The organism is Flectobacillus sp. BAB-3569, from assembly GCF_002270355.1.
Classification (GTDB): Bacteria; Bacteroidota; Bacteroidia; order Cytophagales; family Spirosomataceae; genus Flectobacillus; species Flectobacillus roseus.
In genome coordinates, this window is sequence record NZ_NJFZ01000006.1 from 403,700 (window position 1) to 461,370 (window position 57,671).

At 37.9% G+C, this 57,671-nt stretch carries 44 protein-coding genes (2 of these 44 running past the window's edge); 29 read left to right on the top strand and 15 right to left on the bottom strand.

Going from position 1 to position 57,671, the window contains the following annotated elements; genetic code table 11:
- The 8 genes from nadA to BWI92_RS07570 all read left to right on the top strand — a co-directional run.
- On the top strand, nucleotides 1–982 hold the 3' portion of the coding sequence (gene nadA, locus BWI92_RS07540; protein ID WP_095161500.1) for a quinolinate synthase NadA. 8 nt of this gene lie to the left of the window's left edge; 982 of the gene's 990 nt are visible here — the last part of the coding sequence; its start codon lies off the left edge, out of view; the stop codon is at nucleotides 980–982.
- A 444-nt stretch (nucleotides 983–1,426) separates the two neighbouring features.
- The gene (locus BWI92_RS07545; protein ID WP_095161502.1) at nucleotides 1,427–2,428 is read left to right on the top strand and encodes a tetratricopeptide repeat protein; all 1,002 of its coding nucleotides are present in this window, start codon (nucleotides 1,427–1,429) and stop codon (nucleotides 2,426–2,428) included.
- Complete coding sequence (locus BWI92_RS07550) at nucleotides 2,428–2,754, top strand: hypothetical protein (RefSeq protein WP_095161504.1); 327 nt, start codon at nucleotides 2,428–2,430, stop codon at nucleotides 2,752–2,754. The genes BWI92_RS07545 and BWI92_RS07550 overlap by 1 nt, the downstream gene beginning before the upstream one ends.
- Nucleotides 2,706–3,053: a hypothetical protein gene (locus BWI92_RS07555; protein ID WP_141234712.1), complete on the top strand. Its 348-nt coding sequence runs from the start codon at nucleotides 2,706–2,708 to the stop codon at nucleotides 3,051–3,053. Before BWI92_RS07550 ends, BWI92_RS07555 begins: the two co-directional genes overlap by 49 nt.
- A 283-nt stretch (nucleotides 3,054–3,336) precedes the next feature.
- Nucleotides 3,337–5,334, top strand: a complete 1,998-nt coding sequence (locus tag BWI92_RS07560) for a TonB-dependent receptor (protein WP_229362779.1) — start codon at nucleotides 3,337–3,339, stop codon at nucleotides 5,332–5,334.
- Entirely contained in the window at nucleotides 5,280–5,858 is a 579-nt protein-coding gene (locus tag BWI92_RS28100; protein ID WP_229362781.1) for a TonB-dependent receptor domain-containing protein, read from the top strand. Before BWI92_RS07560 ends, BWI92_RS28100 begins: the two co-directional genes overlap by 55 nt.
- Nucleotides 5,859–6,063: 205 nt before the next feature.
- Nucleotides 6,064–7,311, top strand: a complete 1,248-nt coding sequence (locus BWI92_RS07565; RefSeq protein WP_095161508.1) for a hypothetical protein — start codon at nucleotides 6,064–6,066, stop codon at nucleotides 7,309–7,311.
- 138 nt (nucleotides 7,312–7,449) lie between these two features.
- Nucleotides 7,450–8,496 carry a phytase gene (locus tag BWI92_RS07570; RefSeq protein ID WP_095161510.1) on the top strand — a complete coding sequence of 349 codons (1,047 nt, stop codon included), beginning with the start codon at nucleotides 7,450–7,452 and terminating at the stop codon, nucleotides 8,494–8,496.
- A gap of 293 nt (nucleotides 8,497–8,789) precedes the next feature.
- On the opposite strand, the gene nhaA is transcribed toward BWI92_RS07570, so the two are convergent.
- From nhaA to BWI92_RS07595, 4 genes are all read right to left on the bottom strand, one after another.
- A complete protein-coding gene (nhaA, locus tag BWI92_RS07575; RefSeq protein ID WP_095161512.1) occupies nucleotides 8,790–10,013 on the bottom strand; it encodes a Na+/H+ antiporter NhaA in 1,224 nt (407 codons plus the stop codon).
- Between the two features lie 574 nt (nucleotides 10,014–10,587).
- A complete protein-coding gene (locus tag BWI92_RS07585) occupies nucleotides 10,588–11,964 on the bottom strand; it encodes a HAMP domain-containing sensor histidine kinase (RefSeq protein WP_095161516.1) in 1,377 nt (458 codons plus the stop codon).
- 1 nt (nucleotide 11,965) lies between these two features.
- Nucleotides 11,966–12,643: a response regulator transcription factor gene (locus BWI92_RS07590; protein WP_095161518.1), complete on the bottom strand. Its 678-nt coding sequence runs from the start codon at nucleotides 12,641–12,643 to the stop codon at nucleotides 11,966–11,968.
- A gap of 391 nt (nucleotides 12,644–13,034) precedes the next feature.
- A complete protein-coding gene (locus BWI92_RS07595) occupies nucleotides 13,035–14,252 on the bottom strand; it encodes a cation:proton antiporter (protein WP_095161520.1) in 1,218 nt (405 codons plus the stop codon).
- Between the two features lie 646 nt (nucleotides 14,253–14,898).
- Between BWI92_RS07595 and BWI92_RS07600 the strand changes: the two genes are divergently transcribed.
- Entirely contained in the window at nucleotides 14,899–15,498 is a 600-nt protein-coding gene (locus BWI92_RS07600) for a peptidylprolyl isomerase (RefSeq protein ID WP_095161522.1), read from the top strand.
- A 137-nt stretch (nucleotides 15,499–15,635) separates the two neighbouring features.
- On the opposite strand, the gene BWI92_RS07605 is transcribed toward BWI92_RS07600, so the two are convergent.
- Nucleotides 15,636–16,013, bottom strand: a complete 378-nt coding sequence (locus tag BWI92_RS07605; RefSeq protein ID WP_095161524.1) for a helix-turn-helix transcriptional regulator — start codon at nucleotides 16,011–16,013, stop codon at nucleotides 15,636–15,638.
- 374 nt (nucleotides 16,014–16,387) lie between these two features.
- Between BWI92_RS07605 and BWI92_RS07610 the strand changes: the two genes are divergently transcribed.
- The 3 genes from BWI92_RS07610 (at nucleotide 16,388) to BWI92_RS07620 (ending at nucleotide 19,567) form a co-directional block, all read left to right on the top strand.
- Nucleotides 16,388–17,095 carry an ATP-dependent Clp protease proteolytic subunit gene (locus tag BWI92_RS07610; protein WP_095161526.1) on the top strand — a complete coding sequence of 236 codons (708 nt, stop codon included), beginning with the start codon at nucleotides 16,388–16,390 and terminating at the stop codon, nucleotides 17,093–17,095.
- A 251-nt stretch (nucleotides 17,096–17,346) separates the two neighbouring features.
- Nucleotides 17,347–18,606, top strand: a complete 1,260-nt coding sequence (gene clpX / locus BWI92_RS07615) for an ATP-dependent Clp protease ATP-binding subunit ClpX (RefSeq protein ID WP_095161528.1) — start codon at nucleotides 17,347–17,349, stop codon at nucleotides 18,604–18,606.
- A 235-nt stretch (nucleotides 18,607–18,841) separates the two neighbouring features.
- Nucleotides 18,842–19,567 (top strand): alpha/beta fold hydrolase, encoded by a 726-nt coding sequence (locus BWI92_RS07620; protein WP_095161530.1) that lies wholly within the window; start codon nucleotides 18,842–18,844, stop codon nucleotides 19,565–19,567.
- 311 nt (nucleotides 19,568–19,878) lie between these two features.
- Here BWI92_RS07620 and ade read toward each other — a convergent pair whose 3' ends face one another.
- The gene (gene ade / locus BWI92_RS07625) at nucleotides 19,879–21,525 is read right to left on the bottom strand and encodes an adenine deaminase (protein ID WP_095161532.1); all 1,647 of its coding nucleotides are present in this window, start codon (nucleotides 21,523–21,525) and stop codon (nucleotides 19,879–19,881) included.
- Nucleotides 21,526–21,637: 112 nt separating this feature from the next.
- On the opposite strand from ade, the gene cmk reads away from it, so the two are divergent.
- The 3 genes from cmk to BWI92_RS07640 all read left to right on the top strand — a co-directional run bounded on the left by cmk (nucleotide 21,638) and on the right by BWI92_RS07640 (nucleotide 27,002).
- Nucleotides 21,638–22,324 carry a (d)CMP kinase gene (gene cmk, locus BWI92_RS07630; RefSeq protein ID WP_095161534.1) on the top strand — a complete coding sequence of 229 codons (687 nt, stop codon included), beginning with the start codon at nucleotides 21,638–21,640 and terminating at the stop codon, nucleotides 22,322–22,324.
- 196 nt (nucleotides 22,325–22,520) lie between these two features.
- Nucleotides 22,521–23,615, top strand: a complete 1,095-nt coding sequence (locus BWI92_RS07635; protein WP_095161536.1) for an FAD-binding oxidoreductase — start codon at nucleotides 22,521–22,523, stop codon at nucleotides 23,613–23,615.
- A 129-nt stretch (nucleotides 23,616–23,744) separates the two neighbouring features.
- Nucleotides 23,745–27,002, top strand: coding sequence for a hypothetical protein (locus tag BWI92_RS07640; protein WP_095161538.1), 3,258 nt, complete (start codon nucleotides 23,745–23,747; stop codon nucleotides 27,000–27,002).
- Nucleotides 27,003–27,063: 61 nt separating this feature from the next.
- Here BWI92_RS07640 and BWI92_RS07645 read toward each other — a convergent pair whose 3' ends face one another.
- The gene (locus tag BWI92_RS07645) at nucleotides 27,064–28,692 is read right to left on the bottom strand and encodes a glycosyltransferase family 39 protein (RefSeq protein WP_095161540.1); all 1,629 of its coding nucleotides are present in this window, start codon (nucleotides 28,690–28,692) and stop codon (nucleotides 27,064–27,066) included.
- Between the two features lie 283 nt (nucleotides 28,693–28,975).
- Here BWI92_RS07645 and BWI92_RS07650 point away from each other — a divergent pair, with 283 nt between their 5' ends.
- The 7 genes from BWI92_RS07650 (at nucleotide 28,976) to BWI92_RS07680 (ending at nucleotide 37,330) form a co-directional block, all read left to right on the top strand.
- Nucleotides 28,976–30,247, top strand: a complete 1,272-nt coding sequence (locus BWI92_RS07650) for a glutamate-5-semialdehyde dehydrogenase (RefSeq protein WP_095161542.1) — start codon at nucleotides 28,976–28,978, stop codon at nucleotides 30,245–30,247.
- A 395-nt stretch (nucleotides 30,248–30,642) separates the two neighbouring features.
- On the top strand, nucleotides 30,643–32,418 hold the full coding sequence (locus tag BWI92_RS07655) for a DNA polymerase III subunit gamma/tau (protein WP_095161544.1): 1,776 nt from the start codon (nucleotides 30,643–30,645) through the stop codon (nucleotides 32,416–32,418).
- 507 nt (nucleotides 32,419–32,925) lie between these two features.
- The gene (locus tag BWI92_RS07660; protein WP_095161546.1) at nucleotides 32,926–33,300 is read left to right on the top strand and encodes a BlaI/MecI/CopY family transcriptional regulator; all 375 of its coding nucleotides are present in this window, start codon (nucleotides 32,926–32,928) and stop codon (nucleotides 33,298–33,300) included.
- Between the two features lie 82 nt (nucleotides 33,301–33,382).
- Nucleotides 33,383–33,898 carry a biopolymer transporter ExbD gene (locus BWI92_RS07665; protein ID WP_095161548.1) on the top strand — a complete coding sequence of 172 codons (516 nt, stop codon included), beginning with the start codon at nucleotides 33,383–33,385 and terminating at the stop codon, nucleotides 33,896–33,898.
- A gap of 12 nt (nucleotides 33,899–33,910) precedes the next feature.
- Nucleotides 33,911–35,242 carry a M56 family metallopeptidase gene (locus BWI92_RS07670; protein ID WP_095161550.1) on the top strand — a complete coding sequence of 444 codons (1,332 nt, stop codon included), beginning with the start codon at nucleotides 33,911–33,913 and terminating at the stop codon, nucleotides 35,240–35,242.
- A gap of 666 nt (nucleotides 35,243–35,908) precedes the next feature.
- Entirely contained in the window at nucleotides 35,909–36,745 is an 837-nt protein-coding gene (locus BWI92_RS07675; protein ID WP_095161552.1) for an energy transducer TonB, read from the top strand.
- 276 nt (nucleotides 36,746–37,021) lie between these two features.
- A complete protein-coding gene (locus BWI92_RS07680; RefSeq protein WP_095161554.1) occupies nucleotides 37,022–37,330 on the top strand; it encodes an isoamylase early set domain-containing protein in 309 nt (102 codons plus the stop codon).
- A 114-nt stretch (nucleotides 37,331–37,444) separates the two neighbouring features.
- Here BWI92_RS07680 and BWI92_RS07685 read toward each other — a convergent pair whose 3' ends face one another.
- The 3 genes from BWI92_RS07685 to BWI92_RS07695 form a co-directional block, all read right to left on the bottom strand.
- Complete coding sequence (locus BWI92_RS07685) at nucleotides 37,445–38,554, bottom strand: acyltransferase family protein (RefSeq protein WP_095161556.1); 1,110 nt, start codon at nucleotides 38,552–38,554, stop codon at nucleotides 37,445–37,447.
- Nucleotides 38,555–38,824: 270 nt separating this feature from the next.
- The gene (locus BWI92_RS07690; protein WP_095161558.1) at nucleotides 38,825–39,121 is read right to left on the bottom strand and encodes an autorepressor SdpR family transcription factor; all 297 of its coding nucleotides are present in this window, start codon (nucleotides 39,119–39,121) and stop codon (nucleotides 38,825–38,827) included.
- Between the two features lie 12 nt (nucleotides 39,122–39,133).
- Nucleotides 39,134–40,096, bottom strand: a complete 963-nt coding sequence (locus BWI92_RS07695; RefSeq protein WP_095161561.1) for an alpha/beta hydrolase — start codon at nucleotides 40,094–40,096, stop codon at nucleotides 39,134–39,136.
- Nucleotides 40,097–40,441: 345 nt separating this feature from the next.
- Between BWI92_RS07695 and BWI92_RS07700 the strand changes: the two genes are divergently transcribed.
- Entirely contained in the window at nucleotides 40,442–41,359 is a 918-nt protein-coding gene (locus BWI92_RS07700; RefSeq protein ID WP_095161563.1) for a hydroxypyruvate isomerase family protein, read from the top strand.
- A gap of 219 nt (nucleotides 41,360–41,578) precedes the next feature.
- On the opposite strand, the gene BWI92_RS07705 is transcribed toward BWI92_RS07700, so the two are convergent.
- Entirely contained in the window at nucleotides 41,579–43,990 is a 2,412-nt protein-coding gene (locus BWI92_RS07705; protein WP_095161565.1) for a TonB-dependent receptor domain-containing protein, read from the bottom strand.
- Between the two features lie 434 nt (nucleotides 43,991–44,424).
- Here BWI92_RS07705 and BWI92_RS07710 point away from each other — a divergent pair, with 434 nt between their 5' ends.
- On the top strand, nucleotides 44,425–45,636 hold the full coding sequence (locus tag BWI92_RS07710; protein WP_095161567.1) for a peroxiredoxin: 1,212 nt from the start codon (nucleotides 44,425–44,427) through the stop codon (nucleotides 45,634–45,636).
- 257 nt (nucleotides 45,637–45,893) lie between these two features.
- On the opposite strand, the gene BWI92_RS28105 is transcribed toward BWI92_RS07710, so the two are convergent.
- The 4 genes from BWI92_RS28105 to BWI92_RS07730 all read right to left on the bottom strand — a co-directional run bounded on the left by BWI92_RS28105 (nucleotide 45,894) and on the right by BWI92_RS07730 (nucleotide 52,989).
- Entirely contained in the window at nucleotides 45,894–46,403 is a 510-nt protein-coding gene (locus tag BWI92_RS28105) for a YMGG-like glycine zipper-containing protein (protein ID WP_095161569.1), read from the bottom strand.
- A gap of 493 nt (nucleotides 46,404–46,896) precedes the next feature.
- The gene (locus tag BWI92_RS07720; RefSeq protein ID WP_095161571.1) at nucleotides 46,897–49,956 is read right to left on the bottom strand and encodes a PVC-type heme-binding CxxCH protein; all 3,060 of its coding nucleotides are present in this window, start codon (nucleotides 49,954–49,956) and stop codon (nucleotides 46,897–46,899) included.
- 754 nt (nucleotides 49,957–50,710) lie between these two features.
- On the bottom strand, nucleotides 50,711–51,964 hold the full coding sequence (locus BWI92_RS07725; protein WP_095161573.1) for a lipopolysaccharide assembly protein LapB: 1,254 nt from the start codon (nucleotides 51,962–51,964) through the stop codon (nucleotides 50,711–50,713).
- Between the two features lie 221 nt (nucleotides 51,965–52,185).
- A complete protein-coding gene (locus BWI92_RS07730) occupies nucleotides 52,186–52,989 on the bottom strand; it encodes a M48 family metalloprotease (RefSeq protein ID WP_095161575.1) in 804 nt (267 codons plus the stop codon).
- Between the two features lie 528 nt (nucleotides 52,990–53,517).
- On the opposite strand from BWI92_RS07730, the gene BWI92_RS07735 reads away from it, so the two are divergent.
- The 5 genes from BWI92_RS07735 to BWI92_RS07755 form a co-directional block, all read left to right on the top strand.
- On the top strand, nucleotides 53,518–54,408 hold the full coding sequence (locus BWI92_RS07735) for an outer membrane protein assembly factor BamD (protein ID WP_095161577.1): 891 nt from the start codon (nucleotides 53,518–53,520) through the stop codon (nucleotides 54,406–54,408).
- 74 nt (nucleotides 54,409–54,482) lie between these two features.
- On the top strand, nucleotides 54,483–54,806 hold the full coding sequence (locus BWI92_RS07740) for a DNA-directed RNA polymerase subunit omega (RefSeq protein WP_095161579.1): 324 nt from the start codon (nucleotides 54,483–54,485) through the stop codon (nucleotides 54,804–54,806).
- A gap of 133 nt (nucleotides 54,807–54,939) precedes the next feature.
- Nucleotides 54,940–56,142 (top strand): bifunctional phosphopantothenoylcysteine decarboxylase/phosphopantothenate--cysteine ligase CoaBC, encoded by a 1,203-nt coding sequence (coaBC, locus tag BWI92_RS07745; RefSeq protein ID WP_095161581.1) that lies wholly within the window; start codon nucleotides 54,940–54,942, stop codon nucleotides 56,140–56,142.
- A gap of 35 nt (nucleotides 56,143–56,177) precedes the next feature.
- Nucleotides 56,178–57,089, top strand: coding sequence for a DUF4835 family protein (locus BWI92_RS07750; RefSeq protein WP_095161583.1), 912 nt, complete (start codon nucleotides 56,178–56,180; stop codon nucleotides 57,087–57,089).
- A 118-nt stretch (nucleotides 57,090–57,207) separates the two neighbouring features.
- A protein-coding gene (locus tag BWI92_RS07755; protein ID WP_095161585.1) for a glycoside hydrolase family 130 protein crosses the window boundary here: on the top strand, nucleotides 57,208–57,671 show its beginning. The gene runs 646 nt beyond the window's last position; 464 of the gene's 1,110 nt are visible here — the first part of the coding sequence; its start codon is at nucleotides 57,208–57,210; its stop codon lies beyond the right edge, outside the window.

A 57,671-nucleotide genomic window follows, 5' to 3' on the forward strand; every position in this document is an offset into this window, starting at 1 on the left:
ACTAGACGAAGTAAATAAAGTAGGCTATGTGAGCCGTTCGGTACCTTTTAAGGGAACTGACTTGAAAGAAGAAATTTTAAAACTCAAAAAAGAAAAAAATGCTGTAATCTTGGCGCACTACTATGTAGATGCTGAAATTCAAGATTTGGCTGACTTTTTGGGAGATAGCCTTGCATTGGCACAAGCAGCCGAAAAAACAGATGCCGACATGATTGTATTTTGTGGTGTGCATTTTATGGGTGAGACAGCCAAAATTTTGAACCCTAACAAAAAAGTCGTTATCCCCGATTTTAATGCAGGTTGTTCATTAGCAGATTCTGCTCCAAAAGAAGAATTCGCTGCTTTCAAGGCGCAATATCCTGAAGCTGTTGTGGTAAGTTATATCAACTGTACAGCTGACGTAAAAGCCATGACGGATATTATTTGTACTTCGTCGAACGCCCTTAAAGTAGTTGAATCAATTCCAGCTGATAAGCAAATTATTTTTGCGCCAGATGCCAACTTGGGAAGATATGTAGCGAAAAAAACAGGTCGTGACCTTATTCTTTGGGATGGTGCTTGTATTGTTCACATCGATATTTCTTTAGAGAAATTGAAAAAAGTAAAGGAGGAAAATCCTAATGCTTTACTAATTGCTCACCCAGAATGTAAAGAAGTGATTCTTTCTCAAGCTGATTTTGTAGGCTCAACTACTGCTCTTTTGAATTTTGTAAAAGATTCAGATTGCCAAGAATTTATCGTAGCTACCGAAGCAGGTATTTTACATAAAATGAAGGAGTCTGTTCCAAACAAAAAGATTATTCCAGCCCCTGCCAACGAGAAAAACACTTGCGCATGCTCAGAATGTCCATATATGAAAATGAATACCTTGGAAAAACTCTACAACGCGATGTTTTATGAGTTACCAGAAATTCAGGTAGCAGAAGACGTTCGTGAACCAGCACTTAAGGCTTTGAAAGCTATGTTGGATATTAGTAAATAGAAATACTTTAGGACTTAGTCTATATAAGAATAGGGGCGCAGATGTGTCTCTATTCTTGTATAGACTAATATGGATTATGCCGTTGGAATTTGTAGATTTATCTGATTACTGGACAAAATTGAATATACTAGTTCAAGACTTAGTCTTGGACTCATTCTTTAACAGTTTGAAACTGTTTTTATAAAATTCAGTGAAAAGTATAAAAACCTGAATCACACTTTCTCGTTTTATCCAGTAATCAACAGATTTCTATAAATACCACACAATTCTAAGAACTCTTTCAACAAATCACGACTTTTCAACCCCTAACCCCACTTTGTGCCTCTGTGCCTTTGCCACTAAATACCTCCCTCTTCATTAAATAATCATTAACAATATTATCTAGCTATTACGCTTTAGGAATCTTGGGGCAACTTTGTGCTGATTTTCAAATTCCCTTTTGATATGTTGTCTATAAAACTGCACGCCAAATTTCTGCTAGTCCTTTGGGCTTTGGGTATTGTACTTCACGGTTCTGCTCAAACCCTCGATAAAGATACTTTTTACAGCGAAATACCTCATCCAGATACCAAACTACTGAAGCTAAAAGCCCAATACAACTCGGCAGTTGAAAAACAACAAATGCTCGAGGCTGGGCTTTATCTGCAACAAATGGGACAATTATGTTTTCATTTTGGGCATTATCCTCAAGCTTTGGAACTTCATTTACAAGCTAATAAGGTGTTGAAAAGCCAACAAAAGCCCCTTTTATTGGCTGATAACCTTTGCGACTTGGGACTTTTGTATTATTACTTGCGCAATTCCAATGCGGCTCTGCAACAGTATCAGGAAGCTTTACAGATTTTTCAAAAACAAAAAGAACCAAGCGGTATTGCTAAAACCTATGGCCGTTTGGGACATTTGTATGAAAAGCAAGGGAAATATCCTTTGGCACTTGACTTTCAGCGTAAAGCTATTAATGAATATCAAAAAGCTGGTAATCAGAGTGGTATTGCCAAAATTTATGAAAACCTAGGAAGTATTTTTGAAGATTTATCTCGGTATGACTCAGCCTATTTCTATTTCAACAAAGCCCTATCTGTCAACGAAGTAGCCAAAGATGAACTATCCCAAATAGAAGTTATCAACAACTTAGGAGATGTATTGCGCAAAACGGGAAAAACCCAAGAGGGACTTAATTATTCGAGAAAAGCGCTATTGCTTTCGCAAGAGCTTAAAGAAAAATATCAAGAAGCTAGTGCCTACAGAGATATATCGAGAGCCTTGCACGATTTAGGACGTAACGATAGCGCCTATTACTATCTTGAACTGAGTCGTAAAATGACCATGGATATTTACTCCGAAAAAAGTATGCAGCAAATGGCTGTGCTACAAGTGATGTATGATATTGCCAAAAAAATGCCGAAATCGAACGTCTCGACCATGCTACCAAAACCAATCAAATAGTGGGTATCGCTGTAGCTGTGGTATTAGTTTTGTTAGGAAGTTTGGGCTTTGTGATTATGAGTCGCCAACGAATGAAAATTGCCAATGAACTACGCCTTAATCAACAAAATCAAAAGGTGTCAGAAACCGAGCAGGCGTTGATGCAAGCGGCTTTGCGTAATCAGCAATTGGAGGAAGAGTACCTGAAAAATCAACTCGAGATAAAAACTCAAGAATTGAGCGCACACACTTTGCACGTCATTCAAAAAATCAGCTTTTGCAAAAACTGTATTTGCGTTTGGAAGAAACCCTTAAAGATGACCGAAAAAATGTTTCGAAAAATCTGAAACAAATCATGCAGGAAATCCATCAAAGTTTTACCCACGATCACGATTGGGAACACTTCCGTCATGTGTTCGAACAAGTACACCAAAGATTTTTAGAAAAACTAAAATCTCATACCGAACAACTTACCTCCAACGATATTCGCTTGATTGCTTTACTCAAAATGAATCTTAATTCTGCCGAAATTGCCTCCTTATTAGGTGTATCACAAGATAGCTTGCGAGTGCTCAGATACCGTCTTCGCAAGAAACTCAATTTGGCTCAAGGAGAGAATCTTTCTTCCTTTATTCAGTCTTTATAATTCAGAAACGTAACGTTAACAATTTGATAATGTAACGTTTTTAAAATGAAAATATGTTGATTATCAGTTTATTAGTGGCTTTTAATTCACGCTGTTGCTTTTTTGTTAACGCTCATTGTAACGCTGTTTCCTTTTTGTAACGGCACAAATTTGCAAATCAAAATAGACTTGTCGCACCTTTGTCACAGCAAAAACAACGAGGCTCTCGATGCTCATCAGTATTCAAGGTAGGTCTCAATCGACAATTATGTGCAAATATTTTATAATGCTTTGGTGTTGCCTAATGGCACACATTGGATTTACGCAAAATTTTCAACTTCATGGCTCAGTTGCCGACCAACAAACAGGCGAACCGCTCGTTGGCGCTGTCGTAAGGGCTGTTCCACAAGGAGTTTATGATGTGGTTGGATTAGACGGAAACTTTCGTATCAAAGGACTCAAAAAAGGAACTCATACCATCAAAGTAAGCTATGTGGGTTATCAGTCTTTTGAGGAAACTATCGAAATTTCGCAACATACCAACCGCAAAATTCAACTTAAACCTCATGCTAATCAGACACTCGAAGAAGTGGTGGTGTCTGCTAATAGTGATAAATCTTCTGAACTTGCCGCTCGCTCAGCCGAACGCAATGCGCTACAGTTGATGAATATCGTTTCAGGAAAAGCCATCGAAATTTCACCTGATTTAACGGTTGCCAACTTGGTGCAGCGTGTTTCGGGTATCTCAATCGAACGAAATAGTAACGGCGATGGGCAATACGCCATTATGCGTGGTATGGACAAACGCTATAATTATACTTTGGTCAATGGTATCAAAATCCCAAGTCCAGACAATAAATATCGTTATGTACCTTTAGATATATTCCCTTCCGAACTGTTAGGTCGCTTAGAAGTAAGTAAATCTCTTACGCCCGACAAAGAAGGTGATGCCGTTGGTGGTGTAATCAACATGGTGATGAAAGAAGCGCCTACACAACTAGAACTAAAAGCCAATTTGGCTACAGGATACAGCGAATTGTTTATGAATCGCTCATTTGACTCGATGAACAAAAGTTTGATTCATACCCAATCACCGTATGAGGCTTATGGAAAAACGTATTCGGCTACGATACAGGATTTTGCGAAAGGGTTTTTAGATACAAAATCAGCTTCGCCTATGCCAAATATCGTTGCGGGTTTGTCGGCAGGTAACCGCTATATGCATAATCGTTTGGGGGTAATTCTAGCGGGAAGTTTCCAAAATACTTTCCGTGGTAGCAATAGCGATTTTTACAATTCTACTGTTTACGATACAGAAACAACTTCTCGAATTACTAGTTTGGCGCAACGTAATTACTCAGAGCAACAACAACGTTTGGGACTACATGCCAAACTAGATTTTGCCCTCAACTCACGTACTAAATTACAGTGGTACAATGCGTTTATGAATTTGCAAAACTGGCAGGTTCGCCAAACCAAAACTACTGATTTTTCTTCTGGTGGCTATGACCCTGTGGCAGGCAATGCTGGTCTAGGATTTTCGACTCGTTTGAGATATACTCGACAAAGTATTTTTAATTCAACTTTACAAGCTAAACACCAGTTAGCAACAAACCTTTCAGTGAACTGGTCGGCTGTGTATTCTTTGGCAACCAATGCTGTACCAGAAAATACTAGTGTGAATTTTTTAGGAAAAAGAGAAAAATTTGTTGAAACACTTACCTATCCAACTGAAAGCGCTCGTCGTTGGGAGCATAACAACGACCAAGATATAGCGCTTTATGCAAATGTAAATTACCTTTTCAAAGGCATTGATTGGAGTGCGGGTGGTTTGTTTAGAACTAAGCAAAGAGATAATTTTTATAACAACTATATCTTTAAACCTATTAATCCTTTTGCCCTTTATCAAACAGATTATAAGCAATATAGCGATTTGTCTTGGTCGTTAGAAAATCCTCGTGGGACAGTGGCTTCGGCACTCAATTACAAAGCTTCTGAACAAATTGGCGCAGCGTATATCATGGGAAAATGGAGCTCAAAAGAGTGGCAAATTATCACGGGCATACGTACTGAGCATACTTCGCAGGGATATGATATGTTGTATCCATTGGGCGAGCTTCGTCCATCTGGCACGCAAGATTACTGGGATTTTTTGCCAAGTATTCACACAAAATATGCTCTGGAGCATAATCAAACTTACGTTTCTCGTATTTCCGTTCTATCAATCGCCCAGGATTTTTTGAAATTGTGCCAGGGAAAATTGTTAATGAAGAATTCCAAGAACGTGGTAATCCAGACCTAAAACGTGCCGTTGCCGACAACATTGATTTTCGTTATGAGTATTTTCCTAATGCCTCAGACCAATTGATGGCTGGTGTTTTTTATAAGAATATTCAGAATCCTATTGAATATACTTTGCAAGTGGATGAAACCCGTGGACAAGATGTGTTTTATACCCCAGGCAATTTTGGAACAGCTCAAAACTATGGTTTAGAATTAGATGTGATTAAATACTTCCAAAACTTTGGCTTCAAAGCAAACTATACCTACACCAACTCTAGTATTACGACCAAGAAGATGATTCGTATTCGTAATGCCCAAGGCAACCTAGAGCCTCGTAGCGTTGACCAAACTCGTCCGATGTATGGGCAGTCGGCACACGTAGGAAATCTATCTATTTTTTATAAAGATGGTAAAAAAGGCATTGATGCACAATTGGCAGCTTCGTATACAGGCGAGCGTATCAATACCGTATCTCAATTTTTGAACAATGACCTTTGGCAAGAAGCTTTTATCCAAATGGATGCTTCTATCGAAAAAATATAGGGAAACATTGGACGATTTTTGCCAAGGCTAATAACCTTTTAAACACTCCAATGCGTGTTTTTATCAAAAATAGCAACCCTGTCAACTCGTCTATTCCAGAACAATCAAACCTTAGTAACAAAACTTTAATTCGACAAGACTATTATCAACGCAGCTATTTATTGGGCTTGCGCTTCAAACTTTAATTCTAATTTTTACAAAAAACATGAAAACTTCAAGCATTTTAGCAAGTGTCTTGTTGCTGGCATCGCTATGCACAAGCTGTACAAAAGACAATTCAGATCCAAAGCCAGAAGAACAAACTGTAGCGGGCGAAGTATCGGGTACATGGAAAAAAGGAAGCATTATTCAAGTAACTGGCGACATTATTGTTCCTGCTGGAAAAACGCTAAGCATCGAAGAAGGAGTAACCGTGGTGATGGACACAACGGCAAAGCCTGAAATTATCGTTAATGGTAACTTATACGCTACAGGTAATGCGAGTAATCCAGTCAAATTTACCGTTCCAGAAACGGCTCGTACCACAAAATATAAATTCGGTAAGCTTTGGGGTGGAATTTTGGCTAGCAAAACTTGTGCTGAATTAGTGTTAGACAATGTTATCTTAGAATATGGTGGTGCTACGACTACAGAAGCTTCTACTTCAGTAAAATTAGGTCTGTATAAAGCGGCTAGTGGCGAAAACGTGCCAGCGCTTTGGTATTCAAATGTATCAGGTAAATTGGTGGTGGTTAATAGCATTTTCCGCAATTTCAATGAAGACTGTACTTATTTAGAAGGTGGAAGTATTATTTTCTCAAATAATAAATTCTATACTACAGGTGTTACAGGTGGCGAAGCTATCAATATCAAATCGGGCTGTATTGCTGATGTGGCTTATAATTTGGTTTACAGTACCAACACCAACGCTCTTAAACTATCAAACTCAGGCGACCGTACTCCACAAGCATACGTGGTAGCTTACAACAATACCTTGTTAAACACAGGCTGGAGACGCCCAACCATCAAAGGCGGTTCTATCTGGATTGAGGCTAGTGTGCGTGCTGATTTGTACAACAACCTATTGGCTAATTGTCGTTTCGGTATCAAACGTGATGTGAAAAAACCAGAAGATTCTCGTTCGGTGATTCAAAACAACTTGTACTATGGCTATAATCAAACGACGGTAGATCAGTTTCAACCAACAGCCGAAATCGCATCGGGTACAAACGAAATTCGTGGTACAAAGGCGGGAGATAATGATCCTAAATTTGCTAACTATCCATTATCAACCGATGTCATGAATGCTGATTACAATAGCTCATGGGACTTCTCGTTATTATCAGGCTCGGCTGCTTTGAACAAGGGTATCACTACTTTTACGCGTAATTTCAAAACAGGTATTACGGCCAAGGGCAAAACATACACTTCCCCAGAACCAGCCAATTATATTGGTGCATTTGGTGGGAAGTAGATTAATAATGAAGTGAACAGGCACATAGGTGCAAAGGCACAAAGGGTGTGGAGTTTTATAAAAGCTTCATTGATTTAAAAATACTTTGTCACTTTATGCCTTTGCATCTGTTCACTTTGAATAAAACCAACTTATTTCATGAAACTGCTCTTTAAATTATTATCCTTGAGCTTGATTGTTTCGACTCTTGAAAATGCTTGTGCTCAAACGATTATTAAACCCATTGTCATTACCGATTCTGTTAAACATGACACCGACGATCCTGCTATTTGGATAAACCCTCAAAACCCAAGCAAAAGCTTAATTATTGGTACCGATAAAAATCAGGATGGAGCGTTGTTTGTCTTTGATTTACAGGGGAAAATTCAGTCAGACAAGGTTGTGAGAGGACTGAAGCGTCCTAATAATGTAGACATAGAATACGGTCTAAAAATTGGAGGTAAAAAAGTAGATATCGCCGTTACTACCGAGCGAATGAACCACCAACTACGTATTTATTCATTGCCCGACATGAAGCCTATCGACAATGGTGGAATTCCAATGTTTGAAGGAGAAACAGGAACAGAATTCCGTGATTTGATGGGGATAGCTTTGTACAAAACTCCTAAAGGGAAAATTTATGCTATGGTAGGTCGTAAAAATGGTCCTACGACGGGCGGATATATCTGGCAATATGAATTATCGGATAATGGTAAAGGACAAGTAAAAGCTACTTTTATTCGAAAATTTGGTACATATAGTGGCAAAAAAGAAATAGAATCCATTGCAGTCGACGATGCACTAGGCTATGTCTATTATTCGGACGAAGGTGTAGGCGTAAGAAAATACTATGCCGAACCCTCAAAAGGCGATCAAGAATTAGCTTTGTTTGCTACAACAGGTTTCTCAGAAGACCACGAAGGGATTTCGATTTATCAAACATCAGTTCGTAAAGGCTATATTCTTGTCTCCGACCAAGGAGCCAATCAATTTCATATTTTCCCAAGAGAAGGTTCTGCTCAAAATCCTCACGAGCATCCAGAGCTCAAGGTAGTAAAGGTCGAAGCCAAACAAAGTGATGGCTCAGATATTACAGCAATACCTTTGAATAAAACCTTCAAAAAAGGGTTATTCGTTGTGATGAGCGATGATAAAACTTTTCATTTTTATCGTTGGGAAGATATTGCTGGAAAGGATTTGAAATAAAAGCTTAAAACAATTTCGGATTGGGGATTGCGGATTTCGGAAATAAGGTCAAATGCCTCTATTTTTTACGAAAAATAATTGATTACACATCCGCAATCCAACATCCGAAATCTCAGATAAAAAAGAAACCCCACCAATATCGTATCGGTGGGGTTATCTGTGCTAACAATCGCAATATTTAAGAGTAGTTTGTTTTATGCCTAGTTTAGAAGTAAGCCAAACTCGAAACGGTATTAAATAATCAAATAAAATATGATTTTGGTAAATGTATTTACCATTTTAACATGCCTTTGTTAACTTCTTACATTTCTAGTAAAAAGTCTTGGAAAAGACCATTGAAATAAGTTCGCAATACTGTTGGTTTTAATAAAAATCAAAGTGCTCAAAATACCTGAGGTAAGCGATGCTATGATAACCCCAACTTTAATAAAATCTTTTACCTGCGTATGAAGGTAAGAATGCTCAGTAATAAAAATGGCTACAGTCACACCTGTACCTGCCAAAATCCCCATTCCTAAAATATGTACCCAATTAATATTGGTTGGAAGTTTTGCTATATTCAATCGAACAGCAAGCCATGTAGCCATCACAATTCCTAATGGTTTACCTAGTAGCAGTCCAATCAAAACACCAGTAACATGAGATTCCTGAAGGAATTCCAGACTTTCTACGTTGATAGTAACTGCTACATTAGCAAATACAAATAGCGGAACTATCAGATAGTTTACTGGCATGTAAAGCCATCTTTTTAGCTCTTCTATTCGATGAATAGGGATAGAAAGGGCTGTAAAGATTCCTGACAAAGCGGGAGGTAATCCTGCTTGTACCATATTCCACCAAATACAAATTCCTACTAAAAAATAAGGAATAATATGAGTGGTTTTAATATATTTCAATCCAATTAATGCTAGAATACTCAGTAGGATAAGAACGATCTTTAGGCTTGCAACGGTTGGTAAATAAAACGCCACTAACAATGAAATGGCTAATAGATCATCAATAATAACAAGAGCAACAAAAAAAACTTTAATAAAATTGGGCACTTTGTTTCCCAATAACTTTAATATACCTAACGAAAATGCAATGTCTGTGGTCGTTGGAATAATCCAACCAGCGTAATTACTCTGTTTTTGGTTAAAAAAACAGAAAATGGTAATAGGAATAACGAGTCCTCCTATAGCAGCTATTAATGGCAAGTTGGCACGTTGACAAGTTTGTAATTCACCATAAACAAACTCTTTTTTTAAATCGAGACCAATTTCCACCATAAACAACGTCATTAACCCTTTGTTGATAATGTCTAGTGAAGTAATATTTCCTACTTCTGGTATTAATGGTGACGACCAGAACTGAATATAGGCTGTTCCACTGAGAGGGATATTCGCAAATAAAAGGGTTAAAAATAAAGCGTTTAGTAGCAAGAATCCACTTAGTTGACCAGTCTGCTCAATCTCAACGATTGGGCTCGACACATCCTTGATAGGTTCAACAAAAACTTTGTGGATACGCTTTTTCATTTATACTTGGCATGCAACTAAAACATGCCTTTAAAGATGACTAGCTTGGAAGTAATCGTGCCTCGACCGACCTGAATACTTGTAAAATTATATGAGAATAGATGGATGCAAAGTGTTTCAGACACCATCTCTTCAAAATCACTAATTGCCCGGTTGTACATTCTTGTAAACCTTTCTGTAATTCTTTTTTAAATAATAGAGGCGAAAAACTTACCTTCTTCAGAATCAACTTAATATAATTCAAGCGAGAAATTTTCGTTCTCTTTACAGTTCCTTCCATAAGTCAATAAATTTAGTAAATTGATTTTAGGAGAATTTCCTAATAAGACAAATAGGTAGAGTCATAGCATAGGCAACACTGAATCAATAGCACATTTGTTGATGAGAGACCATAAAAAAAGCTTAACAAAGAAGTAAGGGGGCAACTGAGATATCAGACGAGAGCCAGTCAGTAAGCTAATGCCTCATATCTGCCTGCCCCACAACTTCGTTAAACTTCAACATATATTTCTCTTTCCGCTACAAAGTTGTCACTATAAAGTTAAAACTTTCTTAGACAGATATTAGAAAATGCTTAGAATGTAATGTTGCTTGGTAAAACGAGTGTAAATGTGGTGCCAATATTAGGAGATGACTTGACATCAACGGTTCCGCCATGCATACGAGCGATGCGTTCTACTAGCGAAAGCCCAATGCCATAGCCCTTGATGTCGGCAGTTTGACTGCTGCGATAAAATGGTTGGAAGATATAAGATAATTCTGATTCTTGAATGCCAATGCCTTTGTCTTCAATAGCAATTTGAATTTCATCTGGAAGGCAGCGTAAGCGTATAATCGCTTTTTTGTCAAACGAAAACTTACAGGCATTTTCTGCCAAGTTGACAATGGCCGTTTTTAATAAAGCCGAATTACCCAACATACATAGTCCGTCAGGATCTTCTGGAAGCTCATCAAAAAGAATATCAACTTGATATAAAGCATTACTCTTGGTCAAAAGTCCACGCACTTCCCATAGGAGTTCATCTACTCGAACTTTGTCAACCAACAAATCTTGTTTGGCGCCATCGACTTTGGTAAGCTTAAGAAGATTTTGAGTAAGAGCAATGAGTTCTTGAATATCGTCCAAAACCGAATACATGGTTTTTTGATATTCTTGAGGCGTACGTGTTTTGATTAGACTTACCTCTAATTGCGAAGACATTTTGGTCAAAGGATTACGAAGCTCATGGGATACATTCGATACGAACATCCTTTGGAGTTTAAACGTATCCTCAACACGATCAAGTAGTTGGTTGATGGTCTGTGTTAAGCGGTCGATTTCATCTTGATTGTCTTGCTGGCTAAGCCGTAGGTGCATATTTTTGGGAACAATACTGTTGAGCTTTTGACCCATGTCATCAATGGGAGCTATGGCTTTGCCTGCATAATACCAGCCTGCCGCCGAAACCCAAAGTATCACTATCAAAAATAATAAGACCATAATGAGTCTCATTTGTGCCAAAAAAGCCCTTCCATAATCATCAACGGCACTGGCTACTATATAATAAGGCTCTGGTGTTTGGGTGTAATACAACCCTACACCATGGTATTTCCCGTCTCGAAAACGATACTTTTTCTCCAACTGGATTTTGGTCATCAAGTCTTCTGTGAGAGGTAGTCCCTTGCGGTCGTTGGTGGTAAATACCCTTTTCTTGTTTTGATTATAAATCGTGATGTTTTCGCTATGAAGAACGTTTTTGTTACGATCAGTAATCGTTCTCAAAAGGGTAGAATCTACATCGTCTACCACAAAATAGAGTTCGGCGGTAGTTTCGGTACGGTTTGAAAGTCGGCGATAAAAGCTTTCGCTCAGATAGTATTGCGTGTAAAGGTATATCGACAACAATACCGCTAGCAGTATTGTTGAAACGATAAAAATAAATCTTATGGTAAGACTAACCCTTATTTGCATATTATTCTTTTTTCAGTACATAACCCATTCCAAATACAGTATGAATAAGTTTTGTATCGAAGTTTTTATCGATTTTTTTACGTAAATAGTTAATATAAACCTCTACAAAATTGGTGCCTGTATCAAAGCCAATGTCCCAAACATTTTCGGCCAATTGTACTTTTGATAATACTCTACCTTGATTGCGCATCATATATTCCAATAAAGTGAATTCTCTTGCAGTAAGTTCAATTACTTGCCCGTCACGAGTCACTACTTTGGTATCAAGATTCATTTCTAATCCCTCAAATTTAAGGGTTTGGTGAGTCATTAAAGTACTTGAGCCTCGTTTTGTGAGTGAGCGGACACGTGCTAACAGTTCTACAAATTGAAAAGGTTTTACTAAATATTGATCCGCACCAGAGTCGAAGCCATTCACTTTATCTTCTGTTTCGCCTAATGCTGTTAACATCAAAATAGGCGTTTGGATGCCCGATTCACGAAGCTCGCGCGACAATACAAAGCCATTGAGCCCAGGCATGATAATGTCTGTAATGATTAATGAATAATTGTTACGCATAGCCAACTGTCTGGCAATGAGCCCATCATAGGCTATATCTACCTCATAGAGGTTTTCTTCAAGACCTTGCTGAATAGCGTGTAAGGTTTTTGGTTCGTCTTCAACTACTAAAATTCTCATAGTTTTAAAATTTGATTGACATTAAGTAAAAGAAGTTAAGTTTCAGTGCTGATTTATGAATGTCAATTTGTTCTTGCCTAAAATATTTTGTACTCAAAATAAGATTTAAGATTGTGCTTTGGGCTATCAGGTAAGGGCATTAAGCGGTGGGCCATAAAAAGCATTTTAACACTCTATGCCTTGTGCCTGTTGCCTTGACTTAAAGCTTTCAGGTAACTGCTTTCGGCAGAGGGCTTTGTAAAAAAGAATGTCTGTGGTTATAAAAACATTTTAACACTCTTTGCCTTGTGCCTGTTGCCTTGTGCCTAAAAAACAAAAGTCAAATCTAATGTTGCTATTCTTTCAAAAGAACCACTTTTAGCCTACGGCATAAAGCCTAATGCAAACAAAATTATACAATTTCGCCGATGGCTTCATCATTGAGACTTCCCGAACTTCCCTTTTTCTCAGCCGTCATAATACCCAGCATCATCAACACACTGGTAATCAGAATGACAAAAAATAAAATCCCATTGTTAAATGTATTGAGCTTAAATTGTTGAGGAATCCCATAAAACAATAATATGGTAATCAAACCTCGCGGCATCAATAATAACTCTGGCATAGTATTTTTTTGAGACTGAATAAATCGAAGAAAAATAAATCGAATGACAAGTAAGGCCAAGACTACCATCGAGCCTGTTATCCACACTTCTTCTTGACTAAAAATTCCGACATTCATCGAATACCCAAAAAGTATAAAAAAGAAGGTTCTTATCAAAAAAGCTGTTTCTGCCGTAATTGATTTAAGATTGTTTTCTACTTCATCAAACATATGCTGAGGAACACCTTCTACAATTATTTTGGGACGAATAACTTTTCTATTATTGATAAATAGTCCAAAAAATAAGATAATTAACAAAGAAGGTAAGTGTAATAATTTACCCGCCGCATATAGTACCAATAATACCGCAAACAAGAGAAAATACTTCAAATGCAAGGTAATTCTTGATAAAAGATAAATCAGACCGAGTGCTACTACTACCGACAATAATAAAGACCAAACAATATTGAAACCATAAAGTATACCTGACTCGATCGAAATACCTTCGTCGGCGATAAGGTAATTGAAAAATAAAATCCCAAAAATATCAGAAAAAGAGGCCTCATAAATGATAAATTCTCTTTTGTGTGGGAGCAAATTTTCAACACTCGGAATCACAATGGCACTACTGATAATCGACATGGGAGTGGCATATACCAGACAGTTACGAAATGTTTCGCCTGTTGCTTGCTGGATAATCAAAGCAATAGAAAAAGAAGATGCCAGTAAGATAAGCAAGGCCGCAAAAAATGCCTGTGCAATCATTTTAGACTTGTCTCGGCTCAACTCCAAATCAAGACTCGCCTCCAAAATAATCATAATCAACCCTACTACGCCCAGAATCTCAACCGTTTTGTTGACAAACGTTGCTGGTAGTAAGTTTTGTCCAAAAACTTGTCCTAGCAAAATCCCTGTTCCCAGCAATAATAGCACCGATGGAATCGCAAATTTTTTGGCAATTAGGTTGAAAATATAAGATATAATGACACCGCCCGAAAGCAATAAAACAATTTCATAAGTATTCATAATTGTAAATGGTTAATGGTGAAGTGAAGTGGTAATTAGATGTTAATCGTCAATAGTAAGTAGGAAAACGTTATTAGTTAACAGTATATTGGTTATTTTAAGATATTCATAATCAAAAAGTTATAGTCAAATTTCGCCTCTGATATACTATTGATTTAATCTTTCCTAATACTTATATCTGTTATTTAAATACACTCACAATCAAAAGGGTACTATAAAAGTATGCCACAGATATAGGGTTGTTTAATCTTTCTTATTGTTTAACATCCATTGTTTAAGTAATAGGAAATATTAAATTGATAATATGTCTGCGGTACATAGTGATAGTATCCTTCTGATTATGAGTTTATTCTGATAACTGATATACTGTTAACTAATAACTCCCTTTTACTTACTACGAAAAAATAATACCTTAAGCTTGTGTTCAAGAATGTCGAAATACTTCATAGCATGCAAGAAATCCACGTTTGTTTTAAAAATCGTTAAGAAAAAATTAGAAATTGCTTAGAGAGGTTTAGGGATATAGGTTACTATAAATTTATTAAATCTTTATGAAAGACATACACAAAGATTGGTAAATTTGGTATCTTGAAAGTTAAAATAATTACTCTTGTGGCATCACTAGGCCTTATCAAATAGCAATAGAATGAAAAGAAAATTATATCAATATGGGATTTTGTTGGGACTTCTTATGAGTGTAAGTGCTTGCCGAAAAGATATGCGCTTATTCGACAAAGATGTACGCACAACTTTAGAAGAGTTTGCTAAACAAAATCCTGAAACAAAGCTACAAGTAACTACACGTTTAGGAAACTTTACGATACAGCTATACGAAGGCACGCCATTACACCGAGCGAACTTTGTTCGTCTGGTAAAAGGTGGGTATTATACCGATTTATTCTTTTATCGAGTTGTCTATGAAACAGCTATTCAAGGAGGTGCCGAATGGATGTATCGCCTCGACTATGATTTACCCACCGAAGTAGATACCTCTAAGTTTCGACACAAGCGTGGTGCAGTGGCTATGGCACAATACGACCCAAGTATGAACCCTGAAGGCAACACTTCAGCAAGTGAGTTTTTTATTATCACAAATGCGGAGGAAGCTCGCAAATTTGATGGCATTTACACGGTAGTTGGAGAGGTAACAGAAGGAATGGATGTGGTCGATAAAATTAAAGAGGCAAGAGCTTTCAACGAAAAACCTGTCGATCCCGTAAAGTTTTCTATTCGTATTCTTGAATAAGAAACAATTGGGAGTTGTGAATGTAAAGTGTTGATTGATAGATTTTTAGTAGCTTTAGTGCTAAAGCTGCTAAAAATCTGTCAATCAATATTTTGCTGAGAGCTCATAGCTGAATGCCACATAGTTGAATTTGGCTATTAAAAACCAATCGGCTCTCGTTGTTTTTGCTGAAGAATACGATAGGCTTCTAAATACAATTGTTGTTCAAATTTTTCTTTCCAAAACTTGAGTTCTACTTCCAAGCGGAGGTTTTCAGCTTTAAGATGTTTGATTTCCTCTAACACAGTATCTACTTGTGGAGATACGGACAATTCGTTTTCTCCCCAAAGTACAGGTAGATCCAATACTTTGGATAAATCTTGAGCACGCTTGATACTAAGTTCAGTTTTGCCTCGCTCAATGTCGCCATAAGCAGTGGTCGAAATACCTAGCATATCGGCTACGTTTTCTTGTGAAAGCCCTTTGAGTACACGAGCTTTTCGGATTTTATCAGGAATAGAATCTTGTTGTTTCATATACCTTATTAGGTTGAGTTGGTTACGATGGACTAAGAAATAAATTTGGTTAGTCGAGTAAAATTTTATGAAAAAATATCCACTTTACCTTCGACTAATTAATCTAATAGCTCAATTTATATAATCCTTTGATTTACAAGAAGGTATTTTAAATACTTTTTGAGATACAAAAAAAATAGCATGCGAAATCGTATTTTCCGAGAATTTATCTGAAAATCTGATTAGGATTTTTTCATAGATTTTGCATCTTTGTTTAAAAGAACTACCTCTTAGTTGCAAAACACTGTAAGATGACTTGAAAGTTCAACGACAATGTGCCTCGAACCATTTTACAGATTTTGAAGTTTACAGTTTAAAATAACGGTTATAAAATTATGTTTCACAAAGATTTAAGTTCAGAAGAATTCAGAAAATATGCTGTTCATCACAGAGGTTTGAATGGCTTAGCAGTAGATCAGTACATGAATCAGATAGGTGGGCAGAGCCGTCCATTTATTGAAGACATGACTCAATATATCATTGAAGAGCGCCCAATGCGTTTTGCTCAAATCGACGTATTCTCACGTTTGATTATGGACCGTATTATTTTTATGGGTGTTCCTGTAGATGATTATATGGCTAATATCATTGTAGCACAAATGTTGTTTATGGAGTCGACAGACGCTCGTAAAGACATTATGATGTATATCAACAGCCCAGGTGGTTCGGTATATGCTGGTTTGGGTATTTATGATACTATGCAGTATATCCGCCCTGATGTAGCTACGATTTGTACATCTTTAGCGGCGTCGATGGGTGCTGTATTATTGGCTGGTGGTGCAGCTGGTAAGCGTTCGGCTCTTCCTCATGCACGTATTATGATTCACCAACCATCAGGTGGAGCGCAAGGTCAGTCTCGTGATATTGAAATTACAGCTCGCGAAATCGTAAAAATTCGTAAAGAATTGTATGATATTTTGGCACAACACTCAGGAAAATCGTTTGAAGAAATCGAACGTGACTCTGATCGTGACTACTGGATGCGTGCTGAAGAAGCTAAAGAATATGGCTTAATCGATGAGATTCTTACTCGCGAACCGTAGTTGATTGGACATATTTGTTGATTTACGAAAATTTTGCTTTTGACGTAAATCACCATATAAATGCTTACTCCTTTAGGATAGGGGTAAGCATTTTTAGTATAAATTCAGTACTTTTGTGAATGGTTGAACCAAACAGTTGCCTGAAGTACGTTGAAACAACTGCCATTGTGGGAACCCTTCTTTTTCAAATTGTATTTTACAAGAGTTGAGATATAGTAACAATCACACAACTCTCTTATTTTTTACATAGAATGAAACAACAACAACAGCCTCATTGTACGCTATGTGGTCGTGGCCAAAAAGATGTGCCATTGCTATTACAAGGTATGGAGGGTCATGTATGTAGTGAATGTGTCACTCAGGCTTATCAGGTAGTGCAGCAAGAAGCTAATCCTTCGTCACGTAGCTTTAAGGGTGACAAAAAGAAAGGTGGAGCTCGCTTCGAATTGGTAAAGCCGATTGAGATGAAAAAGTATCTTGACCAATATGTAATTGGACAAGATGAGGCAAAAAAACACCTTTGCGTAGCTGTTTATAACCACTACAAAAGATTGATGCAACCTAAAACGGATGATGATGTACAGATTGAAAAATCTAATATCATCATGGTAGGTGAAACAGGAACAGGGAAAACGTATTTGGCTCGTACGATTGCCAAAATGCTTCAAGTACCTTTCTGTATTGCCGATGCTACTGTGATTACCGAAGCAGGTTATGTGGGTGAAGACGTAGAAAGTATCCTGACTCGTTTGTTGCAAGCAGCAGATTATGATGTTGCTAAAGCCGAAATGGGTATTGTCTTCATTGATGAAATAGATAAAATTGCACGTAAGTCCGACAACCCATCAATTACACGTGATGTATCGGGTGAAGGAGTACAACAAGCGCTATTGAAACTATTGGAAGGGGCTGTTGTAAACTGCCCGCCACAAGGAGGTCGTAAGCACCCAGAGCAAAAAATGATTGCGGTAAATACCGAGAATATCTTGTTTATCTGTGGTGGTGCATTTGACGGTATCCAACGCCATATTGCTAATCGCTTGAATACTCAGCCAGTAGGTTTTAAGAAAGGTGCTAATTTTGTGGATGAATTTGACGAACAGAATTTGTTACGTTATGTTTCTTCTCAAGACTTAAAATCATTTGGCTTGATTCCTGAATTGTTGGGACGTTTGCCAGTGCTTACTTCATTGAATCCATTGGATGCAGAAACATTACTTTCGATATTGAAAGAGCCTAAAAATGCAATTACAAAGCAATATGAAAAGCTTTTCAAAATGGAAGATATCGATATTCATTTTGATGACGACGCTTTGTTGTATATTGTCGAACAAGCAATGGAGTTTAAATTAGGGGCTCGTGGTTTGCGCTCGATTTGTGAAGCCATTATCACCGATGCGATGTTTGAGCTACCTTCTCAAGATGAAATTAAAGAATTTAATGTAACACTTGAATATGCGCGCTCTAAGTTTGAAAAAGCGGCTTTGCATAGAATGAAGAAGGTTGCATAAAAATAAATTACGAATCCCCGAACACATTGTTTGGGGATTTTTTGTTATATAGTAATATTAGCTTTGTGCTTTTGGGAAAAAAATTAGGATTGAGTTTTTTCAAATTCATAATCTCTTTTTAGCATCTCAAATGCTACTTTATAAAGAGCGAAGGTATTTTCCATATTTCCGAAATCAGAAATCCCCAATCCATAATAGCTAATAGCCATTCAATTATTCTCAAAACATTACGGATATGATACAGAAAAAAGTAGTAGTATTATTACATGGGTTTGGTGAAGACTCGACCGTATGGTTGGGAATAGTCCCTTACTTACAAAAGAGTTTACTGGTATTTACGCCAGATTATGCCAAGGAAACATCCTTGAAAACAATGGAAGATTATGCCGATTTTGTAGCAAAACAGTTACAAGATGCCGGGGTAAGCCAATGCACTATGATTGGGCACTCGATGGGAGGGTATATCGCTTTGGCATTTGCTGAGAAGTACCCTGACATGATTACTGGATTAGGTCTATTTCACTCCACAGCTTATAGCGATTCGGACGAAAGGAAAGCATTACGTTTGAAAAATGTTGATTTCTTGAAAACGTATGGGACGGAGGTTTTTATCAAAAACTTTACCCCAAATCTCTATAGCGAAGAGTTTAATGCTCAAAACCCAGAGGTAGTACAAAAGCATATCGACTATTCGTCTCAATTACCAGTGGAAGCCTTGATGGTGGCTATGGATGCAATGCGTATTCGCCCAGATCGTAGAGAGGTATTAACCAATGCCAAGTATCCTGTGATGATGATTATTGGCAAAAAAGATAAAAGTATTCCTGTGGCAGATGCACTTGAGCAATTGGCTTTGGCAGGCAATACGAGCTCATTGGTACTCGATACTGTTGGGCACATGGGCATGTACGAAGAGCCAGAAGAGTGTGTAAGATTTATCAAGAAATTCTTGTTGAAGTAGGTTATATGTTACTCGATAGAGCTTTAGGCATTAGGCGGAATAGCCTCCATGAATTCGTGAGAAATTTATTGCCGATAGCTCATAGCTGAAAGCCAATAGCCCAATAATTGCCAAACAGAAAAAGCTGACTCTTTCGAGCCAGCTTTTTCTGTTTGTGCAATTATATGAGATTAGAATTTATCCCAGAAAAGTTTTGTATTGATTTTGTCCGCATCTATTGTTGTTGAAGCAGCTTTCCAGTTTAACTCAATATCCTGAATTTTTAAGCCAAAGAGAAAAAATGGCTAACGTTTAGTTTTGTTTCGATGAAGTTATACTTCCAAAGATGTCAACTCAAAGCGCTCGCCATCAAAAAGGCCGAGGTCTGAAAGCTTCAAATTTGGAATAACTAGGAGTGCCATAAATGAAAGACTCATAAAGGGTGATTTCAGGTTGGTTCCTAATTGTTTTGCATATTTATCAATTTCCGAATAATTATTTGCTATATCATAGCCATTTTCTCCTGACATAAGTCCAGCAATCGGTAATGGAAGTATTTTATTTTGTCCGTCACCCGACACTGCTGATACGCCACCTTGTACCTCAATGATTAGGTTTACAGCATCAGATATGGCTTGTTCGTCGACGCCAACTACCACAATATTATGCGAATCGTGGGCCACAGACGAGGCAATAGCGCCTGATTTTAATCCGAAATTTTTTATAAAACCAATCGCTGGAGAGGCATCTTTATAGCGATTTACTACCGCAATTTTCAAAATATCTCGCTCAACATCCGAAACAATCGCACCATTTACGACCTTCGCTTGGTGCTCAGACTTCAAAGTTATCAATTGTCCATCTAGTACTTCTATGACTTTAATCATAGCATTATCAGGATTTTGCGCATTTACTACAAAATCTTCAGAAGTCTTTAACGAACAACTAAATTGGTTTTGTATTTCACTACTAAGATTTTGAATAAATGACTCTCTATGCTCTGCAATTTTTTCACCATTCAAATAGGTCGCCAAAATGTTAAAAGCAATAGGGTTGTCTATCAACACAAAATCGGCTGGGTCGTTTGCTCGCAACAGGCCTACTGGCAATTGGTAATGCAATACAGGATTGACACAAGCTACTTGCAAAATCTCAAACAATAAATCTGGATATAATGCCAATGCTCGCTTCACTAGCTCGTTGATATGCCCTTCCACTAAATTGTCGGGATGTTTATCATCTGAACAAAACATCATATTGTGGTAGTGCTCAGGCAATAGTCCAATTAAGGCATCAAAATTTTTGGCTGCAGACCCTTCACGAATCAGGATTTTCATGCCATATTTGAGTTTATCGAGTGCCTCTTCGGCTGTAAAACATTCATGGTCTGTTTGACAACCAGCTTCTATATAGCGTTTGGCTGCTTCTCCTCTCAAGCCGGGGGCGTGACCATCTACGGGTTTGTTGTAATGTTGTGCCAAGCTAATTTTAGACAACATATCGGGGTCTCCGTTTAATACCCCAGGGAAATTCATGACTTCAGCCAAATAACCAACTTCTGGATAGTTATCAAATAAATAGGCAATATCTTCGGGTGTAATAGTTGCTCCCGCAGTTTCAAAAGTGGTAGCAGGAACACATGAGGGTGCCCCAAAACAAAACTTAAAAGGTACTTGGCGGGCATTTTCAATCATGTATTCCACGCCTTTTACTCCTAAGACATTACCAATTTCGTGTGGATCCGAGATTGTCGAAACAGTACCGTGTACCACCGCCAGTCTGGCAAACTGTACTGGTGTAAGCATTGAGCTTTCGATGTGCACGTGTGCATCCACAAAACCTGGGAGAATATAAGGTGTATTGGGTTGGGGAGTTGAAGCTAATTCAATGATTTCTTTGATATAACCGCCTTCAATCGTAATTTGACAGTAAGAAATATTTTTATCAAGTATGTTGATGAGGTTTGCTTGAATCTGCATAAGAGTATGGTTTTGATATTCAGATGTTTACAGAGTAAATGAGTTTAATCAACTTTTGTGATTCTCTCAACTCTGGTTCAAGTTACTTATCTTTGTACAAAATATCTATTCAATGAAGAAAATCATTATTGCTCTCGACGGCTATTCAAGTTGTGGAAAAAGCACCACCGCAAAGCGCGTGGCAGCTCAATTAGGATACGCTTTTATTGACACAGGTGCGATGTATCGTGCCGTTAGTTTGTATTTTCATGAGCATCATATTAGCCTTACAAATCCCAAGGAAATTGAAAAGGCACTGAGCGAGATTCATATTTCATTTCAGTTCAACGAGCACCGTGGCGCAAGCGATGTGTACCTCAATGGGTTGAATGTGGAAGGTGAAATTCGTAAGATGTATATTTCGCAAATGGTAAGCGAAGTAAGCGCTATCACAATCGTACGAAAAGCCATGGTGGCCCAACAACAAAAAATGGGAAAAAGTCGTGGTGTAGTAATGGACGGTCGTGATATTGGAACAAAAGTATTTCCTGATGCCGAAGTCAAAGTGTTTATGACGGCCGACCCAGTGATTCGTGCCGAAAGACGTCAGTTGGAGCTTTTGCAAAAAGGAGAGATGATTGACCTCGAGGAAATTTTAGAGAACCTCAAGAAAAGAGATATTATCGATTCTACTCGTGAAGAGGGACCATTGGTACAAGCGGAGGATGCTATTTTGATGGATACCTCCTTTATGACTTTAGAAGAACAAGTAGACTTTGTGATTCAGTTGCACGATGCAAGAGTGGCACTCCTAGATTAATAGTAAAATATTGAACAATATAATCTTCGAAAACCATACAATACGATTGATAGTTATTACTTTAAATTACCAAACCATTGATGCTGAATAGTCAAGAAGTTTTCAGTATCAATGGTTTTTAGTTTTTGAGAAAAATGTAGTCAATAGCGACTATCTGTGAAGAGAAAAACCTTTTTCTAGGTCTAATACTTTAGAAATGACAACAAAACATTACGATTATTTATTGGTAGGACAAGGACTTGCGGGGTCTTTATTAGGGTATAGCTTGGCAAAGCGTGGGTATTCAATCATGGTATTGGACAATTACGAACAACCATCATCTTCGCGAGTTGCTGCTGGCATTTACAACCCTGTTACTGGACGTAAACTCGTAAAAACATGGTTGGCGGATACGATTTTTCCTTTTCTCAAAACATATTATACCGAACTGGAAAAAGAGTTAGGGAAAAACTTCTTTCATCCGATGCAGATGTTTCGTCCGTTTCCTAATCAAGAAGTAAAGGATTTTCTTTTGCAAGAAACGGCTGTTGCCAATTATGGCGATTTTGGAAAATATCATACACCCGACGAATCCCTCAAAAGTGTGGTGAAAAGTGAGCTTGGAGGAGTAATGACAGATCATTCTGGATGGGTAGAACTGCCTCTGATGTTGGATGCTTTTCGAGAATATTTTGAAAAAAAACAATGTTTGCTGCAACACTTATTCGATTATCAGGGTCTTCATCTTGAAAACAATACTTACCAAGTAAATAGCGAATTGACGCTGACCTTCAATAAATTAATTTTTTGTGAAGGTTTTTACGGACGTAATAACCCTTATTTTTCGTGGTTGCCGTTCAACCCCGTAAAAGGAGAAGTGCTTCGAGTAAAGTTTAAAGAAGAAATTTCCTTGAAAGAAATGGTTAACCAAGGCGTCTTTGTGATACCACTTCCCAACGGACGAGCAAGGGTTGGCGCTACTTACAGTTGGCACGACTTGGATTGGATACCAACCGAAAAAGGAAGAGCCGACCTATTGGAAAAATACAATAAGCTCATGTTGGCAGACATTGAAGTGGAGGAGCAACTCGCAGGGGTACGTCCTGCTACCAAAGACCGTCGTCCCATTGTGGGTTTACATCCAGTACATACCAATTTGGGGGTATTTAATGGATTAGGTTCAAAAGGTGTTTCATTAGCGCCATATTTTGCCGAACAATTTGTTGACTTTTTGGTCAATAAAAAAGAACTTGACTCAGAAGTCAATATAAATCGTTTTGGTTCGTTATATTTAGGCCAAAAGCAATCTTAAGAAGTTACTCTAGGCGATAAGCAATATGCGCTAAGCTTGGATTTGTGAAGGATAATCCAATAAGTTTGGTTCTCTAATACCACATAATTTTAAGCTTTTCGTAGCAACAATACCCAAGCTGAATCAACAATGAAAAAAACTATACTAGTACTATCTCTGCTAGCCTCGTTTTATGCTGATGCCCAAACTACTTTTCCTACACAGGAGCAGTTTGGGAAAAATAGAATTCAATACCGCCCATTTCACTGGAAAGTTTTAAGTACACAAAACTTTGAAGTATATTATTATGAAGGTGGTCAGCAGAATGCAACATTAGCGATTCAAATGGCCGAATCTGAATTCGACCGTATTACCGACGTTTTGGGCTATTCTCCTTTTAACCGCACAAAGATTTTTGTGTATAACGCTACTTCTGACCTTAATCAAAGTAATGTGGGATTGAGCTTGTCGAGCGAAAAAGAGATTCGTGAAGAGAATTTGGCAAAATCTCGTATCGAAATAGCGTACTCGGGAAGTGCAGCAACGTTTCGTAAAGAACTTACTCGTGAGATTTCAAGGGTGTTTATCCATGATATGTTGTATGGTGGAAGTATCAAAGAATCTTTGCAAAACTCCTTGTTGTTGAGCGTACCAGAGTGGTTTATTTCAGGTATTTCTCAATATATTGCTGAGGGTTGGAGTACCGAGTTGGACTCGTACATGAGCGACGCCATTATCAATAAGTTTATCAAACGCCCTAGTCAAACGGCTGGGCGTGAAGCAGGCTTGATTGGTCAATCGGTTTGGAACTACATTGCAGAGCGCTATGGGCGTGAAAATATCTCTAATATTCTCAACCTTACCCGTATTATTCGTAATGAACAAACCTCTATTTCGAGTACCCTAGGAATGCCTTTTTCTAGATTTCTTAAAGAATGGAGAGAGTTTTATACCAGCAATGCCGAAGCTACAATCGCCAATTATACCCTCCCACAATATGATTTTAAGATAGGACAACAAGCGCTGAATGCTCCCAACCACCTTAATCAATTTAAAATCAGTCCAGACGGTAACTTTTTGGCTTTGACCCGCAATGATTTGGGTCGTTCGAGTGTGGAGGTGGTTAACCTCAAAACAAAACGTACCGAAACCATCCTGTCAAGTGGCTTCAAAACACTCAACCAGTCGATTGACCATACTTTGCCATTAGTATCTTGGACAAAAGGTGGTTCGTTGGCGGTAATTTTTGAAGACCGTGGAGACATGGTGTTGTATTTGTTTTCGGACATTAGTGAAAAAGATTTATCAGGTAAATTACAAACCAAAAGAGTATTAAAGAATTTTGCCCAAATCAGTGATTTTGATATTTCGGATGCTGGAACTCAAATTGTATTTAGTGCTGAAAGTAAAGGGCAGAATGACTTGTTTTTGCTAGATGTAGCCCGTTCTTCAGTTAGCCAATTGACCAATGACCTGTATGACGATTTGAATCCTCAATTTGTTGGAAGTGCAGGAAAAGTCGTATTTGTATCCAATCGTTTGAAGGACTCATTGGAGGTAGATAAAGGCACGCATAAGTCTGTTACAAATCCTTTCAAATTGTTTTTGCATGAAGGAAAACCTAAAGCTGAGACTGTAAAGGTACTTGTTGATTCATTAGGTAATATCTCTCACCCAGTAGTTGCCGATGGCAATACGATATATTTTCTGAGTGATGAAAAAGGTATTCGTAACATCTATAAATTGATTGCAGGAGAAAATGAGCCTAATTTAGTTAGTGCTTTCCGTACTGATATTATAAGTTTTGATTATGCCTTGTCAAGTAATAGCTTGGTGTATCGCTTCATCGATAATAATCAAGATATAATCGCTTACCAAAAAAATGCAGATTTGAGTATCAAATCTAATATCCCATTTACCAATCGTAATGTAAGGTTGTTTGGCGCACCAGTCGTAAATACAGTGAAAGCTCCCAACACTGCTCCCAAACCTACAGAAACACCCAAAGAGAATTTGACTCAACCAAGTATCAAACTTTTACCTGGCGAAATAGATACCGATAATTATCAGTTTGATGATAATACAACAGCCAAAGCGCCTGCTTCTAACACAGCCGACAAGAAGAATGATAGAAAAACTCGTACTGAACGAATTTTGTCATCAAAACAGGCCAGAAAAGATAACATAAAAATCAAAGGACCTACCGACTACAATAATGCTTTTGTGGTAAATGGTACAGAAACCGATTTTGTCGTTGACCCACTACCACAAAGAGGATTTGGATTGAATGCCAACCTAAAGATGAATGATTTGTTGGAAAATCATTTGTTGAAAACAGGGTTGTTTTTAACCCCAAATCTAAAAAATTCAGATTTGTGGGCAGAATATTCTTACTTGGCACAGAAAATAGATTACTCAGTAAGATTCGATAGAAGAACTACCAGCGACGATGGTGAGATACAGGATATAAAATACCGTTTGAACAAGGTAGCATTTACCGCTGCGTATCCGATTAATACCAACTCAAGAGTATCAGTTTCAACTAACTTTATTACGACTCGTTATTATGAGTTTGACCTAAATACAAGTGTGATTGCGCCATATTTGCCAACAATCAATGCGGATTATGTAGGTGCTAGAGCTGAGTATGTGTACGATAATACGATTAGTCATGGGTTAAATCAATTAGAAGGAACACGATTCAAAGTTCGCTATGATCATTACACAGGTGTAACGTCGGCTTCTGATGGTTTTGAAAAAATTAATGTAGATATTCGTCATTATATCCGTCTTGGCAAAGGAACGATTTTGGCATTTCGTGGAGCAGGTGGACATTCTTTTGGAAATGCGCCCAAAGCAACAATAATGGGAGGTGCCGACAACTGGATTGGTCGTACTTATGAGGCTACCAACAATAAAAATAATCCATTTACCGCAAGTAGTATCGAAAAAGATTTGTTCTTTCTCGATTACGCAACGCCGCTGAGAGGTTTTAATATGAACAAGATTTCGGGTAGTAGCTTTATGGCTCTGAATGCCGAGGTGCGTTTCCCAATTGCGAAATACTTGTACTCGGGGCCAATCTATTCTAATTTCTTTAAAAACTTACAGCTAACAGGTTTTACCGATGTAGGTACTGCTTGGACAGGTATTGGTCCTTTTTCTCGTAGAAATGCTTTTAATACGTATGTGTTGCCAAATCTTACGCCTGCCCAAATCGCCAATGGTGAAAACATTCCATTTAGAGCAACTATTACCGACTTCCGTAGTCCGTTCTTAGTGGGCTATGGCATTGGCGCACGAACAACTATTTTAGGATACTTTGTTAAGTTCGATGTTGGCTGGGGCTTAGAAAACAAAGAGGTAAAAGCGCCAATTTCGTATCTGACTTTGGGATATGATTTCTAGTAAATAAAGAGCATAAAAAAGGGACTTCAATCTGATTGAAGTCCCTTTTTTATGCTCTTTATTACTTGTCCTTAGGAACTCTCGCTTCATAAATCTGAAACAATCTATCTCCACAGGGGTTTTTGATAAGCTTCGTAGGCCAAATCTTGACTCCCTTTTGCTCTAAATAATGAAGAAAATCTTCTGATTTTTTCTCTTCCATGGTCACATTGTAGTCATAACGTGTTTTTTTAGCAATATCTGTTGCTATGGCTTGTACAATAATCACAGGTTTGGATCCATTGAAAAACTTTTGATTTTTGACCCACCATTTCGATAGCTCAGAAGGATATGGAAACAATCGATAAGGCTCTGAAAACGTATTTCTTTTGTTGTCAACACCCAATAGCTGGGTATGTGTACCCCAATCTGTAGAGATAACCAAGCGATGCTCGTCTTGAGCAACATATTCAATCAATTGATTGATTTCAGGAATAAAAATTTCAGTTACGCAGCTTTCATGATTGATATTTTGGAAAAAAAGCACATTCGTGAAAATATTCCACCCCGTAGCAAGGGTTGTGATTCCAACAAAGGGGACTAATCCACCTACGTATTTCCCCAATTCATAAAAACTACTAAGTATGACGATAGGAAGCATAGGATACATTACAAAACTATGCCAAACGTGAGTGGCAGCGGAGGTAATAATATATTGTAGAAAAATCAATAATATCAATAAAAGAGCTTGAGTATGTGACGAATGAAAGGATATATGCCCTTTCAAATACAACCAAACATTAATCAGCACACAGCTGAGAATAACAAGGTTCATGATTGTAGAAGAAAGAACTCCTGCGATACTCCAGCCAAAAACCTTGAAAATACTGTTTTGTAAAAGTAAATACTTGGTTTCTTTGAAACAAAATATTAGCCGTTCTTTTAAAAAACTGAGTGTCAATCCTCCTCCTTGACCATCGATATGAAGTTGTTTTAAGGTAAATAAAAAAAGAAAAACAAATACCATATATCCTGCACTATAACGGAAAAAGTTAGATTGAAACAGACTTTTGAAGTCTAACTTTTTTAAGATAGGCATAACACTCGGAAGTTGCTGGAGAGCATACACCCCGAACACGGCGTTGGTAAACCAGATAAAATTAAATTTATTATAGACCCCAACAAACATCAAGAAAAATACGGTCAGGCCGTAGCGAAACCAATGACTGTTCGGATACGTTAACCATAGTAAGATGATCAGCTTGATAAACATTTCGATACAAGAAGGACCTTTGTCAAATCTTTGTAGCGTCAGAAAGGTTAAATCGAGAGACAGTACCAATAGTGTGGCAAGAGCGATACTTTTGTTGAAATACTTTGCCGTAATTTTATAACTAAGCCATAAATTGACACAGGCTAATAAAAGCATTGGAAGCCTAACACTTAGTACGTTTACGCCAAAAATCTTAAATATTGGCATATAAATCCATGCTTTCAACGCACCAATATAGAGGTAACAAAGCACCACCCAATCTTTAATCTTATAGATCACAAAGGTCTCTCCATCAAGGTCACCGAGTGAGGCATTAATGAATAGTGTTTCGTCGTATTCCAATCCGAAATACTGCAACTTGTAGAGTCCTAAAAAGATAAAAATAAGACTTGATAAAGCGATAATAGACTTACTTAGTGTCGTATGATTTTTTAGCATAAAAGTGTAAGTATATAGACTGATCCTACGAATTACTTGGTTCTAAAGTGGAAGATTCTTGCTCCCAAATATTTCGTACTGATATAAAGATTTACGAATTGCAAAGATATTATACGTTGAGACTATTACTACAATGAAGTGAACAAAACACTTGAAAATAAAGGAGATTATGAATGCTTCCTAAACTAGTCGAACGATGTTGGTACTCGCTTATTTCTAGATTTTAAGAGGAGTTTTAGAAAATCTTTACGAAATTTGATTTAAAATTAATGTTAACCAATTTATGCAACTTGAAACCATCGAACTAACGTCTATTGTGCCAATTTTGGCCAAGACGCATGCGGCTTCGGCAGAAATCCGAAGACTTAGCGACCAACAAAAAAAGGACATTCTCTATCGTTTGGCAGAGGTATTGGTAGCCAATACAACGCAAATTATTGTAGAAAATGCCCAAGACTTGTTACGCATGGACCCCGCAGACCCCAAGTACGATCGTTTGATGCTTACCGAAAAACGTATTGCCGATTTGGCTGAAAGTATGAAGGATGTCGCTAATCTAAACGACCCTACTGGTGAATTACTTTTGTCAAAAGAACTTCAAAATGGCTTAAAAATTAAAAAAATAGCAGTACCAATGGGCGTTGTTGGGGTGATTTTCGAATCTCGTCCAAATGTAACCGTTGATGTAACTGCACTTTGTATCCGCTCAGGTAATGCCGTGGTGTTGCGTGGGGGCTCTGATGCTTTTGATACCAATACCTATTTGGTAAGTCTTATTCATGATGTATTGCGTGAATTTGGAGTAAATACAGACGCTATTACGTTATTGCCAACCGACCGTGCATTTGTCAAAGAACTATTGACTGCTACTCGATTTGTCGATTTAATTATTCCTCGTGGATCAGAGTCATTGATTCAGTTTGTACGTCAAAATTCTTTAGTACCAACTATCGAAACGGGTGCTGGCGTATGTCACACCTATGTGGAAAAAACAGCTGATTTAGCCAAAGCAACCGAAATAGTAGTTAATGCCAAAGTATCTCGTCCTTCGGTATGTAACTCATTGGATACCGTGTTGGTAGATGAAGCGATAGCTGATACATTTTTACCAACCTTAATAGAAGGTTTTAATAAATGGAATGTAGAAGTTTTTGCTGATAGCATAGCTTATAAAATCTTAGCTGAAGCAGGTTTTAAATCTTTACAAGAAGCAACAGAAGCAGATTTTGGACGTGAATTTTTAGACTATAAATGTTCTATCAAAGTCGTTTCAGGCTTAGAAGAGGCATTAGACCATATTAGTAAATACTCTTCTCGTCACTCGGAGGCGATTCTTTCAAAAGATACTGACCTTTGTAAACGATTTGTGCAAGAAGTAGATGCCGCCGCAGTGTATACCAACGCTTCTACACGCTTCACCGATGGAGGACAGTTTGGATTAGGAGCCGAAATTGGTATTTCAACTCAAAAACTCCATGCCAGAGGACCATTTGCACTTGAGAAGCTTGTGACTGAAAAATGGATTGTAGAAGGGGATGGTCAAGTAAGATGGTAAGCATTTAAGGCTTTGGGCTTTGGGCTTTCGGCGGTGGGCTTTGTAAAAAAGCATGGCTGTAGTTAATAAAAACATTTTAACACTCTTTGCCTCGTGCCTGTTGCCTTGTCCCTAAAATAAAAAACGCACGATTACTTAATATCGACCATGAATTATCTTGAAATTAGGATGATTCTATAAATTTTAAAAAAGGCGTTCGAAATTAGCTTTTCGAACGCCTTTTTTAATTCTGTAATACAAAAAATAACTAGGCTCCAGACGTGAAGTATTACGTCCCTACAAGTAAAATTAGCATAATCACTCATGCACTCAATCGCAAATCACTCAATTAAAGATGACTCATGTTTTTGATTCCCTCGTTTGTCAAATCGTCTTACAATTCCTAACTTGCATCTATGGAAAACTTCGTAGTCTCGGCTCGGAAATATCGCCCTGCTTTGTTTGATTCCGTAGTGGGTCAATCTCATATTACAACTACTCTCAAAAATGCTATCCGAACCAACCACTTGGCTCAGGCTTTTTTGTTTTGTGGACCACGTGGTGTTGGTAAAACTACTTGTGCAAGAATTCTTGCAAAAACTATTAACTGTCAGAATCTTACGCATGAAGCGGAGGCTTGTGGCGAGTGCGAATCGTGTAAAAGCTTTCAAAATAACGCATCTTTCAATATTCATGAACTAGATGCGGCTTCAAATAACTCGGTCGATGATATTCGTAATCTAATCGACCAAGTGCGCTATCCACCTCAGTCGGGACGATATAAAATTTATATCATCGATGAGGTGCACATGCTGTCGACAAGTGCCTTCAATGCTTTTCTGAAAACCCTTGAGGAGCCACCTGCGTATGCTATTTTTATTTTGGCAACGACCGAAAAGCATAAAATCCTCCCTACGATTTTATCGAGATGCCAAATTTTTGACTTTAATCGTATTCAAATCGGGGATATGACGCAACATCTGGCCAATATTGCAGCCAAAGAAGGGATCATTGCCGAATGGAGTGCCCTCGAGTTGATTTCACAAAAAGCCGATGGTGGTTTGCGTGATGCGCTTTCGATGTTCGACCTTAATGTGACTTTTTCTAAGGACAATACTTTGCACTATGCCGAAGTATTAGAAAACTTACACATTTTGGATTATGATTATTATTTCAAAATGACCGACGCCCTCATGGAGTCGAAGGTAGCAGAGGCTTATCTACTTTTTGACGAAATATTGAAAAAGGGATTTGATGGGCATCAATTTGTGGTGGGTTTGTTGGAGCACTTCCGCAATTTATTGGTTTGTAAAGACCCTATAACGGTAAAATTATTACAGGTTTCAGAGAGTGTTCAGCAAAAATATCTGGAGCAGTCGGCTAAAGCAAACTTTTCGTTTTTGGCATCAGGATTGAGTATCGGTTCTCAATGTGATTTGAATTATAAATCAGCCAAAAACCAAAAATTACACGTAGAAATCACTTTACTTAAATTGGCGCATATTCCGCATGTGCTCAATTTGAGTGCACTCCCTGCTGTGGAGGGTGGGGCTGCGGGAAAGCCTAGTACCGATAGTCCTGCTGTAGTTCAGCAGCCTATCAGTGCGCCAACGGCCTCGTCTCAGGTTCCTAGCGCTGTGCCTTCTCAACCAAATAATGCTTCGGCTGGTTCTGTTTCGACTAATCCTGTACCTGTAGGTGCTATTCCAAAAGTAAATCTTGGGGGACTAAAAAGTACTGCTAATCTAGGAAAACCCGTTGGAGAAACGCCTAAAGTATCTTCGGCGCCCATGCCTGTATTAGAAGAAAAGCAGGTTGTTCAAAATAAGACTTTTACCAAAGAACAACTCAAAGTACAATGGGATTCATTCGTGAAATGGCTCGAATCTCGTGAACGCTTCAGCGAGTTTGTAATTCTTAATAGGGATTTTACGCTAGAAGGAACCACAATCCATTTGGCTGTTGATAACGAAATTCAAGTAGAACTATTGACCACGGCATTGCGTACAGAAGTACTTACGCATTTGCGTAAAGCCATGCAAAATAGTACGATTCATATTGAGGTATCGATTTTGAAAGAGGAGGAGAAACCTATGATTTATACCCAAGCCGAAAAGTTTAAGTTTCTAGCCAATAAGAACCCAGCACTCAACGATTTGAGAAATGCTTTAGGTTTAGATTATGATTATTAAGGATTAATACAAAAAATTACTAGTTCAAGACTTAGTCTTGAACTAGTAATTTTTTTAAACAGTTTAGAAACTGAAACAAACGATAGTCCGATACCTAGTATCGGACTATACAATTTTTTAAAAGATAAGAAACTGAATAGCGCTACAATACAAATTGATTATACTCTTCTGATGATAAGTCTTTTTAATAACTTCCTTTTATTTCTATTTGTACCGTTCTAATATTACCTACTAAAAACAACCACCATTTCATTCCTAATTTCCTATTCTTTCTTCTTTTTTGAAAAAAAACTAATCAAATAGTTGTTTAACTAAAATTTTAGTTTTAACTTCAACTCATTAAAACATGAGTACTCAAACAACAGGTATCTAATTATAAGTCATAAAGCAAAAAGAAAATATCTTTTGGCAGGCGGGTATCAGCTATGAGCCTTTGGTGGCTTTATCTCAATTTGCTCGTTTCCAGAATGCTAAATTGATTTTGCATACAACTTATAAACTACAATTATGCAAGAAATAGACAAAGAGTTAACTCGTGCCGAAGAGCAGATTATGCAGGTGCTTTGGCAAATCGAAAAAGGCTTTGTAAAAGATATTCTAGATTATCTACCAGAGCCAAAACCTGCTTATAATACCGTCTCAACGATTGTTAGAATTCTTCAGGAAAAAGGCTTTGTGAGCCATAAGGCCTATGGCAAGTCACATGAGTATTTTCCGGTGGTGAGCAAAGAACAATACAGCACCTTTGCAACCGAAAAATTGGTTGAGGGCTATTTCGAAAATTCTTTCTCAAGTTTATTTTCTTTCTTTTCTAAAAAAGGAAAAATAGACGTAAAAGAAGCCGACGAAATTTTGAACTTAATCAATAGTATGAAGAAATAGGAGTTGAGATTATCATAATTCAAGGGTTTCGACATTTGAGCCTCCAGCAAGATAGTCGAAACCTGATAACCAAAACATCGCTATGGCTGAAATTTCTACATCCGACAAAGGGGGCTCGCGCCGCTCCCGACAATCTACCCGTGTCGATATGACACCGATGGTTGACCTAGGTTTTTTGTTGATTACCTTTTTTATGTTGACTACTACCTTATTGAAACCTGTTACCATGCAGTTGAGTATGCCTGATAAAACGACAGATAAAGGGTCGGATATTCGAGAAAGCGAAACTTTAACGGTGATTTTGGACAAAGAAAATAAGGTATATTATTACCAAGGTATCCCAACAGATCCTAATGTAATCCTTAAAACAACTAATTTTTCAGACAAAGGAATCCGTCAAATATTATTTAATTACAAAACTAAAATTGGAAAAAACTTCACGGTAGTGATTAAGGCAACCGACCAAGCTCATTATCGAAACATGGTAGATTTGTTAGACGAACTGGCTATTACCAATAATAAGCAATATGCCATCGTTAATACATTGACAACCAACGAACAGAATTTATTATCGCTTCAATCTCGACCATCAATTTAACATTAACTGCGTATGAACTGGCTGCACTATTTACTCCAAGTGAATCTGTATCTGATTCTATTTTATGGATTTTATCATATTGTCTTGCGTAAAGAGACTTTCTTTTATCTCAACAGAGCTTATTTGTTGGCAACCTCTGCTTTGGCGTTTTTTATCCCAATGCTGCAGTTTACTTGGGTGCGTGAGCAATTAGTGAGTGATAGTGTGTATCATACTATGAAATATATCTACGATCCACAAATGTATTATACCCCAACCGAGAGTTTTGTACAACAGGGCTGGACTTGGGGAGATATGATTGCTGTCGTATACATAACTGGCGTTCTTATTGGTATTGGTCGAATGGGACTTCAAATGGCTTATTTGGGTAATTTACTCCGTGGGAAATCACAGAAGAAGAATATGAATAAAAGTGCATTTTCCTTTTTCAATTTCTTGTTTGTGAGTAAAGATATGCCTATGCGTGATGTGATTATGCGCCATGAGCAAGTACATATTCGTCAGTTACATTCGGCAGATATTATGTTGTTTGAGCTTTTGGCAATATTTAATTGGTTCAACCCCGTTATTTATTTATACAAAAAAGCAGTTCGGTATATCCATGAGTTTATTGCTGATGAAATCACAAGTCAATGGGAGGAATCTAAGGAGGAATATGCGATGCTGCTGTTTCACGAGCAATTTGGTGTGCAAACCATACCGCTAACCAATAACTTTTTTAATGACTCTATGCTAAAACAACGTATTCAGATGCTGATGAAGGACCGTTCTGAAGACGATGTTCAGTGGAAATATCTATTAGTTTTACCTTTGTTGGGAGCTATGCTGATTTTGGCATCATCTAATTTGAGAGGTTCAGAAATGGAACAACGTCTCAATGTAAAATGGAGAGCCATTGTAGAAAAAGGAGGGCAGGCTGTTGTACCAAGTAAATCTGGGCGACAAGTATTGGCCGAGTCAGGAATCAGTATTTCTAGTGCGACGATTATCAGTCCTGCTTTAGCCGAAGAACTACAAATGGAAGCCGACTCTATTATGAATGGCGTTGACCATCAGCCAGAGTTTAATGGGGGTATGCCTGCTTTTGTGGAATACTTACGTGCCAATTTGAAGTATCCCGAAGAAGCTCAAAAGGCAAATATGGAAGGGAAGGTGTATATCCAATTTGTGGTAAACAAAGATGGCTCAGCTGAAGATTTTAAAGTGCTAAAGTCGGCTGGAGAACCCCTTGATAATGAAGCTTTAAGGGTATTGAGGTCTGTTCCAAAATGGGTGCCAGGCACACATCAGGACAAATTAGTAAGATGTACTTTCGTCGTCCCTATTTCATTCAAAAAAGCATAAACATAGTAAGTTGTTTTACACCAATTCCAATAGCAATCAGCATTGAGCTTTCGGCTTTCAGTAAAAAAATAAGTATATATCAGCTATTACCTAATATTATTAGCTGATATATCCGAAAGCTGATAGCTCATACCTGATAGCCAATACTGAGTCCAACTTCCTACCTCTCTTGAGGTATTTTTTTACTAAACAATAACTAAAAAAATAGTTCTACTGTTGAAGCGGCTACACCATACAGACAATGTGTGTAAATGACCAATAACTAGTTCGAGACTTTATCTCGGACTAGCTATTGCTTCAGTTTTCAAACTGTTTAAAAAATGAGTCCAGTACAAAGTCTTGAACTAGGCATTTCGAATAAAGGCATTTTTCATATTCTTAAAATCAGAAATCTGTAATAGTTGGGAAAGTACTAATTCTACATTAGTACTGGACGAAGGTTTAGCATTTTTTGATGTAGTGGCAACTCTTGCAGTTGCCACTACATCAAAAAATGCTAATGATAAGAATTCTTTTGAACAAAAGAAAATCCTTCATACAACCCTAATTCTACATTCACAATTCAATCATTCATAATTCGCCATTACCCCAACCTCATCTGAGGTAATTTTTTTCAATACAATAACTAAAAATTTAGTTTTAAATTCTTTTAAACTTCTCAATATCATGAACAGTAACTCATCAAATCAACAGCACGAGACCTTAGATGACATTATCTTCGAAGGTCGTAATAAGCTCTATGGCGCTTATTTTCTAAGACAAGAGTACAAACAAATTGTTAAAAGAGCCACTTTGATAGGCGTAGGGGCATTTGGATTGGCTTTATCGACTCCTTTTATTTGGGCCTCACAGAACTCACGAGATAAACGTGAGGTAGAAATTACCCTACAAGATGTAAAACTACCACCTGCGGAGGAAAAGAAAATAGAATTACCAGAGCCACCCAAACCTGAAACACCCGTTGAGCCAGTAAAACAAATTAAGTATCTAGCTCCTGAGATAGTAACCGATGAAAGAGAAATTGAATTGCCTCCAACGCAAGAAGAGTTAGCTGAGAGTAAAGCAGTGATTGGTACTGAAAATGTGGACGGAGCCGAAATCGAAATACCTCCAGTTGACCCTGACCTTGCCAATACTAAGCCTGCCATAGAAGCGCCAGTGCACGTCGAAAAAACTGAGGAATCGATTTTTACGACAGTTGAAAAAATGCCAGAATATAAGGGTGGTATTCGAGCTTTAGGAGAGTATCTCAATAAAAATTTGAAGTTTCCGTCACAGGCGCAACGAGCAGGTGTAGGAGGAAAAGTGTTTGTATCATTTGTCGTAATGGGAGATGGAAGTATTTCGCAATTGTCTGTATCAAAAGGAATTGGGTTTGGATGTGACGAAGAAGCACTAAGAGTGGTGTCGAAAATGCCTAACTGGATTCCTGGAAAACAGTCGGGAAGACCTGTCTCGGTTCGCTTTACCTTACCAATTACTTTTCAGATTATGGAGGAATAGTTCTAATTTAAAAATGTATGAGTTTCACACCTTCAAAATACCAGTTCTATACTGTTTTTAGTAGAGAGATTAGTTAAATTATAATTATTTTAATATAATTAATAATTAATTGTCTGGTTGTTAGGTTTTTATGGGAATATTTTTTGAATATTTGCGATAAATTTTTATCTTAGTTAAATAGATAAAGTACAATTTGAGTGTTTGGTAAAGACCATTTCACTCATTGGCAAATGAAAAAAGAAATCTAGCAATAACTCCTAAAAACTTATTATCATTATGGCAATTACAAAACAGTATTTGAAATCAAAACCAGTATGTAAAGTAACATTTGCAGTTCCTGCTGACGTAGCAAACGGTGCAAAAGCAGTGAACGTGGTAGGTGAGTTCAATAATTGGGATGCCTCGGCTACAGCCTTGAAAAAACAAAAAGATGGTACTTTTAAAGGTACGCTTGAATTAGAAGCTGGAAAAGAATTTCAATTCCGTTATTTATTTGATAGCGCTATTTGGGCAAACGAAACAGAAGCTGATAAGTTTGTTCCAAACGGTATCACTTCTGACGAGAATTCTGTAGTTGTATTGTAATCACTCGAGCAGTAAGAAGGCGCCTCTTACTGCTCGAGTTGTTTATAGAAATGTATAAAGTAAATACTTGAAAGCCACAACCTCACTTTTGGTGTTGCTCTTTCAGTTTATTTACTAGACTTTGACAAAGATTTTTTTATTGTGCATGATCCAAAGTATGCCACACCATAAGCTTACGAGGATAATTGCTCCTGCAAGGGAAGCATTATAAGGGCTATCAAACCATGGCGTAATCCATGATTTGTATAACCAGACTTGAAGATTGACTTCTTCGCCTTCGGCATTCTGTAGTTTTATCATTCGTAAAATACGCGGAATCAGACCCGATAAGAAGAATACTGTGATAGCGTTGACACCGTATACCACGAATGGCTTTGTCCATCGTTGGTAGCCTTTGACATCAATAAGCCAGTACAATCCCACCCAAAAGCAAGTTGCCATACCAGCACTCCAACACACGTATGAACTTGTCCATAAGGACTTATTGATGGGAAATCCCGCACTATCCCAAGCCCATCCGACTAGCATGCCCATGCATCCTATTAAACAGAGATTAAGAAGTTTTTTATGAACTTCTTGATCTCTGTTTTGCATATAATACCCTGCCAACATACCTGCAATGCCATTGCCAATGGCGGGCAAACTACTTAACAGTCCTTCTGGGTCCCAAACTTTTGCTGCTTTATAAAGATGTGGAATCCCCAAAATCATACGGTCAAAATAAGCTCCAAGGTTAGTTTCGGCATATAAATTGGCAGCGCCAATGCCCGGCACAGGTACCACCGTCATAAGAATATAATACAAAATCAAAATACCTGCCAATACTCCTATTTGAGTACGAGGCTTGGTATAAAGAAAGAGGATAGAGCAACAGAAAAAGACTAGACTTATGCGTTGCAAAACACCCATGATACGCACTACTGATATATCAAATTTGGGAAAAAGAGATAGAAAAAGCCCTAAGCCAAAGAGCTTTAAACTACGCTCTATTATTCTAAGAAGAGTTTTAGAGTCGGGTTGTTTATCTTTAAATGCATAAGAAATAGAAACTCCAACGATAAAAAGAAAGAAAGGAAATACCAAATCGGTAGGAGTGCAACCATCCCAAGCGGCGTGTTCGAGAGGCCAATAGATATGTCCCCAATCGCCTGGGTTGTTGACCAAAATCATCATGGCTACCGTGAGCCCTCGAAAGGTATCGAGTGAGAGTAAGCGTTGTTTCATAAGTTGTTGTTAGAAGTGTAATTCTAAGATAGTTGTTATTGAGTGATTTAGCGAGTTGTGATTGAGTGATTTTTGAAAAAAATCTAGTTTTTCAAACTGATTACTGGACAAAACTGAATATCCTAGTTCAAGACTTAGTCTTGGACTCATTCTTTTAACAGTTTAAAACTGTTCTTAAAAAATCATTGAAAAAGTCGATACACCTGAATCACACTTTCTCGTTTTGTCCAGTAATTAGCTTTTCAAAATCACTAAATCACAACTCTCTCATCACAATTTGTTGGGTGCTATTTCAATCTTCGAAATCTGTACCTCTGGCTTAAACTGCAATATCCATGCAAGCACTTCGTCCATCACGGTCATATTGAGCGAGTATTCGATAAACTGCCCTTTTTTGATAGCGACGACCAATTCGGCCTGTTTGAGCAGGTCGAGATGATGCGAAATACTCGGTTTCGACATATTGAATTGCTCGGCGATTTCACCAGCATTGAGGTCTTTGTCTTTGAGGAGCTCTAAAATTTCACGACGTGTGGGGTCGTTGAGCGCTTTGAATAAGGTATTCATAACTTAAATATTTTATCGGAGTTTCTTTATCCAGTTAATGATTCCCTCTATAAGTTGAGGTGCTAAAGGTAAATCTGGATTTTGATAATTTTGTTGTGATTCCTGTGGGTCTAGCGTGCCTAATTTGAGTACATGATTCATTTGTGGAATCATCAGATAAGTAGACTTTGGAGCAGCCTGATGCAAGGCTTGTCCTTCTTTTTCAGCAACTTGAATATCGGCACTGCCTTGAACAATCAAAATTGGGTTTGTGATTTTAGTAATTTCTTGGCTAGGATTATACCGCAACCACGAAATCATATAGGGCTGGATACTCGTGCGAAACAAGCTGAAAATTACCATATTTTGCATGAGTTTGGGAATAGTTTTACCTTGTTTGAGTGTTGCCAAATAGTTTTTAACAGTATCCTTTACCGAATCAGGAATGGCTTGTGGGCGAAGCTGCTCACTGATTACCTCATCGATTCCTTGAGCGATACCAGATACCGAAATATAGCCATCAACCTTTCTTTTTTGTGCCAGAAGCATTCCTAATAACGAGCCTTCCGAATGTCCAAGAACAAGTACTTTGCTAAATCGAGGGTCTTTGCGAAGTGTATCCAAAAATTGAGCGGCATCGTCGGCGCCTGTCTCAAAACGCATATCTATTTCTTTGACAGCGGTATTACTACTTTTTCCAATACCTCTCTTGTCATATCTCAAGCTTGCTATTTGATTTTTTGCCAAGCCTTCTGCCAACAATTTATAGGATTGAGCCTTTACGCCCAAAGGATTATTCCCGTCGCGGTCTGTCGGACCCGAACCTGCAATAATCAGTACAACTGGCATAGGCTTAGTTGTTTGAGGTACTAATAAGGTTCCTTCAAGATTACCTTTGGTTTGTGGTAAAACTACGATTTGTTCTTGATTTTGAGCGAAAAGATTGAACTGAGTAAATGCAACCGTCAACCATAGATAGATAAGTTTTTTTGTCATGATAGGAAAAGGGTGAAATTTTTCTGAATATTAAGTATTTATCCGATGTTAAAAAGCTTAAAGATAGCTATCGTCAGAAGTATCTCTAGTCTCAAATAGTGTAGATTTTTGCATACTCAGCAGCGTTTGAGTGAAAATACATGAATCGGTAGTTTTAAAACACGAAACATATATCTCTAAAGCCATTGAAAATTTGACAAGTTTAGCATTAAAAAAGGACAATCATCACACTTACATTTTCAAATTATCAAATCTTCAAATTACACAAATCCCCCCAAAGCCCCGTCAGGATACAATAAGTTTTTCTGTATATTAGAACCCTCAACTATTTAACGCCCTTTTACCATGCAAAGACGTGATTTTACCAAAAATCTATTAGCAGCTTCTGCCGTAAGTACGCTTTCGAGCGGTGTGTTGGAAGCAAAAAATACTTCAGCTCAACCTGCTTTTAAACTCAAATATGCACCTCATTTTGGAATGTTCGAAAATTCCGCAGGAAAAGATCCTATCGACCAACTTAAGTTTATGCACGAAATGGGTTTTCGTGCGCTTGAGGATAATGGTATGATGGACAGATCTGTGGAGGTACAAACAAAAGTCGGGGAAACTATGGCAAAGCTAGGAATGACCATGGGAGTTTTTGTGGTAAACTTTGATAACTGGCCATTACAAACTTCCTTGGCTTCGGGTAAAAAGGAATGGCGTGATAAGTTTTTACAAAGATGTAAAGAAGCCGTAGAAGTCGCCAAACGTGTGAATGCCAAGTGGATGACCGTAGTGCCAGGCAATTACGACCGTAGTATTCCCATCGGAATCCAGACTGGACATGTAATTGAGTCTTTGCGTATGGCAAGCGCCATTTTCGAACCACATGGCTTGGTGATGGTGTTGGAGGCATTAAGCGATACCCCAGATTTGTTTTTAAGAAATTCAGATCAAACCTATATGATTTGTAAGGCTGTCAATAGTCCATCGTGTAAGTTTTTGTTTGATATGTGGCACATGCAACGTAACGAGGGACATATTATTTACAACATTGACCAAACGTGGGACGAGATTGGATATTTCCAAATTGGCGACGAGCCTGGGCGTAAAGAACCAACCACAGGCGAGATGAATTACAAGAATATTTTCAAACATATTAATGCAAAGTCACAAGCAACTGGCCGTGATTTTGTTTTCGGCATGGAACATGGCAATTCGGTAAAAGGCAAAGAAGGTGAAATCAAATTGATTGAGGCCTATCGTGCTTCAGATTTATAGGATTGTCTAGATTGAGTGAATGAGTGGTTTGATGAATGAGTGATTATCCTAAAAAAGCGGTCGAAAATTGTTTTTTCGACCGCTTTTTTGATACTACTATGCTAGATTTTATTCGGCTTTAGACGCAATCATTGCGTCTCTACGTCTAGAATACAAATTGTGACATAACTACTCATACACTTTTCAAAACTCTACACTCCGCACTCCAAACTCTACTACTTAGTTCGCTTTCACACGATTTGATTCTGACTCGGAACCTGTTTGACGTGAGCGACTTGCTTTTAATTTCTGATTACCAAAACTATAACTAAACCCTAAACGAAGGTTTTGAGATGCTTCACGACTAAAGTACTTAAGGTTAATATCTTGATATTCAATAAGTCCTCTTGTTTGTTCGGTATAAAATACGTCATTCATCGCCAACGAAATCTTGCCTTTTCCTTCTAATACTTTGTATTGTAAACCAATTGTTAATGCTCCTAATGGGTTTAAAGTTAAAAACTCTTGTTGTGAACGAGTCATATACCAACCACCCATTTCCATGCTCAGTTTGTTGGTAAATTTGGCGTTAATATTAAAGTAAGCCAACCAGTTTACACGAGATTGATCAAAAGTGCCTCCTAGATAATTGGCATTGTAGGCATTGTATATCAATTGATTACCGCCGTATCCCGAAATTTTCTTTCCAATTTTGATAGGGAAGTTTAGTTCTACAAAGTAGTTTTTGTAAGTCGCTAAGTTTTCGGCAGTTGTATAGGTACGCTTTGTTGCAGGGTCTTGCTTTGGCGCATTATCCACTATGACATCGTTAGTGTTGTTGTAACCAAGCGCAAAAAATGGCTGTCCATCAAATGTCAATTGCAATTTAATTTCGTTGGTCAACTGTGGTTTCAACAATGGATTACCTCTCGTAAAAGTCAAAGAGTCAATCTGGAATTCAAATGGGTTTTGTTGTTGATAACTTGGGCGGTCGATACGACGGGTAAACGAAGTTGTAATGGCCAAGCTTTTGTTAAGCTTATGTGTTAAGAAAACACTTGGGAAAAACTGCCAATAGTTACGCTCCAACACATTTTTATTTTCAACCTGACTAAAACCCGTTGCAACGGTTTGTTCTGTACGCAAACCCGTTTGAAGTTCCCATTTTTTACCAAAACTGGTATTGTAATTTACATAAAGCGCATTGATGTTTTCTTTATAATTGAAAACATTGCTTCGTTTGGTATCTAACACCTGTTCACGATAAAAACGCAAATCGTTGTCAATCGTGGCAAAACTCATTTTTCCACCCGCTTCCAACTTGCTGTCCTTCGAAATAGGGTGTGTATAATCCAACTTTGCTGTCATAAATTGCACAGGGTTATCCACACTCTGTGAATTATTACGACGTAAACCATTGTCCACAATCGTAATCAAGTTTTGATTTTTGAGTTTGTACTGTACGTAGTCTAAATCCACGTTTAGTTCACGACCTGTACTATCAAAACTATGTTTCCAGTTGAGATTATAACCAATATTATTACGAGTAGTAGGTTGGTCGTTAAGGGTTTCGAACTGACTAGTTAATTGTTTAGTTTCTGTCGAAAATACTTTTGTAATAGCTGTACTGTTGTTGCTGCCCGAACGGTCAAAACCTGTGAGTAATATCCCGATGGTATTTTTCTTATCTAAATAATAGTCAGCGCCTAGACGTGCATTATGAACTTTGGCATCACCAGGATTCATCATGATATTCGAAAACTCATCCTTGCCAATTACACGGTCAATTTGTGTGAGTTGAAAAAACGTCCTATCCGAATACGTATAGCTTCCAAATACGTTCCACTTGCCTTTGCGGTGATTGAGCGAAAAGTTAGGAGAATATCCGCCAAAAAAGTCATTTTTACTACGATTTACGACCGTATTATCAACCATTGCACCTCTAAAGTTGAGGGCAACCGAGCCATTTGTACCAAGATTAGCATTGCGTTTCATTACAATATTTATCACAGCACCACCCGCAGCATCATATTTGGCAGAGGGATTTTTGATTACTTCGATTTTTTCGATGCTATTACTAGGCAAATCTTTCAAAACCTGATTCATATCGGTGTACTGCGATGGTTTTCCATCAATCATAATCGATACCGAAGCTTTACCCGCAATCGTGATACGGTCTTGAGCAATAATTAGCCCAGGGACTTTTTGTAAAACTTCAATAGCAGTACTTCCCACAGAAGCAGGACTATTAGCCACATTTACGACTAATTTATCGGCTCTTTGTTCCAAAAAGGGTTTCTGAGCGGTTACTGTTACTTCGTCTAAGGTCTTTGAACTTGTCTTTAAGATAATATTTTCGATGGTAACTGGTGATTGGTCTACAGAGAAAACAGCACTAAAGGCTTTTTGATAGCCCATCATCGAAATACTAATGAGGTAGCGACCTTTATTGACTGATTCAAAATGATAAACCCCAGAGGCATCCGTCAAGTTGGCTTTTACCATACTTGAATCCTTAGCTGAAAGTAGGGATACCGTGGCAAATTCGGCAGCTTGATTTTTTTCGTCAAAAACTTTACCCGTAATTTTTTGTTGAGCCAAAGCTCCAAATCCACAAAAGATAGATAGTAGTAGTGTTTGTAATAATTTCATTGGTTTAAATTTGTTAAAAGCACTTAGCCAAGTCCACTTGTAGGTTTCAAAGAGGTTTATACTTGGAATCAGATTGAATTGATAGAGAAGTTTAGTACTCCCTAGATGCAACAGAACAAAGTTAGGTTGCACACATCAATAAAAAATTTGCTTCGTGAAGAATGGAACGATAAATGGATAGGGGGCAAATTTATCTGCTTTAGGCTATATGCTGTAAGCAAAAAAGGTCCTGTCTGGTGGGGTTACTTAATTAGCAGTTTCTACTCAATTTAGGAACTCTCTGAAGGAATATTTGTTTATTCTATAAAACTTATAGATTAAATTTTTAATTTTAAAAAGGAATTAAGTTTTCAATACAAAGTAATGACGCAATTATGGAAGAATGTCTTACTTTTTTGAAGTGAAAAATTGACACGACAACTAAAAACTAGCATATGAAATTACATAAAATTATAGCCTCAGCGGCTTTAGCAATAGCAAGCTTTGGTATCACAAAAGCACAAGTAGCTCCTAAACAAGGGGTTTGGAGAGGTACTTTTAGTTTGTTTGAAGGAAAAGAGTCTCCTTTTAATTTTGAGTTAAAAGGCAAAGATGCCTATTTATTAAACGCTTCAGAGAGATTTGAGCTAAAAGGTGTTACACAAAAAGGCGATTCATTATTTATTCCTGTTGAGATTTTTGATGCTGTATTAGCAGCCAAAATCGAAAGCCCAACCACCTTGTCGGGGGTATTCAAAAAAGGCACTACTCGTATTCCATTCAAGGCATCGCAAGGTAGTCGCTATCGTTTCTTCGAAAAAGGAACACCTTCAAAGGCAAGTTTAGCAGGCAAATGGGAAGTGTATATGGGCCCTGCTACAACACCAGTGATTGGTGTATTTGAACAAAAGGGTCAAAAAATTACAGGAACATTTTTATCAAAAACGGGCGATTATCGCTATTACGAAGGAGATATCAAAGGTGATGAGTTTTATCTTTCGGCCTTTAGTGGCTCAAGTCCAGCGTTGATTATTGGTAAAATTGAAGGCAATACCATTACTGGTCAAAGCATTGGAGCTACAAGCGCTCGACCATTGAAAGGAACGAAGAATGACCAAATAGAATTACCAGATGCGTATTCATTGACGAAAGTGAAAGATGGTAAACAATTTGATTTTACTTTTCCAGATGCCTTTACAGGACAAAATACCTCGTTGAGTGATGCCAAGTACAAAGGAAAAGTGGTTATTGTAACGATTTTGGGCAGCTGGTGTCCAAACTGTATCGATGAAGCCTCTTATATGGCGCCGTGGTACAAAGCCAATAAAAATCGTGGCGTAGAAATCATTGGTTTATCTTTTGAGCGTAAAAATGACCCAGCTTTTGCAAAAACTCGTTTGGAAGCTTTGAAAAAACGATTTGACATCCAATATGACATCTTATTTGCTGGTTTGGCAGATACGCAATACGCTTCGTCGGTATTACCTGCTTTGTCTGAGATTATTTCTTTTCCAACTACCATTATTGTGGATAAATCTGGGAAAGTCGCTAAAATTCATACAGGATATTCAGGTCCAGCAACAGGAAAATACTATGATGATTTTGTAAAAGAATTTAATCATGAAATTGATGAATTATTGAAGCAAGATTTGTCAACTGGAAAATAGACGTGAGTGAGTTGTGATTTGTTGAATGAGTGATTGTTCTAAGATTTGTATTCTTTAAGCTGTAGAGACACAATACTTTAGGTCTTAAGCCAAGTTAGATATAGCATAGTAATATCAAAAAAGCGGTCGAAAAATAATTTTCGACCGCTTTTTTTGATGAATCATTATCAAATTTTGATAATGCACTAGACCGTATTTAACAGGTATAATTTTTAGCCTACTGCAAAAAGCTTAGAGCCTAAAACAGATAAAATTATTTACTGTTTTTTATCTAAAATCGCACCTACACCTGCTCCTGCACCAGCACCTAATGCTCCACCGATAACAGCTCCAGCCGCTCTATTTCTTTTGTTGACTACGGCTCCAGTTACAGCACCAACACCAGCGCCAATCAAGGCTCCTTTGGCAACTTTCGACATTTTGCTTTTTTTCTTGGTTACTGTTGGCGTACTAGCCGTATTTGTCGAAGAGCTACTTGAGCTAGAAGTCTTTTCAACTTTGGCTGGATTACTATTGTTAGCACCAGAAATGGCAGCACTAGTGCTTTGAGCACCCTCGCCAGCTGATTGAGTCACCTGAGTGGTTGGTGTTGCTTTTTGCATTGAGTCAATCACCATTTGTTTTACTTCTTGCGCTTGAGCGACCATTTTCATCGAATCAATGGCAGCTTTTTTTGCTAATTCGATAGCAGCTTTATCATCTGTTTTTTGTTGGCAAGAAGCCAAGCCAAGAATGGCTGTTGCGAAAATCAAAATTAACTTTTTCATAAATTTTACGTGTTAGTATAAAGCAATTGATTACTTATGTGTTGTTTTAAAATAATTGCTTTATGAATGTTTGACAGTACAAAGTTGAAAGCAGAAAAATCTGTTTCTTTGACATATTAACGTAATTCGTACTCGTTTGGGTTTGCTCCTGATTGGTAATTGAGTAAATGGTCAGATTTTTCAAGGAGGATTATTCACCTATTGAATTGAGTGATTTGAGTTTGAGTGGATGAGTGATTATGTTAAAATTTATATTCTAGCCGTAGAGATATAATGCTTTGCGTCTTAAGCCGAGTCCAGTATCAAAAAAAGTGGTCGAAAAACAATTTTCGACCACTTTTTACTAAAATATTGAGTGAATAACCTTTAGATGAAAAGCATTACGTCTCTACAAGTGAATCACACATTTTCAAATTTTCAAATCCTCCCATCTTCAAATCTTCAAATCTTCAAATTTTCAAATCTTCAAATTCTCTCATCTTCAAATCAAAAACTATTTCTTTTTCAAAGTCATCAAAAACTCTACTAGATCGACTAATTCTTGTTGGGACATCCCGTCTGCTAAGCCTGTTGGCATCATCGAATTGCTTTGCATTTTCATCGACTTGATAGCGCTAGTCTTTATATTTTGAACAATACCTCCAGGCATTTTTAAAACAACATCAGTTTCGGTTTTGGAAGCAACAATTCCGACTAGTTGCGTGCCATCTTTGAGTTTGATATCCCAACCTTCATAGCCAAAACTAATACCCGCATCTGGATGTAAGATGGCTAGATATTGCCCTTCTTTTGCCAATTTGCCACCTATTTCCGAAAGTTTTGGACCAAAATCCATTCCTTCGCCATTGACTTGATGACATACCGAACAGTTGTTGGCAAATACCTGTGCACCATTTTTCGGATTACCTGTCAACGCAATGAGTTCTGAAATAGGAGGGAGCTTTTTGGTAGCGGTATTACTAGCACCTAAATATTTGGCAGCATCAACACGTACCGAACGACGCCAAGCGCGGCTCACGCCTTCTACTGCCACAGGAATTAACTCCTTCTTGATTTTTTTTGTTTTTAATAACTCTAACACAAGGTCTTCGCCATTGCCACTACCGCCCAAATAACGAGTCGCCTCACGATGGATATTGGCGCTATATTTAGGATTAAACATGGCATCCTGTAATAATGTCAACTGCGTTTTTCCTCCATTCCAACGAATCGCACCAAGAATCTTAATGGCTAAATCTTCTTGTTTAGGATTATTGATGATATTTTTAGCCAATTGAACCCCTTGTGGAGATTTGAATAGAGCATTCCCCGCATCGCCAACTTTTTCACCTTTGCCAATCATACTAATCAAGCGCTCGTTGCCTTCTGGTAGGGTATATTTGTCTTGTAATTGTACAAATTCTTTGTCGTCGAGATTATTCATTAATTGTACCAAGGCATTTTTGGCAATCGGAGATGTTTTAACAAACTCGGCATCCAAATGGCTTAATGCCAAACGATTAATTTGATTCTGTTCTGGCGAACTACCATTTAGCATGCCTAAAAGTGCCGAAGATTTTTCAGGACCTTTCACAAAATCAAAAGCACGGAAATAACGCAAGCGTTCTTTTAAGGCGATACTTGGGTCTGTAGCCAAAGAAGCTAATAGTTTCACGGATTGGGCACTTCTCGAACGCCAAACAATATCTTTTCCAGAAGCAGAGTTTGTTGGATTCTGATTTTGGGATAAATAGGCGCTAAAGCAAGCATCCCAATTGTCTTCGGCACCGATACCCAAAGCTTCCAAATACCAGCGGTCTTTACCATCGTGCTGCGATGCCAAAGTTGCCCACAACTGGCTAGCTTTAGGATTTTTTTGTCCATACAAAGCTATCGCACACTCTCTGCGCACATGAGGGTCTGTGTCTTTTGCTAATTTTTCTACATAGTCTAAAATCTCTAATTTACTTTGTCGAGCAGCTCGCAATCCAGCAATACGAATATCAGGGTTGGCATCTTGAATAGCTTGGTTGATATACTTTTGAGCATCTACTAGTTTGACCAATGCCCAAAAAGCCCTAGCACGAACTCTTGGGTTATCATTTTTCCAGTAAGAAACCAATGCATTTTCTGAGCTTTTTCCCACTTTGGTCAAAGCTTCCCACGCCAAGTAGCGAGTAGCAATATTAGGACTTTGGAGTGCTTTAGCTGCACCTTCAGCTGTGCTAAAATCTTGTTTGGGAACAGAATAAGGCGTTTGAGGAGGGGCAATACGATAAATACGTCCACGAGTTAGATCACCTGCTTGGTGTCCTCCAACGCCTGGGTCATACCAGTCAGCGACAATGAGTGAGCCATCTGGAGCAACGCATACATCAGCAGGACGAAACCATTGGTCAGTTTCATTTTTCATGATATTCACAATTTGTGCGGCATAACCAGCCCCTTTCTTGGTTACAGGATAAGAGCGCACGACGTTGTGTCCTGGCTCACAGTGAATCATTTGACCATAAAACTGTTTGGGTAACAAATCGCCTTCATATAGAACCATTCCCGTTGGCGAGCCTGAGCCTGTTTGTAATAGGTTGGGCACTGTACCGGGGTCGTTCAAATGCCAGTGGCGCAAAGGAATTTCTTCCTCCATATTGGTGCGAGGATATCCCCACGAAGCACGTGTCATTTGGTCTTTATAGCCATAGTTACCATATTCCATCACAAAATTGATACGCACGCCTTTATTGCCATCATCGTCGTTGTCTGATTGCCACAGTGTTCCATACGAATCAACCGCTACTTCGTAGTTGTTTCTAAAATTTTGTGCCAAACATTCTACTTCTGAACCATCGAGGTTACAACGGAATAGCATTCCTTCTTGGAAGTTTTTTCGAGAAATTTCTCTTCCAAATTGGTCTTTAACGAGGTTTCCTTTGGCATCTTTCAACTGACGACCTTCATTCCCAAAGTTAAAATACAGCTTTCCATCTGGTCCAAATACAAAAGTATGTACGCCATGATCGTGTTGTTCGCCTTCAATTCCTTGGAATAAAATCTCTTTTTTGTCGGCTTTATCATCCCCATCAGTATCGGTCAATTTCCAAACATAAGGGCTTTGAGAGACAATCACCACGTTGTTGAGTACAGAGATACCCAATGGAGCATTAATTTCTGGACCTTGATAAAACACTTTACTTATATCTGCTTTGCCATCACCGTTGGTATCTTCTAAAATCACAATTCTATCACCTTCTTTGTGGGTAGGGTTGCCCGTGATAGAAGGTCTATAATTGTAAGCTTCTAAAACCCATACACGACCTTTTGCATCCACATCAATATCAGTTGGATTGATGAGCATGGGTTCGGTCGCAAAAGTACTTACGGTAAGACCATCTACCATTTTAACCCCTTTGAGTGCATTATCAGGTAACCGTTTTTGATTTTCGGTCAGTAGGGAGTCTACATAATGATTAATAAATCGACTTTTGGGCGAAAATTGATATGCGGTGCCCAAAAGCACACCACCGAGCAAGACTGTAGGAATCAGTACCTTAGATTTTTGAGAAAGTTTGTTTAACATAAGTTTTGGAAGAAAGGGCTTTGGTAAATTATGTACAAGGGAACAGGCACAAAGGCGCAAAGTGATTAAGGGTAAATTGTAAAAACACGGTAAAGTAAGTGAGCAAAATTAGAATTAGGTTATGTGTTTAGGCACTAGGCAACAGGCACAAGGCAAAGAGTGTTAAAATGTTTTAGTAACTACAGAAATGCTTTTTTCCAAAACCCACTGCCGAAAGCCGTTACCTGAAAGCCCTGAGCATAATCTTAAATTTTATTTTGTGTACATACTTAAGTATTAGTGCTGAATTACGAGTTGTGAATTGTGAATGTAAAATTCTAATTATCAGCATCTTACATTTTCTATTGATTAAATATTATTTTGCACGATTACTTAGGTAAGTGAGCAAAATTAGATTTAAGTTATGTGTTTAGGCACTAGGCACAAGGCAAAGAGTGTTAAAATGTTTTAGTAATTACAGAAATGCTTTGTTTCCAAAACCCACTGCCGAAAGCCGTTACCTGAAAGCCGTAAGCATTAGACAAGCATAACTTTTTGCCTTGTACCTGTTGCCTAGAACCTAATTCTATGATCCACTTATTAATCAAATACGTGTCTTTTTTACACAATATCAAATATAAAAGTAAAATATTGGATTAAATCTATTTTAAATAGGATACTATGCTAAAAGTAAAAAGGAGATAACATTATTTTATGTGTCTTTACATGGGTTTGAACCAAGAAAAAAGGCTACCGTTTCCAGTAGCCTTCAAAACTAAATTTCTTCTTCTTTGATAACCCCCAAATTAATAAGCCAGAGATAAGCCACAAAGAGGTATTCATAGTAGGTAATAAAATTGCTGACCTTATGCAGGCTCGTAACTAATACGATATTGAAAGCGCCCATTAATATCAACACGCCCGTAATAGACAAAGGAAGCCATTTTCTGTTTTTGATAAAACCCATAGAAAAACATTGAGATAGTGGGATGATAATCGTAAAACAAAACAATAAGCAGATCCAACCTGCGGTTGCTCCAGTGGTAAAGTAATAAATGGTGGAGGCTATTCCGCCTACTAAGCCTATTCCTACGATTTCGGAAGCCCTTTTTTCGGTAGGGGATAATGCCAAATTCCCGAATTTATTTAATCTTAAAAATAAATTCCCAAGCGGTTCTATAATCCAACTCACATAAAACACTACCACTACTAATAGATAAATAGGCAATATCCATGGGTATTGGTCACTCAAATCGCCAAGGTAGTTTGCACCCATCATCAACCCAATGATAATCGCTAACTGCACTAGTCCGTTATGTTTCGATAAGAAAAAGCTAAAAGCCAGAAACTGACGATAAATCCAATTTTGAGACTTGATACTTTCTATCATCCCATGACGAGCAAATTTCATGTTTGGGTCAAGGCGTAGGGCTTCTGCAAAATGTGTTTTGGCTTGTTCTACTTCCTGATTTTGTAACAATGCCCAACCGATATTGGCATGGCTAAAAGCATCGTTTGGATTGTTGTACAAAGTTTCTTCCATGCTATCCTGCAACAACTCGGTATGCCCTAGTTGATTGAGGCAAATGGTTTGGTAGTTGAGACAAGCATTATTATCGGGTTCTAACTCAAGACCTTTATGGACATATTTGAGTGCTTCGCTCCAAGATTTTCTTTGGATATATATTGCAGACAATACAGCCCAAAATTCAGCAACAAAAGGGTTTAATTGAATGGCTTGTCGGATATAATCTTCGGCTACGGCAAGCTGGTCTTTTTGCAAAGCCATAGTTGCCTTCAAGTAGACGCCAAGTGCTGATTTGGGATGATAGTGACAAATTTCGTCGGTAAAAAAATTAGCAGAAGTATAATCTGATAAAGCTAAATAACAGAGAACCAATTCCGCCAGAACAAATTCGTGGGTTGGTTCTAAATCTAGCGCTTTGGTTAATTCCGTTATGGCCTCCTTTGGCTTATTGTTAGTACGCAGTCGAACGCCTTGTTCCAGATAATGCTCGGCAGTATTCATTGCAAATAGTGTGTCTGATGGTTTATGGTAAAGGTAGGACGGTGTAAAAGGAAGTATTGAACTTTCTCACAAATCCACTTTTTACTGTATATAAAACTAAAGTTGATAGAAAATTAGTACAGAAACAGGATAACAAATTGATGTTCTATAGGCTGTCAGTCGATAAGTTATAGCTTTCAAAACACTTTAGCCCTCTGAACCTTTGTGCATTTAAAGCTCATTTACCACTCTAACTTTCCTGTTTTTTTATATTGTTCCAAGGCTTTTTTGATTTCTTTAATTCTGTGGTCAGGGTCGGGGTGACTACTTTGAAACTCCGATGGGCGATTTGGTCCCGCAGCTTGTTTCAATACTTCCATCACATCTACCATTTGCATGGGGTCATATCCAGCTTCGAGCATATATTTTACGCCAAATTTATCCGCTTCAAGTTCGTCGTTACGACCATATTTGAGCGTAATCATTTTGCCAACATATTGAGCAATAGCTGCAGAGTTATTGTGACTGTAAGGGTCAGAGGTAGCTGTCACTGCCGCCGAAAGTAGTCCACTAGTAAGTTCGTCTTTAGCCATTTGTTGTGCCGAGTGGCGACCAATCACATGGCCAACTTCATGCCCTAATACTCCTGCTAATTGATCTTCAGTGGTGAGTTTTTTCAACAAACCATACGTAATAAATATCTGTCCCCCAGGCAAAGCAAAGGCATTGATGGTATTGGGGTCGGCCAAAAGATAGAAATTGAACTGATAAGGCGATTTTGATGCTTCGGAGTTGTTTACCACCTTGCTACCAATTGTTTTGACCAAATCTTGAAGTTTTTGATTTTGGTATAACCCACCAAATTCGGCAGCCATTTGCGGTGCCGATTGTAAACCCATAGAGATTTCTTGCTGCGGAGTCATGGTTACAGCCTGTCTTTTTCCAGTAACTGGATTTACCTGCATTTTGGAAAAATAAGAGAAAATCGATACGACAGCCAGTACTAAACCAACCAATAATCTTGAGCGAAGATTGCCTAAATTCATGTTTGTCAAAGATTTTATAGAGAAAATAAGTATCAACTTAAATAGATGGTGAGAGGGCTTTCTGCTTTCGGCTAATAGTAAAAGTATCTGTAGCGATAAAAAACACTTCAAATCTATTGGTCTGCTACCTTTTACCTGACTACTCAACCAACTCACTTTCTTAAAAGTATTACATTTTAGAAAAATATACTCGCGTGCAAACGAACTTATTACTGTAATTTCAGGAAAATTAAGAAACTATCAAGTGCTTTCAAAATAATGACGAACTCATCGGTAGAAGTAACATTTGTATCGCCAAAACCTCAATCGCTGTTAAATAATGTTAAATCTTTATACGCTATGCTTGAAATAGTCGTTGAAATACAGAAATTTGAGTTTAGGCTATGGTATAAGCTTACAACTTGAATTGTGCTCGAGTAATATTCAACACAAAAACACTTTAAAGTCTGTAAATACCTACTCATTACAAGTAAATTGCCTAAGAACTTAACTTTCAAACTCAAAACTTTTTTGTAAATTTGCATTCTTATGCGAAAACATTTTTTATTATTCATATTTTTTGCCTTCATCTTAGCCTCATGTGGTAAATTCGAGAAAATCAGAAAACTTACTGATGAAAAGAAAAAATACGCAGCGGCTATCGAATATTACAAAAAAGGCGAGTACGACAAGGCTGGAATTTTGTTTGAAGAAATTCTCCCTTCCTTGACTGGTACCGATCAGCAAGAGTTGGTGACTTTCTACCAAGCATATTGTGATTATCACACAGGCAACTTTGAAATGGCAAACTTCCGTTTCAAACGTTTTGCTGAAACTTTTGCTCGTAGTGAGTATGTAGAAGAAGCGGTTTATATGTCAGCCTATGCGTTGTTCAAAAACTCTCCCTCTTACAACCTCGACCAAAGTGGTACTTTGTCGGCTATCAATGAGCTTCAAAGCTTTATTAATAACAACCCAGATAGTAAGTTCCGTACCGAAGCATCAGATTTGATTAAGGATTTGCGTAAAAAATTGGAGCGTAAAGCTTACGAAAAAGCGAAATTGTATCACAAAACATCGCCTTTCAATATAGCATCCTTGAAGTCGTCGGTAATTGAAATTGCTAACTTTCAAAAGGACTATCCAGATTCAGAGTTTAGCGAAGAGTTATATTATCTAAAAGTAGTATCTCAATACGACTTGGCGGTAAGTACGATTGAAACTAAACAGTTGGAACGCTACAGAGACGTAGTGAAATTTTACCAAGAATTGATAGATAAATATCCTGGCAGTAGTTATCTGAAAAAAGCCGAAAAGCTTTATGATATTAGCATGAAAGCTTCAGACCGCTTGGCAAAATTAGAAGAAGAATACAGAAAGGCACGCGAAAAAGAGAAATCAAATACTACGAAAGTAGGCGCAGCCGAAAATCAAAAATAATTTTTGAACCCTTTATTGGGAACGAGAGTTAATATATTGTTCAATTCAGTCAGAATTAAAATAGCATTAATAATATGGCAACCAATCCATCAATCATCACTAGAGATGTAGATAAACTTGCAATTAAAGCAGGTGGTAACACTTATGAGGCAGTAGCAATTATCTCAAAACGTGCTAGACAAATTGCCCTCAAAACTAAAGAAGAATTGAACGCTAAATTGGCGGATTTTGCTTCTTCAGTAGACAACTTGGAAGAGATTTTCGAAAACCGTGAGCAAATCGAAATTTCTAAGTTTTATGAGAGATTGCCAAAGCCAACATCTTTAGCTATCGACGAGTTTACAGAAGACAAATTTACTTTCCGTCTTCCTGGTCAAACTAGCCAAACTGAAGAATAAGATTGACAACAATGACTTTGTAGTCTTGTTTCAATAACAATATTTTTCTTAAAAGGGTCAGATGTATTGCATCTGACCCTTTTATTTTGTTGTAAATTGCTTTCGAAAACAACAATTCTCTAAAGAATCTCAAATGATACTCAATAATAAAAAAATCCTTTTGGGGGTTTCGGGTAGTATTGCGGCCTATAAAATTGCTTTTTTGACTAGACTTTTGGTAAAAGAAGGAGCAGAGGTAAAAATAGTGATGACTCAGGCGGCTAAAGAATTTACTACGCCCCTCACACTGGCAACACTCTCGAAAAATCCCGTTGTTTCAGAATTTATCAAAGACTCAACGGGGGTATGGAACAATCACGTGGATTTGGGTTTGTGGGCCGACGTAATGCTGATTGCTCCTGCTACAGCACATACTTTGTCGAAATGTGCCAATGGTATCTGTGATGATTTGTTGACGGCTGTATATCTGTCAGCAAAATGTCCCGTGTATTTTGCACCTGCCATGGACTTGGATATGTATCAGCATCCGAGTACTTTACATAATCTCGAAAAACTCCAAGAATATGGCAATACCATCATTCAAGCAGGTTTTGGAGAGCTAGCTTCAGGTTTGGTAGGCGAAGGTCGAATGGCAGAACCTGAGCAATTGCTTGAACATTTGAAGAAATTTTTTGCATATCAACCAAGTTTGGCACAAAAAAAGGTATTAATTACCGCAGGTCCTACACAAGAAGATATTGACCCTGTTCGCTATATTAGTAATCATTCTACTGGAAAAATGGGATATGCCATTGCTAATCAGTTTGCTAAAGCTGGAGCAGAGGTGATTTTGGTGAGTGGCCCTACTAATCAGCCATTGCCAGATACCCATATTCATTTGGTAAAAGTGCGTTCGGCGCAACAAATGTTTGAAGCTACACAAACGCATTTTTATGATGCGGATATTATTGTCTTGGCAGCTGCAGTGGCAGATTATACTCCTGCAACGGTAGCAGATAAAAAAATAAAAAAGAAGGAAGCTACGTTTAATATTGAATTGGCTAAAACCATAGATATTGCCAAAACATTAGGTGCTGAAAAGCAAGAGCATCAAATCTTGGTAGGTTTTGCCCTCGAAACTGATAATGAGATGGAAAATGCCATCGGGAAGCTCAAATCTAAGAATTTGGATATGATTGTATTAAATTCTTTACAAAATAAAGGGGCAGGTTTTGGTCATGATACCAATCAAGTGACTATTATTACCAAAGATGGAACATTGCATGAATTTAGCCTCAAAAGCAAAACGGATGTTGCCTCTGACATCGTGAATGCGATTCAGCAATTGAGTTTGTAGAGATCATTTTTACCGTATAAACGAATAACGTATTTATGAAATCATTACTAAAAATAGTACTGATAGGACTGTTGGGAATGTTGAGTCAGACTATGTATGCTCAAGAGTTGAGTTGTACAGTGTCTATTAACACCGATCAGATTCAAGTCAATGAGCAACGCGGTGCTACACAGATATACAACGAAATCCAATCGGTACTTCAGGAATTTATGAATAACCGTCGCTGGACGAATGATAATTTTTTACCTGAAGAAAAAATCAAGTGTTCGCTCAATATCATTATCACTCGTGCTAGTGCCAGTGGTGATTATGAGGCAAATGCTCGTTTTCAAGTAATACGCCCAGTGTATGGCACCACCTACGAAACTGTAATTCTAAATTACATTGACAAAAGTTTTAACTTTAAATATTTGTCAGGAACGCCTTTGTATTACAACGACAACAACTATACCGATAATTTGACGCATCTTTTGGCTTTCTATTCGTATGTTGCTTTGACTTTTGATTATGATACATTTAGCAAATTTGGCGGTGATAAATATGCTCAGAAGTTGCTCAATGTCGTAAACCTTGCACAAAATGCGGGTGGGTCATGGGCGCCTTCGACTGATGTAAGAAGTCGCTATTTTTTAGCTGAAAATCTACTAAATCAGCAATTGCTTCCTATTCGTGAAGGATATTATAATTATCATCGTTTGGCTTTGGACAATTTTGGCAGCAATCCTGTAGAGGCTCGAAAACAAATTACGGCGTATCTCAATACGATCAAGCAGGCCAATGCCAATAAGCCTGGGCAATTGCTCAGTCGTTTGATTTTTGAAGCAAAATCGCCAGAGTTAATCAATATTTATACTGATGCTCCAAGTGAAGAACGTAAAAAAGTAAGTGCTTTACTGTCGTCACTAGATCCTCTCAATTCTGACCAATATCGTAAGCTAGCTAAATAATCATATTTCAGTAAGCTCGAAAATTGCATAAGCCTGCCCTGTAGGGGTGGGCTTATTGTTTTATAGGGGCATTGTTGTAAATTTCGATTCTAATTCAATTCCTCAAATCCCCTTTTCTATGAAAAATACTATAAGTTTGGCATCGCTTGCCCTGTTGGCTGGTGTAGGTTTAAGTAGTTTTATAAGCCATCTTACTGATACTCCCAATTGGCAATTTTCGCCATTTACCAAAGTCGATGCCGTAAATCCAGTTTTGACGCCTTCCAATAAACAAATTTTTACTTGCCCAATTCTAAAAAAAGAGGTCAAATGGGAAGAAAAAGACGTATTTAATCCTGCCGCTGTTGTGCGTGAAGGCAAGGTGTATTTGGTGTATCGCGCCGAAGATAAAATCGGCAAATTTGCTGGAACTTCTCGGTTAGGATTAGCTATTTCTACCGATGGTTTGCATTTCAAAAAAGAAGCAAAACCTATTTTTTACCCTGAAAATGATGCCCAAAAACCACTAGAATGGGAAGGCGGTTGCGAAGATCCTCGTATTGTCGAAAGTGCTCAAGGGCAATATATCATGACTTACACTTC

Coding starts and splice junctions, on each gene's coding strand:
- BWI92_RS07655 (WP_095161544.1), top strand. CDS start 30,643: ATGGAAAACTTCGTAGTCTCGGCTCGGAAATATCGCCCTGCTTTGTTT.
- ade (WP_095161532.1), bottom strand. CDS start 21,525: ATGCAGATTCAAGCAAACCTCATCAACATACTTGATAAAAATATTTCT.
- BWI92_RS07545 (WP_095161502.1), top strand. CDS start 1,427: ATGTTGTCTATAAAACTGCACGCCAAATTTCTGCTAGTCCTTTGGGCT.
- BWI92_RS07565 (WP_095161508.1), top strand. CDS start 6,064: ATGAAAACTTCAAGCATTTTAGCAAGTGTCTTGTTGCTGGCATCGCTA.
- BWI92_RS07685 (WP_095161556.1), bottom strand. CDS start 38,554: ATGAAACAACGCTTACTCTCACTCGATACCTTTCGAGGGCTCACGGTA.
- BWI92_RS07720 (WP_095161571.1), bottom strand. CDS start 49,956: ATGTTAAACAAACTTTCTCAAAAATCTAAGGTACTGATTCCTACAGTC.
- BWI92_RS07570 (WP_095161510.1), top strand. CDS start 7,450: ATGAAACTGCTCTTTAAATTATTATCCTTGAGCTTGATTGTTTCGACT.
- nhaA (WP_095161512.1), bottom strand. CDS start 10,013: ATGAAAAAGCGTATCCACAAAGTTTTTGTTGAACCTATCAAGGATGTG.
- BWI92_RS07610 (WP_095161526.1), top strand. CDS start 16,388: ATGTTTCACAAAGATTTAAGTTCAGAAGAATTCAGAAAATATGCTGTT.
- BWI92_RS07675 (WP_095161552.1), top strand. CDS start 35,909: ATGAACAGTAACTCATCAAATCAACAGCACGAGACCTTAGATGACATT.
- BWI92_RS07700 (WP_095161563.1), top strand. CDS start 40,442: ATGCAAAGACGTGATTTTACCAAAAATCTATTAGCAGCTTCTGCCGTA.
- BWI92_RS07585 (WP_095161516.1), bottom strand. CDS start 11,964: ATGCAAATAAGGGTTAGTCTTACCATAAGATTTATTTTTATCGTTTCA.
- BWI92_RS07690 (WP_095161558.1), bottom strand. CDS start 39,121: ATGAATACCTTATTCAAAGCGCTCAACGACCCCACACGTCGTGAAATT.
- BWI92_RS07645 (WP_095161540.1), bottom strand. CDS start 28,692: ATGCTAAAAAATCATACGACACTAAGTAAGTCTATTATCGCTTTATCA.
- BWI92_RS07635 (WP_095161536.1), top strand. CDS start 22,521: ATGACAACAAAACATTACGATTATTTATTGGTAGGACAAGGACTTGCG.
- BWI92_RS07665 (WP_095161548.1), top strand. CDS start 33,383: ATGGCTGAAATTTCTACATCCGACAAAGGGGGCTCGCGCCGCTCCCGA.
- clpX (WP_095161528.1), top strand. CDS start 17,347: ATGAAACAACAACAACAGCCTCATTGTACGCTATGTGGTCGTGGCCAA.
- BWI92_RS07660 (WP_095161546.1), top strand. CDS start 32,926: ATGCAAGAAATAGACAAAGAGTTAACTCGTGCCGAAGAGCAGATTATG.
- BWI92_RS07680 (WP_095161554.1), top strand. CDS start 37,022: ATGGCAATTACAAAACAGTATTTGAAATCAAAACCAGTATGTAAAGTA.
- BWI92_RS07710 (WP_095161567.1), top strand. CDS start 44,425: ATGAAATTACATAAAATTATAGCCTCAGCGGCTTTAGCAATAGCAAGC.
- BWI92_RS07750 (WP_095161583.1), top strand. CDS start 56,178: ATGAAATCATTACTAAAAATAGTACTGATAGGACTGTTGGGAATGTTG.
- BWI92_RS07650 (WP_095161542.1), top strand. CDS start 28,976: ATGCAACTTGAAACCATCGAACTAACGTCTATTGTGCCAATTTTGGCC.
- BWI92_RS07590 (WP_095161518.1), bottom strand. CDS start 12,643: ATGAGAATTTTAGTAGTTGAAGACGAACCAAAAACCTTACACGCTATT.
- BWI92_RS07670 (WP_095161550.1), top strand. CDS start 33,911: ATGAACTGGCTGCACTATTTACTCCAAGTGAATCTGTATCTGATTCTA.
- BWI92_RS07605 (WP_095161524.1), bottom strand. CDS start 16,013: ATGAAACAACAAGATTCTATTCCTGATAAAATCCGAAAAGCTCGTGTA.
- BWI92_RS07600 (WP_095161522.1), top strand. CDS start 14,899: ATGAAAAGAAAATTATATCAATATGGGATTTTGTTGGGACTTCTTATG.
- BWI92_RS07735 (WP_095161577.1), top strand. CDS start 53,518: ATGCGAAAACATTTTTTATTATTCATATTTTTTGCCTTCATCTTAGCC.
- BWI92_RS07640 (WP_095161538.1), top strand. CDS start 23,745: ATGAAAAAAACTATACTAGTACTATCTCTGCTAGCCTCGTTTTATGCT.
- BWI92_RS07740 (WP_095161579.1), top strand. CDS start 54,483: ATGGCAACCAATCCATCAATCATCACTAGAGATGTAGATAAACTTGCA.
- BWI92_RS07725 (WP_095161573.1), bottom strand. CDS start 51,964: ATGAATACTGCCGAGCATTATCTGGAACAAGGCGTTCGACTGCGTACT.
- BWI92_RS28105 (WP_095161569.1), bottom strand. CDS start 46,403: ATGAAAAAGTTAATTTTGATTTTCGCAACAGCCATTCTTGGCTTGGCT.
- BWI92_RS07705 (WP_095161565.1), bottom strand. CDS start 43,990: ATGAAATTATTACAAACACTACTACTATCTATCTTTTGTGGATTTGGA.
- BWI92_RS07620 (WP_095161530.1), top strand. CDS start 18,842: ATGATACAGAAAAAAGTAGTAGTATTATTACATGGGTTTGGTGAAGAC.
- BWI92_RS07730 (WP_095161575.1), bottom strand. CDS start 52,989: ATGAATTTAGGCAATCTTCGCTCAAGATTATTGGTTGGTTTAGTACTG.
- coaBC (WP_095161581.1), top strand. CDS start 54,940: ATGATACTCAATAATAAAAAAATCCTTTTGGGGGTTTCGGGTAGTATT.
- BWI92_RS07560 (WP_229362779.1), top strand. CDS start 3,337: ATGGCACACATTGGATTTACGCAAAATTTTCAACTTCATGGCTCAGTT.
- BWI92_RS07595 (WP_095161520.1), bottom strand. CDS start 14,252: ATGAATACTTATGAAATTGTTTTATTGCTTTCGGGCGGTGTCATTATA.
- BWI92_RS07695 (WP_095161561.1), bottom strand. CDS start 40,096: ATGACAAAAAAACTTATCTATCTATGGTTGACGGTTGCATTTACTCAG.
- cmk (WP_095161534.1), top strand. CDS start 21,638: ATGAAGAAAATCATTATTGCTCTCGACGGCTATTCAAGTTGTGGAAAA.